This is a genomic window from Trinickia diaoshuihuensis (assembly GCF_003390925.1).
GTDB classification, from domain to species: Bacteria; Pseudomonadota; Gammaproteobacteria; order Burkholderiales; family Burkholderiaceae; genus Trinickia; species Trinickia diaoshuihuensis.
Map to the genome: position 1 here is coordinate 115,343 of NZ_QUBS01000086.1, position 44,222 is coordinate 159,564.

General features: G+C 63.9%; 37 protein-coding genes, 3 pseudogenes and 2 riboswitches (1 of these 42 cut by a window edge). Of the genes and pseudogenes, 24 read left to right on the forward strand and 16 right to left on the reverse strand.

Features of this window, described 5'->3' with window-relative positions:
- The 4 genes from DXT59_RS24355 to DXT59_RS24370 form a co-directional block, all read right to left on the reverse strand.
- Positions 1-751, reverse strand: the 5' portion of a protein-coding gene (locus DXT59_RS24355; RefSeq protein ID WP_116140032.1) for a LysR substrate-binding domain-containing protein. It extends 152 nt beyond the left edge of the window; only the first 751 of its 903 coding nucleotides appear in the window; its start codon is at positions 749-751; the stop codon falls past the left edge of the window.
- A 48-nt stretch (positions 752-799) separates the two neighbouring features.
- Positions 800-1,912 (reverse strand): porin, encoded by a 1,113-nt coding sequence (locus DXT59_RS24360; protein WP_116140034.1) that lies wholly within the window; start codon positions 1,910-1,912, stop codon positions 800-802.
- 94 nt (positions 1,913-2,006) lie between these two features.
- Positions 2,007-3,047, reverse strand: coding sequence for an ABC transporter substrate-binding protein (locus tag DXT59_RS24365; protein ID WP_240324654.1), 1,041 nt, complete (start codon positions 3,045-3,047; stop codon positions 2,007-2,009).
- A gap of 72 nt (positions 3,048-3,119) precedes the next feature.
- Positions 3,120-4,250, reverse strand: a complete 1,131-nt coding sequence (locus DXT59_RS24370; protein ID WP_116140036.1) for a mandelate racemase/muconate lactonizing enzyme family protein — start codon at positions 4,248-4,250, stop codon at positions 3,120-3,122.
- A 211-nt stretch (positions 4,251-4,461) separates the two neighbouring features.
- Between DXT59_RS24370 and DXT59_RS24375 the strand changes: the two genes are divergently transcribed.
- Positions 4,462-5,916, forward strand: coding sequence for an aminotransferase-like domain-containing protein (locus DXT59_RS24375; RefSeq protein WP_240324655.1), 1,455 nt, complete (start codon positions 4,462-4,464; stop codon positions 5,914-5,916).
- Between the two features lie 20 nt (positions 5,917-5,936).
- Here DXT59_RS24375 and DXT59_RS24380 read toward each other — a convergent pair whose 3' ends face one another.
- Positions 5,937-6,977, reverse strand: coding sequence for a HoxN/HupN/NixA family nickel/cobalt transporter (locus DXT59_RS24380; protein WP_116140038.1), 1,041 nt, complete (start codon positions 6,975-6,977; stop codon positions 5,937-5,939).
- Between the two features lie 86 nt (positions 6,978-7,063).
- Positions 7,064-7,260: riboswitch (cobalamin riboswitch) on the reverse strand.
- 66 nt (positions 7,261-7,326) lie between these two features.
- The gene (locus DXT59_RS24385; protein ID WP_116140040.1) at positions 7,327-8,775 is read right to left on the reverse strand and encodes a cobyric acid synthase; all 1,449 of its coding nucleotides are present in this window, start codon (positions 8,773-8,775) and stop codon (positions 7,327-7,329) included.
- Positions 8,776-8,942: 167 nt separating this feature from the next.
- Between DXT59_RS24385 and DXT59_RS24390 the strand changes: the two genes are divergently transcribed.
- The 3 genes from DXT59_RS24390 to DXT59_RS24400 are packed head-to-tail and all read left to right on the forward strand — an operon-like array spanning position 8,943 to position 11,251.
- Positions 8,943-9,944, forward strand: coding sequence for a CobD/CbiB family cobalamin biosynthesis protein (locus DXT59_RS24390; protein WP_116140042.1), 1,002 nt, complete (start codon positions 8,943-8,945; stop codon positions 9,942-9,944).
- 9 nt (positions 9,945-9,953) lie between these two features.
- Entirely contained in the window at positions 9,954-11,012 is a 1,059-nt protein-coding gene (gene cobD, locus DXT59_RS24395) for a threonine-phosphate decarboxylase CobD (RefSeq protein WP_116140044.1), read from the forward strand.
- Positions 11,012-11,251 carry a DUF1289 domain-containing protein gene (locus DXT59_RS24400; RefSeq protein ID WP_116140046.1) on the forward strand — a complete coding sequence of 80 codons (240 nt, stop codon included), beginning with the start codon at positions 11,012-11,014 and terminating at the stop codon, positions 11,249-11,251. Before cobD ends, DXT59_RS24400 begins: the two co-directional genes overlap by 1 nt.
- 17 nt (positions 11,252-11,268) lie before the next feature.
- Here DXT59_RS24400 and DXT59_RS24405 read toward each other — a convergent pair whose 3' ends face one another.
- From DXT59_RS24405 to cobA, 4 genes and pseudogenes are all read right to left on the reverse strand, one after another.
- The gene (locus DXT59_RS24405) at positions 11,269-12,567 is read right to left on the reverse strand and encodes a cobyrinic acid a,c-diamide synthase CobB (protein ID WP_116140048.1); all 1,299 of its coding nucleotides are present in this window, start codon (positions 12,565-12,567) and stop codon (positions 11,269-11,271) included.
- A gap of 2 nt (positions 12,568-12,569) precedes the next feature.
- Entirely contained in the window at positions 12,570-13,172 is a 603-nt protein-coding gene (gene cobO, locus DXT59_RS24410; protein ID WP_116140050.1) for a cob(I)yrinic acid a,c-diamide adenosyltransferase, read from the reverse strand.
- Positions 13,173-13,179: 7 nt separating this feature from the next.
- On the reverse strand, positions 13,180-13,653 hold the full coding sequence (locus DXT59_RS31515; RefSeq protein ID WP_420823426.1) for a cobalamin biosynthesis protein: 474 nt from the start codon (positions 13,651-13,653) through the stop codon (positions 13,180-13,182).
- A pseudogene (gene cobA / locus DXT59_RS31520) lies at positions 13,627-14,334 on the reverse strand (uroporphyrinogen-III C-methyltransferase); the annotation flags it as partial. The gene DXT59_RS31515 and the pseudogene cobA, both read right to left, overlap by 27 nt.
- A gap of 210 nt (positions 14,335-14,544) precedes the next feature.
- Positions 14,545-14,811, forward strand: a riboswitch (cobalamin riboswitch).
- A 68-nt stretch (positions 14,812-14,879) separates the two neighbouring features.
- On the opposite strand from cobA, the gene cobW reads away from it, so the two are divergent.
- The 4 genes from cobW to DXT59_RS24435 all read left to right on the forward strand — a co-directional run bounded on the left by cobW (position 14,880) and on the right by DXT59_RS24435 (position 21,569).
- Positions 14,880-15,947 carry a cobalamin biosynthesis protein CobW gene (gene cobW, locus DXT59_RS24420; protein WP_275895789.1) on the forward strand — a complete coding sequence of 356 codons (1,068 nt, stop codon included), beginning with the start codon at positions 14,880-14,882 and terminating at the stop codon, positions 15,945-15,947.
- 23 nt (positions 15,948-15,970) lie between these two features.
- Positions 15,971-19,804, forward strand: coding sequence for a cobaltochelatase subunit CobN (cobN, locus tag DXT59_RS24425; RefSeq protein ID WP_116140056.1), 3,834 nt, complete (start codon positions 15,971-15,973; stop codon positions 19,802-19,804).
- Positions 19,801-20,892, forward strand: a complete 1,092-nt coding sequence (locus DXT59_RS24430) for a magnesium chelatase ATPase subunit I (protein WP_116140058.1) — start codon at positions 19,801-19,803, stop codon at positions 20,890-20,892. Before cobN ends, DXT59_RS24430 begins: the two co-directional genes overlap by 4 nt.
- A gap of 125 nt (positions 20,893-21,017) precedes the next feature.
- On the forward strand, positions 21,018-21,569 hold the full coding sequence (locus DXT59_RS24435; protein WP_116140117.1) for a vWA domain-containing protein: 552 nt from the start codon (positions 21,018-21,020) through the stop codon (positions 21,567-21,569).
- Between the two features lie 17 nt (positions 21,570-21,586).
- On the opposite strand, the gene cobJ is transcribed toward DXT59_RS24435, so the two are convergent.
- The 4 genes and pseudogenes from cobJ to cobG all read right to left on the reverse strand — a co-directional run.
- Positions 21,587-23,296, reverse strand: coding sequence for a precorrin-3B C(17)-methyltransferase (cobJ, locus tag DXT59_RS24440; protein WP_116140060.1), 1,710 nt, complete (start codon positions 23,294-23,296; stop codon positions 21,587-21,589).
- Positions 23,284-24,018, reverse strand: coding sequence for a precorrin-2 C(20)-methyltransferase (locus tag DXT59_RS24445; protein WP_116140062.1), 735 nt, complete (start codon positions 24,016-24,018; stop codon positions 23,284-23,286). The genes cobJ and DXT59_RS24445 overlap by 13 nt, the downstream gene beginning before the upstream one ends.
- Positions 24,015-24,641 carry a precorrin-8X methylmutase gene (locus DXT59_RS31275; RefSeq protein WP_240324659.1) on the reverse strand — a complete coding sequence of 209 codons (627 nt, stop codon included), beginning with the start codon at positions 24,639-24,641 and terminating at the stop codon, positions 24,015-24,017. Before DXT59_RS31275 ends, DXT59_RS24445 begins: the two co-directional genes overlap by 4 nt.
- Positions 24,642-24,788: 147 nt before the next feature.
- Positions 24,789-26,045, reverse strand: a pseudogene (gene cobG / locus DXT59_RS31280) (precorrin-3B synthase); the annotation flags it as partial.
- Between the two features lie 168 nt (positions 26,046-26,213).
- Here cobG and cbiE point away from each other — a divergent pair.
- From cbiE to DXT59_RS24490, 8 genes are all read left to right on the forward strand, one after another.
- Positions 26,214-27,449, forward strand: a complete 1,236-nt coding sequence (gene cbiE, locus DXT59_RS24455) for a precorrin-6y C5,15-methyltransferase (decarboxylating) subunit CbiE (RefSeq protein WP_116140066.1) — start codon at positions 26,214-26,216, stop codon at positions 27,447-27,449.
- A 5-nt stretch (positions 27,450-27,454) separates the two neighbouring features.
- Positions 27,455-28,558, forward strand: coding sequence for a cobalt-precorrin-5B (C(1))-methyltransferase (locus DXT59_RS24460; protein ID WP_116140119.1), 1,104 nt, complete (start codon positions 27,455-27,457; stop codon positions 28,556-28,558).
- A gap of 5 nt (positions 28,559-28,563) precedes the next feature.
- The gene (locus tag DXT59_RS24465; RefSeq protein ID WP_420823427.1) at positions 28,564-29,325 is read left to right on the forward strand and encodes a cobalt-precorrin-6A reductase; all 762 of its coding nucleotides are present in this window, start codon (positions 28,564-28,566) and stop codon (positions 29,323-29,325) included.
- A gap of 11 nt (positions 29,326-29,336) precedes the next feature.
- Positions 29,337-30,065: a precorrin-4 C(11)-methyltransferase gene (cobM, locus tag DXT59_RS24470; RefSeq protein WP_116140068.1), complete on the forward strand. Its 729-nt coding sequence runs from the start codon at positions 29,337-29,339 to the stop codon at positions 30,063-30,065.
- A gap of 146 nt (positions 30,066-30,211) precedes the next feature.
- The gene (locus DXT59_RS24475; protein ID WP_116140070.1) at positions 30,212-30,628 is read left to right on the forward strand and encodes a VOC family protein; all 417 of its coding nucleotides are present in this window, start codon (positions 30,212-30,214) and stop codon (positions 30,626-30,628) included.
- A gap of 23 nt (positions 30,629-30,651) precedes the next feature.
- On the forward strand, positions 30,652-31,212 hold the full coding sequence (locus tag DXT59_RS24480) for a cupin domain-containing protein (RefSeq protein ID WP_116140072.1): 561 nt from the start codon (positions 30,652-30,654) through the stop codon (positions 31,210-31,212).
- 378 nt (positions 31,213-31,590) lie between these two features.
- Positions 31,591-31,983 carry a hypothetical protein gene (locus DXT59_RS24485; RefSeq protein WP_162878232.1) on the forward strand — a complete coding sequence of 131 codons (393 nt, stop codon included), beginning with the start codon at positions 31,591-31,593 and terminating at the stop codon, positions 31,981-31,983.
- Between the two features lie 160 nt (positions 31,984-32,143).
- Entirely contained in the window at positions 32,144-32,518 is a 375-nt protein-coding gene (locus DXT59_RS24490) for a VOC family protein (protein ID WP_116140124.1), read from the forward strand.
- A gap of 2 nt (positions 32,519-32,520) precedes the next feature.
- Here DXT59_RS24490 and DXT59_RS24495 read toward each other — a convergent pair whose 3' ends face one another.
- Positions 32,521-33,435, reverse strand: coding sequence for an AraC family transcriptional regulator (locus DXT59_RS24495; RefSeq protein WP_116140076.1), 915 nt, complete (start codon positions 33,433-33,435; stop codon positions 32,521-32,523).
- 266 nt (positions 33,436-33,701) lie between these two features.
- On the opposite strand from DXT59_RS24495, the gene DXT59_RS24500 reads away from it, so the two are divergent.
- The 3 genes from DXT59_RS24500 to DXT59_RS24510 all read left to right on the forward strand — a co-directional run bounded on the left by DXT59_RS24500 (position 33,702) and on the right by DXT59_RS24510 (position 38,517).
- The gene (locus tag DXT59_RS24500) at positions 33,702-36,572 is read left to right on the forward strand and encodes an ATP-binding protein (RefSeq protein ID WP_116140126.1); all 2,871 of its coding nucleotides are present in this window, start codon (positions 33,702-33,704) and stop codon (positions 36,570-36,572) included.
- Positions 36,573-36,795: 223 nt separating this feature from the next.
- Positions 36,796-37,782 (forward strand): alpha/beta fold hydrolase, encoded by a 987-nt coding sequence (locus DXT59_RS24505; protein WP_420823428.1) that lies wholly within the window; start codon positions 36,796-36,798, stop codon positions 37,780-37,782.
- Positions 37,783-37,854: 72 nt separating this feature from the next.
- Complete coding sequence (locus tag DXT59_RS24510; protein WP_116140080.1) at positions 37,855-38,517, forward strand: HD domain-containing protein; 663 nt, start codon at positions 37,855-37,857, stop codon at positions 38,515-38,517.
- A 58-nt stretch (positions 38,518-38,575) separates the two neighbouring features.
- Here the strand turns inward: DXT59_RS24510 and DXT59_RS24515 are convergent, their stop codons facing one another.
- Entirely contained in the window at positions 38,576-38,851 is a 276-nt protein-coding gene (locus DXT59_RS24515) for a XapX domain-containing protein (protein ID WP_116140083.1), read from the reverse strand.
- Positions 38,852-39,136: 285 nt separating this feature from the next.
- Between DXT59_RS24515 and DXT59_RS24520 the strand changes: the two genes are divergently transcribed.
- The 5 genes and pseudogenes from DXT59_RS24520 to DXT59_RS24540 all read left to right on the forward strand — a co-directional run.
- Positions 39,137-39,823 carry a hydrolase gene (locus tag DXT59_RS24520; protein WP_116140085.1) on the forward strand — a complete coding sequence of 229 codons (687 nt, stop codon included), beginning with the start codon at positions 39,137-39,139 and terminating at the stop codon, positions 39,821-39,823.
- Positions 39,824-39,979: 156 nt separating this feature from the next.
- Positions 39,980-40,147: a DUF1427 family protein gene (locus DXT59_RS24525; protein ID WP_116140087.1), complete on the forward strand. Its 168-nt coding sequence runs from the start codon at positions 39,980-39,982 to the stop codon at positions 40,145-40,147.
- A gap of 28 nt (positions 40,148-40,175) precedes the next feature.
- Positions 40,176-42,071 (forward strand): amidohydrolase, encoded by a 1,896-nt coding sequence (locus DXT59_RS24530; RefSeq protein ID WP_116140089.1) that lies wholly within the window; start codon positions 40,176-40,178, stop codon positions 42,069-42,071.
- A gap of 94 nt (positions 42,072-42,165) precedes the next feature.
- Positions 42,166-43,077, forward strand: coding sequence for a VOC family protein (locus tag DXT59_RS24535; protein ID WP_116140091.1), 912 nt, complete (start codon positions 42,166-42,168; stop codon positions 43,075-43,077).
- A 79-nt stretch (positions 43,078-43,156) separates the two neighbouring features.
- Positions 43,157-44,140, forward strand: a pseudogene (locus DXT59_RS24540) (alginate export family protein); the annotation flags it as partial.
- Positions 44,141-44,222 lie beyond the last annotated feature (82 nt).

The following is a 44,222-nucleotide window of genomic DNA, read 5'->3' on the forward strand; positions in this document are numbered from 1 at the left end:
CGATCATATGTCGATCGGCAACCGCGATGCCGAGGCCTGCCACGGCCGCGTGGATGACTTGGTCGAGGGTACTGAATTCGAGCTCGCCGGCCCGCGCCATCTCCACGTCGATCTTCGCGCTATCGAGCCAGGCTTCCCATACTAGGAGCCGCCGGTCGATGTCGAGGATATAAAGCCAGGGATGCCGCAGCAACACGTCTCGCAGCGCGGCTTCATCGCCCGGTGTTTGAGCGAATGCGCTCGCCGCGCCCACGAGCACGTGCCGCTCGCGCATCAACAGCGTGCTGTTCGCGCCCGGGAGCGGCTCCACGCCGAACCGGATCTGGCAATCTTCGTTGCGCTCGCCGCCATGCAGCGGCCCATATTCGTTGGTGATCGAAATGCGCAACTCCGGAAAGCGCGTTTGAAAGTCGCGCAGGCGCGGCGTCAGCCAGCGCGTCGCGAGCGTGGGCGCGGCGTTCACGCTGAGCAGATTGTTCGACGGATCGGAGCGGATTGCGTCGAGCGTATGCGCGATGCTGTCGAACGCGGCCTGCAAGGTCGGCAATAAGCGCTTGCCGGCCGGCGTGATTTCGAGCCGGTGATGATGCCGCATGAACAACGGCGTGCCCAAGTAATCCTCGAGCAAGCGAATCTGACGGCTGATGGCGCCTTGCGTGACGTGTAAATTTTGGGCGGCCTTCGTGAAGCTCAGCGTTCGGCTGGCCTCTTCGAACGCCCGCAGTGCGGACAGGGAGGGCAGACGTCGCATGAAAGACCTCGATGCTAGTAGGCGCGCCGGGGGGCGGCGCGCCATTCGTTAGAACGTGTGGGTGATGCCCAAGCGGCTGACCACTTGATTGCGCGTGGACGACGGGTTGAAGCCCGTGATCTGCGCGTTTTGCGCGGAACCTGCGGCGTGCTGGTAGGAGCCCATCGCATAGACCGAGGTCTGCTTCGACAGGCTGTATTGTGCGATCAAATTGGCTTGGTGATATTTCGGATCGGTATCCACGACGCGATCGTGGCCGGTCGTATAGGTATAGCCGAGGCCGAGCGTGAGCGCGGGGGTGACGGTATAGATGCCCGACACTTCGTAGTTTTCGAAGCGAAGATTGTGCGTGCCGTCGATCGAGCCGAAATAGACGTTCGAATAATCGGCCATCAGTTTGACGGCGCCGATCGTATAGGCCGCACCCGCCGACACGATGCCTTGATAGCGCGCATTGGCGAGCGCATCGCCGAATACCGCGTTCACGTATCCGCCGCCGCTGCCGTAGCCGGCGACGGACGTGATCGGATTGTTCACGCGCAGATAACCGACGCCGGCGCTGAACGGACCGTGTGCGTATTGCGCGGCGGCGCTATACGTGACGTCGTTCGAAAACTGTCCGGCGTGGCCGCCGAGCGAATAATGTCCTTCGAACGTGAAGCCGGCCAAGTTCGGACTCACGTACTTGACGGCGTTATTGACCGGATAGCCGTTGTCGAGGTTGTCCATATCGTTCGGATGGGCGAAATACCAGCCGCCGTATTGACCGTTCAACGAGAACGGTTCGACGAGATCGACCGCAGCATCCCACTGCTTGCCGAACGTCAACTGGCCGTAGCGATCCGACTTGAGCCCGATATAGGCGTTGCGAGAAAAAGCGAGGCCGCCGCCTTGGACGCCGGTCGCCGCATTGAACCCGCTTTCGAGGCGGAAGATTGCCTGGTAGCCCGCGCCGAGATCCTCCGTTCCGCGCACGCCCCAACGGCTACCGGCCGGCACGCCGCTTTGCATCTGGACGAGCTTGGCGCCTGCCCCCGGCACGAGCTGGCCGTTCGCACCGCTTGCGACATTGTTCGCGTAATCGACGCCGAGATCGACGATCCCATATAACGTCACGCTGCTCTGCGCGTGAGCGCCCGCTATGGCGAGCGCAAGCGGCATCGTGGCGAAAATGTGTTTCCTCACAACTGTCTCCTTGTTTTAAAGCCGCGACGCGCGACTCATTCATCGATTTGTTATCGTTGGATCGCCGCACTCAAGAGGCGAGCGATTTTTCCACTTTGGCCGCCACGTCGGCCGGGACCCACGGCTTCCACATGTCGGGATGTCCCTTGAGGAATTTGACGGCTTCCGTCTGGGCGTCGACCTTGTGTTCGGTCATGTCGAGAATCGTCGAATTGAGGAATTCGAGCGGGAAGCTCACCTTCGAGAAGAAGTTCATCACGTCGGGTTCGGCCTGATAGAACGGCGTCGATACGCCGATCTTCAGATGCGACACGAGGTAGGAAGAGGCGCACTGATTCGGGCTGTTCTCTTCGCGCAGCGTTTTCCAGCAGGCCTCGTTGAACGGCGGCATTTTCAGTTGAACGAACTTGTATTTCGCCATCAATGCCGCGGGCTCCCAGTAGTAGGTCAGAATCGGTTTGCCGCGCTGATAGGCCGACGAGATCGCCGCGTCGAGGGCCGCGCCCGTGCCGGGGCGGAAATTCGTGTAGTCGTCGTTGAGTTTGAGCAGCTTGAGCAGCCGCGTGTTGACTCGCTCGCAATCCCAACCCGACGGACAGTTCAAGAAGCGGCCGTGGTCGGGTTCTTCGTCGTCGACGAACAGCGCCTTGTATTTCGGCAGATCTTCGACCGAGGCAAGCGCCGGAGCACTCGCCTTGATGCCGCGCTTGGGATCGCCGTGCACGACGTAATCGGGCACGTACCAGCCTTCCTTCGTGCCGCCGGGCAGCGTATCGCCAACGAGCTTGACGGTGCCGGCCTTGACCGCGCCCGCAATGATCTCCGAGCGTCCCGTCCATTGCTCGCCCCACACTTGCAGATCGTTGCGCGAGAGCGCCGTTTCCGTCGCGGCCGTGCTGCCCGGCACCGTGTCGGTCGCGCAGCCATAGCCGTTTTTCAATACATAGCGCAGCACTTCCGTCGTAAAGCTGCCGCTTTCCCAAGTGACGCCCGCCATGCGAACGGTTTTGCCCTGGCTGCACCAGGAGCCCGCCGCATGCGCGGGCAATGAGGCGACGGCGAGCGGGACGGCCAGCCAGGCGGCCCGTACGAGCGTGGTCATGCGATTCATCTTCATGTCTCCGTTTTGTTGGATTAATGGGTCGCGTCGAGCGACGAGGGTGCGCGATCGCGCTAGGTGAACTCAGTCGTAGCGGCTCGTGGCGGCCAGCGTCGCGCCAAGCACCGCTTCGTTCAGTTCGATACCGAGGCCGGGAGCCTCGCCGAGTTCGATCCAACCGTGCTCGTCGATATCGAGCGGTGTCGATAGCGGGAAGTCCCGCCGCGAAGGCGCCCATTCTGGCGGGTCGTACGGGAATTCGACGAAGGGCGCATTCGACGCTCCCGCCGCGACATGCAGATTCGCGGCAAGGCCGATACCGTTGCCCCACGTATGCGGCGTAAACACCCGCCCGCGCTCCTCGATTTGCGCGGTCAGCCGGCGGGCGCCTTCAAGGCCCAGCGTGCAGACCACGTCCGGCTGATAGACGTCCAGGCAATCGTGTTCGAGCAGCGCTTCGAATTCGTGCATCTCGCGCGTGAGTTCGCCGCCCGCGATCCGTACGCCGGCCTGACGACGTAGCCAAGCGTAGCCGGAGTAGTCGCCGCGATGCAGCGGCTCCTCGACCCAATAGACGCGGTAGGGCTCCATTTGCCGGATGACGGCCAACGCCTCGTCCGCACGCCACGGCGATTGCGTGTCCCAAGCCATGCGCCAGCCTTGGTTGCAATCCACCATGATCTCGATGCGCTCGCCCACCGCCTCGCGCACGGCGGCCAGCGCGGCGAGATCGTCGGCGAGACGTGGGCGGCCGAAGCGAATCTTCAGGGCGGGGAAACCGCGCGCCACGACATGCTCCGCCCAGTGCGCGAGGTCCGTGAGCGAGCGATGAATGCCAGACGACGCATAGGCGCGCACGCCGCTCGCGCGGGCGCCGGCCATTCGCCAACACGGCTTACCGAGGATCTTGCCGGCGAGGTCCCACAGCGCCGCGTCGAGCGGCCAGAGACGACCCGCATGAAAACTGACGTTTTCGATGACCGCGCTGTGGCGCGTTAGATCGAGCGGATCGGTCCCAATGAAGAGATGCCGATAATCGTCGAAACCGTACATGGCGTCGCCCGACCCGATTCCGATGCGGCCTTCGTCGTCCTGCACCCGCACGATCGTGGCCGGAAACCAGCGACGCGGCCGGCTATCCCACGAAGCAGGGAAAGCTGGGTCCAGCGCCAGCCGGTGATGCGTGACGTCGATGCGTTCGATGCGGTTCGCCATGGTCGTCAGCCGGGCCGGGCGCGCGAGGATGCGCTATGCCGCGGGCGACTGTCTCCTTTCTTGGTCTGTCGGGCCATCGTAGAGGGTCAATATGCCCCCCTCAATGGAGTCAATTGAAGTAATTGACCGCCTTCAATTCGGCGAAATGGGCGCGATAATGGCACCGAACGAGCCGGGTCGCCCGGCTATCCCCGAGACCCGGACATACGCCATGAACGGTTGGATCCCCGCTTTGCAGCGCGGCAGCAACGAGCCGAAATATCAGATGATTGCGCGCGCTTACGTGCAAGCCATACGCGGTGGGCAAATGCTGCCGGGTGAGAAACTCCCCGCGCATCGTCTGCTGGCGAAAAAATTGGGCGTGACGACGGGCACGGTCAGCCGCGCTTACGACGAACTCGAACGATGCGGCATGGTCATCGCGCGCGTCGGAGACGGCACGTATGTGGCCGAACCCGACACCGGCGCCGACGGGATCGGCGCGCTCGACCGGCCGCGCGTCGTCCCCTCGCATAGCGAACGCGGCGCCGCCATCGGTACCGGGCACGGCCCGGCCGTGACGGCAAGGTCGATCGACCTCGGGCAAAACGTACCGATGCCGACCGCCGAAGCGCACTTGTTCGGCGCCACCCTGCGTGCGGTCGCGGCCGACGAGCGGCTCGGCGGCGAATTGCTGCTTTACCAGCCCGAAGGCGGCAAACGCGCGCATCGCGAAGCGGGAGCGCGTTGGCTGACGCAGATGGGGTGCCCGGGCCCGGCCGAGCGTGTATTGGTCACGCAAGGCGCGCAACATGGGATCGCCTGCGTCCTGCGCGCGGTGCTGCGGCCCGGCGACACCATCTTCGCCGAGGCGCTCAGCTATCCGGGTATTGTCGCGCTTGCCCGGCAGTTGCGCCTCAATCTCGTCGGCGTCGAAATCGACGACGAGGGCATCGTGCCCGCGAGTCTCGAGCGAGCGTGCGAAATGCTGGCGCCGCGCGCCTTGTTCTGCGTTCCGACTTTGCACAACCCGACGACGGCGACGCTCTCGGACGCCCGCCGCGATGCGATTGCCGAGATCGCGAGCCGCCATCATCTGGTCGTCATCGAGGATTTGGTGCACGCGGCGCTGCTCGATGCGCCGCCGCTGTCGATCGCAGCGCGTCTTCCCGAAAGCGGCATCGCGGTCGGCAGCTTGTCGAAAGCGATCGCGCCCGGCTTGAGGATCGGTTACGTCCATGCGCCGCAAGATTGGGTCGGCAAAATCTTGGCCGTCATCCGCAGCGATTGTTGGATGACCGCGCCGCTCAATGCCGAGATCGTCGCTCGCTGGATCGACGCAGGAGAGGTGGCGAGACTCGTCGCGTTACAACGCGAAAAAATCGATGCCCGGCAAGCGATCGCCGCTCGAATCCTCGAGGGGGTCGCCTATCGGACGGATCGAGCGAGTCCGCATCTTTGGCTATCGCTGCCCGAGCCATGGCGTGCCTCGGAGTTCGCCGCGGCGCTGCGGCAGGTCGGCGTACTCGTCAAGACAGCCGACAGTTTCGTCATCGGCCGAGGATCCGCGCCGCATGCGGTGAGGATCAGCTTGGGCGCCGCGAGCGACGACGACGCCTTGCGGGAGGGCTTGGGGCGCGTGGTCGCGACGCTGCGCAACGGGCCCGACGGGGCTTATTCGGCCTAAAGCGCCGCGGTGGGTTGCGATCAGCAGAGCCGGTCGTATCCCTTTACCCGATACACGACGAACGAGGCCAACCAAGCGAAGATGAATACGCCGATGATCACGAACCCTAAGTGCTCGAAGTTCTCGTTGAGCATGCCGATCGTCTCCCAGAATCCGCCTTGCAGCTTGAGCCGGCCGGAAAGCAGCCCGAGCGTTTCGATGCCGCCGATCAAGAGCGCCACCACCACCGAGACGAGCGTGATCGTGAGGTTGTAGTACAGCTTGCGAATCGGCCGAACGAACGCCCACTCGTAAGCGCCGAGCATCAGTACGCCGTCGGTGGTGTCGACGAGCGACATCCCCGCCGCGAACAATACGGGAAAGACCAGCACGACCCCGAGCGAGATACCTTGGGATGCTTGACTCGCCGATAGACCGAGCAAACTGACCTCGGTGGCCGTATCGAACCCGAGGCCGAAGAGGAAGCCGAGCGGAAACATCCAGGCCGGCCGGGAAACGAGCCGGAACATCGGGCGGAAGAGCCGCGCCAGCAAGCCGCGGCTATTGAGCAACAGATCGAGATCGTCGTCGCTGTACGCCTGGCCGCGCCGCACGCGACCGAATGCCTTCCAGACGCCGCGCAAAATGACGATGTTCATGGCGGCGATCAGAAACAAGAACAAGGCCGACACGCCTGTGGAAATCATCCCACCGAAATCGCGCCATGCCTTGACGCGGTGTTCCAAGGCGACCGCGGCGAGCGCGACGCCCGCCGACACGAGCAGCACCACGGCCGAGTGACCCAGCGCGAAGAACAAGCCGATCGAGACCGGCCGTTGTCCGTCCTGCATCAATTTGCGTGTGACGTTGTCGATGGCGGCGATATGGTCCGCATCGACGGCATGACGAAGGCCGAAGCCGTACGCAAGGAGCCCGGTGGATAGAAGCAGGGGATGCGCGCGAAACGCGACGTACGCCCATACCCAGGCGCCGACGTTAAATAGCGCAAGCAGGCAGTACACGGCGACGACACGGCGGCGGAGTCCGCCGCCCACGGCGGCCGGTTGCAAAACAGTGGACATAAAGGATCCTGAGGTCGGGCTGTCCTTGCAACGGGCGCCACGGCAAACGGCGCTTGCGCATCGGGACACCCCGCCCGTCGCGGCTGCATGGACCTCGGAGGATGGCAGGTCTCCTGGCTCGCGGGTCGACGCCCGTGCCGACCTTCCCGGTGTCCCAGTGGTCTACGTTGGCACAGACTCGCCGCTTACAGTTGCGGGGGCAGCCGCAGACTCGAAGCGCAATGCGCCTTTACTGCGTTCCCTTTTGATCCCGGTGAAGGGAACCATCGGGGTAAGAGCGTACGAACTGAACGCCGTTGCTGTCAAGGCTCGCCAAAAAGCGCCGTGTCGTCCGAATCGGGCAAACGCTTCACCAAAGGCCCTCTAAGCGCACGTGCCGAGCCACCACATCCGCGAGTGTCTCGATCGATGCAAGACGGCGAGCCTCGTGATCGACGCGCACGGCATCGTCCTTGCCGGCCCAGCGCAGCAGCGCCTCGCATGCCTCGGGCGAATCGAACAACCCATGCAAGTACGTCGCCAGGATTTGTCCATCCTCGGAGAGAGCGCCATCGCCGATGCCGGTTTGCAGACGAACGGCGGGGCGGGCGAGCGCCGCGCCTTCGGTCACGCCCATATGAATCTCATAGCCGCGCACCGGCACGGCACCGCTCAGCAAAAGCGCGCCGGTGGTATTGACGAGTTGCTTGTGCGGTTCGAGCGTCGTCACGAAATCGAGCAATCCGAGCCCCGGCGTCGAATGGACCTCGCTCTCGAGCCCGAGCGGGTCGCGCAACTCGCGGCCGAGCATTTGCAGGCCGCCGCAAATGCCGATCAATTTGCCGCCGTATCGCAAGTGCTTGCGCAAATACGGCTCCCAGCCGTTCTGGCGCAGCGCGTGCAAGTCGCGCTGGACGCTCTTGCTCCCGGGCAAGACGACGAGATCGGCCGCCGGAATCGGATCGCCCATGCGCACGAAGCGCAGATCGACTTGCGGGTGAGCGCGCAGCGGATCGAAGTCGGTATGGTTGCTGATGCGCGGCAGTACGGGAACGACCACACGCAGCGCGTCATCGGGCGCCCGTTGACCGTGCCGCTGTTTCGGCAACGCATCCTCGGCATCGAGCCACAAGTTGGGAACGAACGGCACCACGCCGAGCACGGGCTTGCCTGTTTGCGCCTCGATCCAATCGATTCCGGGTTGCAGCAGCGATACGTCGCCTCGAAACTTATTGATGATGACGCCTTTCACGAGAGCGCGTTCGTCTTCGGCCAAGCATGCCAAGGTGCCCAGAATCTGAGCGAATACGCCGCCGCGGTCGATATCGGCGACGAGCACGACCGGGCAGCCTACCGCCGTCGCAAACCCCATGTTGGCGATGTCGCCTTCGCGCAGATTGACCTCTGCCGGACTGCCGGCGCCCTCCACCAGCACGAGATCCGACTTGGCCCGCAGCCGCGCGAACGATTCGAGCACCGCTTGACGCGCGACCGGTTTGTAGTGGTGATAGGCGCGGGCGTCGAGGTTGCCGGTCGATCGGCCGTGCACGATGACCTGCGCGCCGATGTCGCTGTTCGGTTTGAGCAAGACCGGGTTCATATCGACTTCGGGCGCGATGCCGGCCGCGAGCGCCTGCCAGGCCTGGGCGCGCCCGATTTCACCGCCGTCGACGGTGACGGCGCTGTTCAGCGACATGTTTTGCGGCTTGAACGGCGCGACGCGCAGGCCGCCGCGCGCGGCGATGCGGCACAATGCGCCCACGACGGTGCTTTTGCCCGAATCCGAACTCGTGCCTTGGACCATCAACATGCCAGCCATGTCAGCCATCTAACTCGTCCTGTCGTTTCATACGGCAAAGAACCCGTGCATTGCGCGGGGGACGTATTATGTCACCCGCCGAGCGGCTTGCCGCGCGAGCGCTGTAAATGACCGCTTTGAATGAGCACTTGCCGACGGCTCCGCCAGATCGCTTTCATGAACATCGAATGATTGGACTTTCCGCCCCGGTTACCTGTGCGCTCTGTTTTGCCGGCGTGACGATGGACGCGCTATTGGGCGAGCCCTCGCGCGCGCATCCGCTCGTCGCGTTCGGCAAGTGGGCCGCGCGGATCGAAAGGGCAATGAACCCCGATCGCCGTGCCGCGCATGGTGCCGGCAACGACAACGACCTAGTCGACGCACCGGCATCGCTCCCTTGGCGAGCCCGCGTTGCCGGACTTGCGGCTTGGCTGCTGGCCGTGGTTCCGCCGGTCGCCGTGCTGGCCATACTCACGCGGGTGCTGCCGACGGCCGTGACGTGGCCGATCCATGTCGTTGCGCTGTGGTTCGCGTTGGGTGCGCGCAGCCTCGTCGATCACATCGCGCCGGTCGAGCCGGCCTTGCGCGCGGGCGATCTTCCGCTGGCGCGCGCCTTGACTTCGCGCGTCGTGACCCGCGATCTCTCCCAGGCCGACGAGTCGGCCGTGGCGAAAGCCGCGATCGAGTCGGCGCTGGAGAACGGCAACGACGCCATCTTCGGCGCGCTTTTTTGGTTCGTCGTCGCGGGTGGCGCCGGAGCGCTTGCGTTCCGCCTCGTCAACACGCTCGATGCGATGTGGGGCTACCGCACGCCTCGTATGCGCTACTTCGGTTGGACGGCCGCGCGCCTCGACGACGCGGCGAACTACGTGCCCGCGCGCCTGACGGCGCTCACGTACGCTTTATGCGGCAACGCGAGACAGGCGCTCGCATGTTGGCGCGCACAAGCACCGGCTTGGGATAGCCCGAACGCGGGCCCTGTGATGGCGAGCGGCGCGGGCAGTCTCGACGTGGCTTGCGGCGGGGCCGCCTGGTACCACGGCGCGCTCGAGCCGCGGCCCGTGCTCGGGTGCGGGCAGACGCCCCGAGCCGCCGACATCGGGCGGGCGCTGTCGCTCGTGAAGCGCTCGATCGGGCTCTGGCTCGCGGCCATGGCTGTGTCGGCTGCTGCCGTCGCAATCCTCTACTAACGACAGTCCATGCTTTCTTTATCGCATCCTCGCCCCGTGCCGCACGGCGGCAATCTTGGAGAAGCCGCGGCCCGATATGGCATTCCTCGCGAGGAGTGGATCGACCTATCGACCGGCATCAACCCGCAGGGATATCCTGTTCCGCCCATCGATCCGCAAGCATGGATCCGGCTTCCCGACGACCACGACGACTTGGAGGCGATCGCGGCCGAGCACTACGGTGCTGCCCGAGCGCTGGCGGTAGCGGGGACGCAAGCCGCCATTCGCATGTTGCCGGGGGTGTTGCCGAAAGGGCGAGTGGGCGTGGGGCTATTGACGTATGGCGAGTACGCACCCGCATTCGAGCGTGCCGGTTTTCCCGTGTCGCGGTTCGTCACACCGGAGCTTGCGGACATAGGCCAAGCCGGCTCGTTCGTGCTCGATCCCGCGCGCCCGTTGCCCGCCGACTTGAAGCATCTGATCCTCGTGAACCCCAACAATCCCGGCGCCGAGCGATTTGACGCGCAACAGGTCATGGCGTGGTGCGAGGCGCTTGCCGCGCGCGGCGGGACGTTGGTCGTCGACGAAGCCTTTATCGAATCGATGCCGGATCTCAGTGTGGCGCGTTTCGCGAATCGGGAGGGATTGATCGTGCTGCGCTCGATCGGGAAATTCTATGGGCTGGCCGGCGCGCGCGCCGGTTTCGTGCTGGCCGGCGCGCGTATCGATGAAGCTATGCGCGCGGCGCGCGGTCCTTGGAGCGTATCGGGTCCCGCGCGCGTGGTGGTTCGCGCCGCGTTACTCGATACCGAATGGCAAGCGCAAACCAGGAATACCTTGATCGCCAGCGCCGAGCGCCTCGCGGGTCTGCTTCGGCGGCATCATGCGGCAGTGGCGAGTACGCCGCTCTTTTCCTGGGTGAAAACGGCGCGGGCGCAAAGTTGGCAGGACGGTCTCGCTCGTAGAGGCATATGGGTGCGCCGGTTCGATGTCGTACCGGGGATCAGGCTCGGTCTTCCCGCGGACGAACCGGCATGGGTGCGCTTGGAAGGCGCGTTGAAGTCGGTTCAGTCCGAGGTGCAGGGTTAATGCAAAACGAAGAAGTCGGCAATCGAAACCAAGATCTTGCGGATGCGATCGCAGCCGCGCGCGTACTGACGCCTGTCGGTTCGCCTTGTATCGACGTCTGCCGCCTAAATCAGGTTAGCGGCTATTGCGAAGGGTGCCTGCGTACGCGCGCCGAAATCAAGGCGTGGAAATCGTCGAGCGATGAAGACAAGCTGGCGATGCTCGAGCGGTTGGCGGTGAGGAATCGCGAGCGCGGATAGTTCGGGGCAAACATTCATTAAAACGCGCCACCCTTGAACAACGCCGCGGCAAACCCCGGATTCGACGGCCAATACCCGTGCATATACGTGGCGACGATCGAGCCCATCCGATACATGGGCTCGCCTACGGCGTCGCTCTGCGGCCGAAACGCGTGCCGCTCCGGCGTCATATCGGTCGTCATGCTCGAGTAATGAAACGTATGTCCCGTCATGACGCCGTATTTCGAATTTAGCGCCTGCATGCCGAGGCCTCGAAGCCGTTCGTGCATCGTCGCCTGCCCCGGCAGCAAGCCGACCATCGGCGTGCGGTCGCCGTTTGCATCGGTCAGGCTTTCGAGCAGATAGAGCATGCCGCCGCATTCGGCCACGATCGGCTTACCGGCTGCGGCATGTGCGCGAATCGACGCCGCGGCCCGAGTGCCCGCGGCCAGCGTCGCCGCATGCAGCTCGGGATAGCCGCCGGGCAGGAAGAGCGCGTCCGCTCCGTCGGGAACGGGTTCGTTCGCCAGCGGCGAAAAATACGCGACCTGTGCGCCGAGCGTTTCGAGCAGACCGATATTGGCCGGAAAGATAAATGAAAACGCGGCGTCGCGGGCGATTGCGATGCGCATCCCGTCGAGCGACTTCGGCACTGCGAGCGGTGCTTGCGGTTCAAAGAAGACGGGCGGCGGCAACTGCGCGAGCGCCGTATCGGCCAAGGCCCGAGCGGTCAATTCGATACGCGCGTCGAGTTCGTCGATCTCGCCCGCTTGATGCAGGCCCAAATGACGTTCGGGCAGGGCTATCCGATCCGAGCGGCACAGATGCCCAAGCCAACGAATATCGCGCGGCACGCTTTCCTCGAGCATTTGCGCGTGACGCGGCGACCCGACGTGATTGGCGAGTACCCCATGGATCGTCACGTCGTCCCGGAAATGCGCCAAGCCGAATGAGAGCGCGCCGAACGTTTGCGCCATCGCCTGCGCCGAAATCACGGCCGCGACGGGTACGCCGAAGCGTGCCGCGAGATCGGCGCTACTAGGCTTGCCGTCGAAGAGCCCCATGACTCCCTCGATCAGAATCAAATCGGCCTCTTCGGCGGCCTCGGCCAGCAGCCGGCTGCACGCCGCTTCCCCGACCATCCATAGGTCGAGCGATTGCACGGGCGCGCCGCTCGCGCGTTCCAAGATCATCGGGTCGAGAAAATCGGGCCCCGTCTTGAACACGCGCACGATTCGCCCGAGCCGGCGGTGCAATTGCGCAAGGCCCGCGGTCACCGTCGTCTTGCCTTGTCCCGACGCGGGGCCGCCGATCAAGAGGGCAGGGCATGACGGCACGGTCAGAACTCCACGCCGCGTTGCGCCTTGACGCCTTGCTCGCGATACGGATGCTTGACGAGGCGCATTTCGGTGACGAGATCGGCCGCTTCGATGAGCGCATCGGGCGCATGACGGCCCGTCACGACGATATGCTGCATGGGCCCACGAGCCGTCAGCACGCCGAGGACTTCGTCGAGCGGCAGGTATTCGTACTTGAGGACGGTATTCAGTTCGTCGAGGATCACCATGCGGTAGTCGCCGCTCTCGATCATCGCCACCGCTTGATCCCAGCCTTTACGTGCCGTGGCGATGTCGGCGTCGCGGTTCTGTGTGTTCCAGGTATAGCCGTCGCCCATCGTGACGAAGTCGCATTTCGCATGCGCGCCTAGAAAATCGCGCTCCGACGTATGCAGCGCACCTTTGATGAACTGCACGACGCCGACGCGCTCGTCATGCCCGAGCATGCGCACGGCCATGCCGAACGCGGCCGTACTCTTGCCTTTGCCGTTGCCCGTATGCACGATCAGCAAGCCTTTCTCGAGCGTGGCGGATGCCTGCTTTTTCTCATGCCCTTCGCGGCGCCGCTGCGTCATGCGCAGATGCGATTCGTTGTCCGTCTTCATGGTGTCCCTATTCGTTATGCGCGTTATGCGGCCGTTCCCGCGTGTTCGCTTTCTCTGGACCGGCGACCGCGACCGTCACCCCGTCCAGCGCTTGTTTTTTGCGCATCAGCGTACCGTTTTTCGCCGCCAGCAGGGCACATGGTTCGCATACGCCGTCCACGCCGAGATGGGCATGAACGTGCGACGACCTCGGCAACGATGGGTTCAAGTCGAAGCAGGCTCGAATGTCGGCCGCCGAAAACGTGACCAGCGGTATCCGGTGGCGGTCGCAAAAGGCCACGAGGGCCGGTTCGCCGGCCTTCGCGTCGAGCGTGGCGACGCATGAGACGTCGGCCAGTGTACTCGGTGCCAACGTCGTGCAAAGGGCTGCTTCGATCTGATCCACCGTCACGCCGCGGCGAAACCCGAGGCCGACCGTCAACGATTTCTCGCTCGTCGGCGCTTCGCCCGTTCGGGCCAGCGCGGCGACGCGGCCAATCACGAGAATCGCGGGCGACCCGAGTCCCGCTTCGCGCACCTGCGCGGCAAGCCGGCCCAAGGAAGTCAGGACCTCGCGCTGCGCCGGCAACGTGGCCGATTCGATCGCCGCGCAAGGCGTCTGGGCTGACATACCGGCCTGCAGCAGGGCGGCGGCGATATCGTCCACTCGACGAATGCCCATGTAGACGACCAGCGTCAAGCCGGTAGCCGCCAAGGCCCGCCAGTCGGGCTCTTGGCCGTCGGCTCCGTGGCCCGTGACGAAAACGGCGCCTTGCGCCATCGAGCGGTGCGTGATCGGAATTCCAAGCGAGGCGGGCGCGGCGATGCCGGCCGTCACGCCGCTGATCACTTCGACTTCGATGCCGGCGGAGCGCAACGCCGCCAGTTCCTCGCCGCCGCGGCCGAATACGAACGGATCGCCGCCTTTCAGGCGCGCCACGCTGCGGCCGGCTCGCAGATGCGCGAGCATCGCAGCGATGATCTCGTCCTGTGGGGTCGAGGGACTGCCTCCTCGTTTGCCGACATGAACGATCCGTGCGTCGGCACGGGCCATATCGAGGATGTCAGGGTTGACCAGATCGTCCACGAGCACGACATCGGCCAGTGCGAGCACGCGCATGGCCTTGACGGTCATCAGTTCGGCGTCGCCGGGCCCCGCCCCGATCAGCCACGCTCGGCTCACTGCCGCCTCCTTGTAACGGAAAGCGCGCTAACCGTGCGCGAGGGCCTTGCCGCGCCGTGTTTCCGACGGCACGTGAGTAAGGCGCACAGGGCCCCGAGGCGAGGTTGCATCTTGACGAAAGGCGGCAGACTGGGGGAAACGAAGATACCACAGGCCCCGCGGCGCGCGATGCCGCCGGCCGGTTTCCTTGACGGCTCCGTCTCACATACCTACACTCGCGACTAATCTGGTGCTCGCGCATGCGTTCGAACATGCGCAGTTAAACGGGAAACAGCGGTTGGGCACGATCCGTGTCGTGACAACCTGCCTGTGCTGCCCCCGCAACGGTAAGCGAACGTATCGCGCCTCGTGCGATACACGCCCGGCTTCGACACATGCAGCCCCATGCATGTGCTAGACCACTGCGCCCTCGCGGGCGCGGGAAGGTGAAGCGGTGCGATCGCCAGCCCGGATACCGGCCGGAGAAGAAGACAGCGTGCTGCGGGAAGGCGGCGTTCTGTCGGCCCATCAGCGCTCAATCACCTTTGTCCACCATGTCGACCACCATGCGCAAAATCCCCGTGACCGTCATCACGGGTTTTCTCGGCAGCGGTAAAACCACGCTGCTGCGTCACATTCTGTCTCAAGCGAACGGCTTGCGCGTTGCCGTCATCGTCAATGAATTCGGCGAACTGGGGATCGACGGCGAGATTCTCAAAGGCTGCGGCATCGGATGCGATGAAACTGGACAAGAGCGCGAAGGCCAACTGTACGAACTCGCGAACGGCTGTTTGTGCTGCACCGTGCAAGAGGAATTCTTCCCGGTCATGGAAGCGCTCGTCGAGCGCCGTTCGACGATCGATCACGTCTTGATCGAGACGTCGGGGCTCGCGCTTCCCAAGCCGCTCGTGCAAGCGTTCAATTGGCCGTCGATCCGCAACAGCTTCACGGTCGATGCCGTCGTGACGGTGGTTGACGGACCCGCCGCGGCCAGCGGGCAGTTCGCCGACGATCCGAACGCCGTGGACGCGCAACGCAAGAGCGACCCGAATCTCGACCACGAATCGCCGTTGCATGAGCTATTCGAGGATCAACTGAGCGCGGCCGATCTCGTCATCCTGAACAAGACCGATCTAATGGATGAAGCGGCGCAAGCGGCCGCGTCGAAACTGATCCGCGAAGATATTCCCGCTCACGTCAAGATCGTGCCGGCCAGCAACGGCAGGCTCGATCTATCGGTGTTGCTGGGCTTGAACGCCGCTTCGGAAACGACGATCGACGCGCGGCCCGATCACCACGGCTCGGCCGACGATCCCGATCATCATCACGACGAGTTCGATTCCGTCGTCGTCTCGGGGGCGCCGGCCTCGCGTGACGGCGCGATCGCCGCGCTCAAGCGCCTCGTCGCCAATCATACGATCTATCGGGCGAAGGGATTCGCTGCGCTGCCTGGCGCGGCGATGCGGCTCGTCATCCAGGGCGTGGGCGAACGATTCGACAGCTATTTCGACCGCCGTTGGCGCGACGACGAACCGCGTGCGAGCAAGTTCGTACTGATCGGCGAAGACTTGGATGCAGCGCGGCTGCAGCGCGACTTCGATGAAGCGCTCGCCGCGGCGAGCGCCGTCGCCTGACCGGTTTCGCCGGGGATCCTGAGATGCATTTGCTGCGAACGGTTCCGGGTGGCTTCGTCGACGACACGGCGGGCGTCGTTCGCATCGATCAGCGCCCCGGCGATATCGTCGTGCTTAGTTCGGCCGATACGACGCTGTCGCTGCTGGCCGGCGTGATCGAGCGATTGGGCGAGGGTTTTCCGAGCCTGCGGCTGACCAACGTCACGTATTTGCGTCAACCGGCCTCCGTCGATTTTTATGTCGACGATGTCCTGCAGCATGCGCGGGTCGTCGTCATCGATCACTTGGGCGGCGAGGCCTATTGGCCCTACGGGATCGAACGCGTCGTCCAATTGGCGAGGCGCAAGGGCCAGACGCTCGTCATGTTCTCGGGCGATTTGCAGGAAGATCCGAACTTGATCGCGCAGAGCACGGCGAGCCCCGAATTTTGTACGCGCTTGTGGCGTTATTTGCGCGAAGGCGGCCCGGCCAATGCCGAGGCGTTTTTATGCGCCATCGCCTGGCACGCGCTCGGTTGGGGCGAGGAGCCGCCGTTGCCGGTCCCCGTTCCGAACGCAACGCTCTATCACCCGGAACGCGACCGGCCGGCGATTTCCGATTGGCAAGCGCGGTGGTCCGCCGGCGCGCCCGTCGTCGCGATTCTCTTTTATCGCGCGCATTTGCAGGCATCGAATACGGCCGTGTTCGATGCGCTGATCGACGCGTTGGAAGCACGCGGCCTCAATCCGCTACCGATCGCGATTACCTCGCTCAAGGATGCGGTCAGCCACGCGCTGGTGACCGAGCTGTGCCGCGAGCACGAGGTGGGGCTCGTCCTCAACACGACGGCGTTCGCGGCTTCGACGCCCGAAGACGGTCAATGGCCCGTGTTCGGCATCGACGCCCCGGTCTTGCAAGTCATCCTCAGCGGCGGCAATCGCGACGATTGGCTCAAGGACAATCAGGGGCTCAACTCGCGCGATATCGCGATGCATATCGCGCTGCCCGAGGTGGACGGCCGCATCATTACGCGGGCGATCAGCTTCAAAGGCCTCGCGTACCGCTGCCCGCATACCGAAGTAGACGTGGTTCGCTATCAGCCCGATGCGGAGCGCGTCTCGTACGTTGCCGAACTCGCGCGCCGCTGGTGCCGGCTGCGCACCGCGCCGAACGAAGAAAAACGGCTCGCGTTGGTGCTCGCGAATTATCCCGTCAGCGAGGGGCGCATCGGCAACGGCGTGGGGCTCGATACGCCGGCATCGGTCGTCGAAATCTTGACGTCGCTGCGAGACGAGGGCTATCGTCTCGACGCCTTGCCGAGCGACGGTCAAGCGTTGATGGCGCGTCTGACGCAAGGCGTCACGAACGACCCCGCCGTACGCGACCTGCGCCCGGCCTTGCAAAGCTATTCGCTCGACGATTACCGCGCGGCGTTCGCGGCGTTGCCGGCGGCTGTGCAAGACGCGCTTTGCGACCGCTGGGGGCCGCCCGAGCGCGATCCGACCGTGCGCCAGGGGCGCTTCATGATCTCCGGATGGCGGTGCGGGCGTGTTTTCGTCGGCATTCAACCCTCGCGCTCGCGCGTGGCGGGCGACTACGCGAGCTATCACGATGCCGACCTCGTTCCCCCGCACGCGTATCTGGCGTTCTACTTCTGGCTGCGTCACGTTTTCAACATCGACGCGCTCGTTCACGTGGGCAAGCACGGCAGCCTGGAATGGCTGCCCGGCAAAAGCGTCGCGCTGAGCGATAGCTGCTGGCCCGATCTGACGCTCGGCCCGATCCCGCATCTTTATCCGTTCATCGTCAACGATCCCGGCGAAGGGAGCCAAGCGAAGCGGCGCGCGCACGCGGTCATCATCGACCATTTGATGCCTCCGCTCACGCGCGCCGAATCGTATGGGCCGTTGCAGGACCTGGAGCGGCAGGTGGACGAGTATTACGAAGCATTGATGGTCGATGCGCGTCGAGCGAAGCTGCTGCGCGGCACGATCCTGGACACGATCGTCAAGCATCGTCTGCATGAAGAGCTCAGTATCGCCAAGCCGGCCGGGCAGGACGAAGAAGACGCTTTACTGACACGCGTCGATGCATGGCTGTGCGAATTAAAGGAAGCTCAGATTCGCGATGGTCTGCACATTTTCGGCCGTTCGCCGGCGGGGCGCGAGCGGCGCGACACGCTGCTCGCGCTCGCGCGCTTTCCCGTGGGGGACGGGCGAGGGAAAAACGCCGGCTTGATCGACGCGCTCGCCAAGGACCTACAGATCGATCATCTGTTCGATCCGTTGACGGCGGAGTGGTCCACTGCCTGGGGCGGGCCGCGTCCCGCGCTACTCGAACGTGTGAGCGAGACCCCATGGCGTCACAACGGGGATACGCGCGAACGGCTTGAACTGCTGGCCCAGCAACTGCTCGACGCACGGATGCGTATCGCCCTGGGTGACGGCAGCGTGAGCGTGGTACGCGATCACGCTCATGGCTTGCCGATTGACACTCTCCCGCTGACGAGCCTCGTGCTCGATCGCATCCGGGACGATCTGTTGCCGCGGCTTGCCGCCTGCGGGCCCGAGGAACTGCGGCATCTGAAGCGCGGACTCGAGGGTCGTTTCGTGCCGCCCGGGCCGAGCGGGTCGCCCTCGCGCGGCCGGCCCGACGTCTTGCCGACGGGACGAAACTTCTACTCCGTCGATACGCGTTCGATTCCGACACAGGCGGCTTGGGCTTTGGGTCTCAAATCGGCCCGCCAGTTGCTCGAGCGTCATCTGCAGGAGCATGGCGATTATCCGCGTGCGATCGGCCTGTCGATTTGGGGAACGGCCACCATGCGCACGGGGGGCGACGATATCGCCCAAGCGATGGCGTTGCTCGGAGTACGGCCGAAATGGGCGCCCGGCAGCCACCGCGTGACCGATTTCGAAATCCTCCCGGCCGGTGTGCTCGAACGGCCCCGTATCGATGTCACGTTGCGCGTGTCGGGATTTTTCCGCGATGCGTTTCCGAACGTCATGCATCTATTCGATGCGGCCGTGCAAGCCGTCGCGGAACTCGACGACGAGCCCGAGGAAGTCAATCCGATTCGTGCGCGCGTGCTGCGTGAACGCGATGCGTGGATCGCGCGCGGTCTCGACGAGAAGCAGGCCCGCAAACGCGCGGGCTGGCGCGTATTCAGCTCGAGACCGGGCACGTACGGTGCCGGGCTCCAGCAGATGATCGACACGAAAGCGTGGGATACCGACGAGGATTTAGCCGACGCGTATCGCGCTTTCGGCGGATACGCCTATGCATCGGCGAGCGCGGGCGACGAGGCGCACGGCGCATTTGCCACGCGGCTGGCCAGCATCGACGTCGTCTTGCAAAATCAGGACAACCGCGAACACGATCTACTCGATTCGAACGACTACTACCAGTTCCAAGGCGGCATGGCGGCGGCCGTGCGGCATTTCTCCGGGCAGCAGCCGCAGCTTTACCATGCCGATCACAGCCACCCCGATGCGCCGCGCGTGCGGCCGCTCACCGAGGAAATCGCCCGCGTGATTCGCTCGCGCGTCGTCAATCCGAAGTGGCTGGACGGCGTAAAACGGCATGGATACAAGGGAGCGGCCGAGATCGCCGCCACGGTGGATTATCTGTACGGCTATGACGCAACGGCGCGCGTGATCTCGGATCATCAGTACGCCCTCGTGACCGATGCCTACCTGAACGATGCCGATACGCGCGGCTTCATGGAGCAACACAACCCACATGCGCTGCATTCGATTTGCGAGCGTTTGCTCGAAGCGATCGAACGCGGTTTGTGGCAAGAACCCGGCGCATACCGGGCGCAGATTGAACAACACCTGCTGGACAGCGAGCAGCGAATCGAACAGAGGTCATCGTGAACCGATCGAATGCCCCCGCCGCCGGCGCGGTGCCGCCGCCTTTTCCATTGAGCGCGCTGGTCGGTCAAGACGCGCTGCGCGACGCATTGCTGCTCGTGGCGGTCGATCCGTCGATCGGCGGCGTGCTCGTGAGCGGGCCGCGCGGCACGGCTAAATCGACGGCGGCGCGCTCGTTGGCGGAATTGCTGCCGGACGGCGGGTTCGTCACGTTGCCGCTCGGCGCGAGCGAAGATCGCGTGGTCGGCACGCTCGACCTTGCGGAAGCCCTGCGAGGAGGCGAGGTCAAATTCTCGCCGGGTCTGCTGGCGCGCGCGAACGGAGGCGTGCTTTACGTCGACGAAGTAAACCTGCTGCCCGATGCGCTGGTCGATGTCGTGCTCGATGCGGCGGCCAGCGGCATCAACTTGATCGAGCGCGACGGCATCTCGCATAGCCATGCCGCTCGCTTCGTGCTGATCGGTACGATGAATCCAGAGGAAGGCGAGTTGCGTCCCCAGTTGCTCGATCGGTTCGGGTTGATGGTGCAACTCGAGAATTGCTTCGACGCCGACGTCAGACAGCGCATCGTCAAGGTTCGAATGGCTTTCGATGCGGATCCCAATGCGCTGCGCGAATCGTATGCGCAAGCGCAGCACCGGTTGGCGCAGCGGATTCGAGAGGCGAGGGCCGCGCTGCCCGCGTTGCCGTTCGCGGACGACGTTCACCACGCGATCAGCACGCGCTGTATCGAGGCGGCCGTGGACGGCCTGCGCGCCGATCTCGTCATGCTACGCGCGGCGCGGGCGTGGGCCGCGCTCGATTCGGCGCCGGTCGTCACGAGCGAGCATGTTGGCCACGTCGCGGAGTTCGTGCTTCGGCACCGTAGGCGCGAACGCGCCGATGCGGGCGGTAACGGCTCTACCCGGGCCACCCCTCCGGCACATCACGCAGCGCTAAACGATGAACGGCAGGCGGCCGCGGACGCCTCGCCCGCGAACGATGGGGGGAATCGCGACGACGCGGACTCGGACTGGGGTTACTTACCGCCCCAGCCCACCGGGCTCGCGAACGTCAAAGACGTGATACCGCTCTCGGCAAAAAAACGCTGAGCCATCGGAAGGGCGCCTCCGCTGATACGCTCAGCGGGTTTCGATGGCCGCGCGGCGCTGACGGTGTGACGGGGCGTCATATTTCGACGAGCCCAGCGCCTCGCATTGCCTGGGCGGCTTCGTTGATGCAAAAAGGTGCCGGGCCATTGCAACGGCATCATTTGCGGTATGTCCGCCGCGAACCGGCGAGCCCCGCACTGCATTGCTTCTTGCTCGATTGCTCCGCATCGATGCTGCGCGGCGAGCGTCTTGCCATGGCGAAGGGGCTAGTGCTTGCATGTTTCGACCAAGCCGCGATGCAACGCTCGCAAGCCGCGCTGATTTGCTTCGGCGGCGGCCGGGCCGACCTTCGGTTCGGGCCGGCAATACCGCGTTGGTGGAACGAACGCTGGATCGAGGCGATCGGTGGCGGCGGCGGGACGTCGTTTTCGATCGGCGTGGCGGCCGCTGAAAAACTGCTGTCTCGCACGCGACGGCAGCGTCCGGGCATGGAATGCGTGCTCTGGGTATTCGGCGACGGCCGCAGCCGCGACCGGCCGGCCAAACCCGATGCGGCCGATCGCATCGTCATCGTCGATTGCGAGCAAGGCGATCTTGCGCTAGGGCGATGCGTGTCGCTCGCGCGCGAGTGGGGTGCCGATTACGTTCCAGCGAGAGAGATGGCCCTTCGCGCGTAGCGAATCGTCGGTTACGGTTAGCCCTCGTACCAGCGCGGCGTATAGACCCATTCGCCGTTCGGCCCGCCCGCTATGGTCCGGGTCGTGGACGAACCGACGATGACCATCGTCCGCATATCGACCTGTGTCGATTGCAGCGCACCGAGCGTGGTCGTCGTCAACGATTCGCCCGGACGGCCGATATCGCGGCCGAGTACGACGCAAGTGCCCGGGTCGCGGTGACCGCGCACGATCTCCAACGCGCGATCGAGTTGCCACGGGCGCGCGCGCGATATTGGGTTATAAAACGCCATCACGAGATCGGCCGCCGCCGCATGTTCCAATCGTTTCTCGATGATGCTCCACGGCTTCAGATTATCGGACAGAGACAGGATGCAAAAGTCATGGCCCAACGGTGCGCCGGCTTTCGCCGCCGTCGCCATCGCCGCCGAGACTCCCGGCACGATGCGCAAGTCCACCGCTCGCCAGCGCCCATCGCCGCCTGTGTCGAGCGCCTCGAAGACCGCCGACGCCATCGCGAATACGCCGGGGTCGCCCGACGATACGACCACCACTTGCCGACCTTCGCAGGCCAACTCGAACGCGTGGCGCGCGCGCTGCAATTCCTCGCGGTTGTCCGTGCAATGCAGGCGCTGTCCCGGCTTGAACGGACCGGCCATGTTCACGTAGGTCTCGTAACCGAGTACGTCGCTGGCTTCGTCCAGCGCCGCGCGGGCATCGGGCGCCATGAGCCCGGCGCAGCCCGGGCCGAGTCCGACGACGGTCAGCCGTCCTCTCGGGCGGCCGATGCGCTCGGCATCGACCGGTGCGGCAGCGATGCCCAATGCAACGTTTCGGTTTTCCGCGATGCGGACCTCGTGACCGACATCGAGCGACTGCGCCAGCAATCGTTCAGGCTCGACGGCATCGTCGGGTCCAAAGCGCAGCGCCACGCCCAAGGCACGAGCCGCCGCGTCGATCGCCGGATCCGCGCCTCGGCTCCGCGGCGCGAGCAAAACCGCGAGCGAACTTGGCGCAAGTCCTTGTTCCGCTAGCGCCGCCGTGACGATTTCAGCCGTCACCGCGCCGTCGCCGGAAACGGCCGCCACGATGCTGCGCGGATGAATGACGAGCTCGTCGCGCCGAGCGGCAGCGCTCGCCGGCGTGATGCGGATCGTGAGCCGGGCTCCATCGCCCTGCGCAATACGCGCCTCATCGAGCCAAGGCGCGTCGCCGTCGATGCGCACGCTTTCACCCGCTAGCAAGTCCGAGACGAAGTGCTTGCCTTGTTCGAGGTCCGCGAGAACATAGCCGTCGGGCGGATTGAGCAGGCACGTGCCGAAGCGCAGTTCACCGCTCGTCGTGATGGCCGGCGTCACACTCAAGGCCTGCGCGATCCGGCGCGCGAGAACGTTGACGCCCGCAAGGCCCCCAAGAAGCGGAACGACGGCGCTGCCATCCTCGGCCACGGCCAGCACCGGCGGCTCCGCGCCCTTGTTGGACAACATCGGCGCGATGCAGCGGATGACGATGCCGGCGGCGCACAGCGCAACGATCGGCGTGCCGCGCGCATACAGCGCTTGCAGGTGCTCGGTGAGCTGAACGAAACCGCGGTCCGCTTCGTCGCCTAGCCGCGATTGCAGCCCGTGCACGAGCGCGCCGGGGCATGCGGCCTGAATGCGTCGCGCGGTGCCGAGCGCGCTGCGCCCGAGTACGACGATGGCGGGCGGTGCGCTCAACCCTGCCATTTCGGCCCCGGCACGATGAGCAGCGAGAAATAGGGCGATGCCATCGGATCGACTTCCGCCAACGGCACGATTCGTTGATTGGCCATCGTCGCCCGCTCGATATAGCGAGCCCGCTCCGAAAGCCCGAGTTCATCGAGCACGCGCCGCACCTTATCGAAGTTGCGGCCAAGTTTCATGATGACGGCCGCGTCGGTGTCGGCGAGTTTGCGCTTGAGCTCGTCTTCGGTCATGACGCCGGACAGAATCGAGAGCGCCTGATTGCGATAAACGAGCGGCGTGCCGAGCACGGCGGCGCCGCCGAGCATCGAACAGACACCCGGGATGACCTCGACGGAAAAATCGGGGGCAAGCCGATCGTGCAGGTACATGTACGAGCCGTAAAACAGCGGATCGCCCTCGCAGACGACGGCCACGTCGCGCCCCGCATTGAGTTCGTCGCCGATCATCGCGGCCGCGGTGTCGTAGAAATCGGCGATGACCGACTCGTACGAGAGCGGCGGTTCGAGCGCCTCGGTCGTGACCGGGTAGACGAGCGGCAATCGCGTTTGCTGCTCGGACAGGTGCGTTTCGATGATGCTGAACGCGTTGCCTTTTTTCCCCTTGGCGACGAAATAGGCGACGACCGGCGAAGCCTTCAGCAAGCGCAGCGCTTTTAACGTCAGCAACTCGGGATCGCCGGGGCCGACGCCGATGCCATACAAGTGTCCACGCGGGTTCATCATTCCTTTTCCGATGCGAGTGCGTTGACCGCCGCTGCCGCCATGGCGCTGCCCCCCCGGCGCCCCTCGACGATGACGTAAGGCACGCCGCGGCTATCCGCGGCCAGCATGGCCTTCGATTCGGCCGCCCCGACGAATCCGACCGGAAAGCCGAGGATCAGGGCGGGCCGGGGCGCGCCGGCGTCCAACATTTCGAGCAAATAAAAGAGGGCTGTCGGCGCATTGCCGATGGCCACCACGCTACCTTCGAGCCAAGGCCGCCACAGTTCGAGCGCAGCCGCGGAGCGCGTATTGCCGATCTTTCGCGCGAGCTCGGGCAGGGCGGGATCGCCGAGCATGCATAGCACTTCGTTCGACGCGGGTAGCCGCGCCCGCGTGATACCGTCGGCCACCATGCGCGAATCGCAAAGAATCGGGGCACCGGCGGCCAAGGCGCGGCGGCCGGCCGTGCCGGCGCCCTCCGAAAAACGAATGGCTTGCACGATATCGACCATCCCGCATGCGTGAATCACGCGCACGGCGAGCTTTTCGAGGTCGGGGGGGATGGCGGACAGGTCGGCCTCGGCGCGTATGGTCGCGAACGATTGGTCGTAAATGGCTTGTCCGTCTCGGATGTATTCGATCATTGGAGTATGGGCTTGGGCCGATGCACGTAGCTGCCGCGCAGCCTCGTCGATAGTCAGCTCGGCGCCGATGCGTTCGCCGAACCGATGCGCTTCGGCGCCGGCCACCGATGAGTCCCGACGATACAGATCGTAGCGAGCGGGCGCCACGGCCAGCAAAGTGTAGGGCGCGCAGTGCGCGGCGGCACACGAGCGTGCGCATCCGCTGAGATGAACCTCGACACCGCCGGGCAGGCTTCCCGCTATTTGCAATGCGTCGGCTTTCGTATCGGAGAGACCCTTGGCGCATCCGGTCGAACCCGCGCAGGCGATCACGCGAGCCAGCGGATGGCGCGGATCCGATACGAGGCCGAGGCGAGACAACGCGTGCATCACCTGAGGAACGGCTTGCTCGGCGACGTTCGCTAGGATGACGCTTTGCCACGGCGTGAAGCGAAGCATGCCGTCGCCGTGAGCAAGCGCGAGTCGAGCCAGCGCCGCGAGCGTCGCCGTATCGATGCGGCCGAGCGGCGGCTGGCCGCCGAGATGCCATCGATCGGCCTCGCGCTGCGCATGCGCGCCGAAGCGCCGGGCACTATCGGCCGCGGCTCGGCGCCAGGCGCGGACATCGTCGTCGACCTGTAGATCGATCCCGGCGGCAGCGGCCGCTTGAACGAGCACCGCTTGTCCGTCGTGCGAGCGCAGCAAATCGCGCATCCGGTTCTCGTCAGGGCTGGCCCAATCGAGGAACGTATGCAAGAGCGCTCGCAGCAGAGGCGCCACCTCGCTTTGCTCGACCGCGGCCAATGCCTTGCCCGCCATCGGTGATGGCTGCCCGGCCAGACCGACGGCGAAGCGGGGCCCGCCGCTTTCAGCGCCTCGGCCGGCCATCGCCGCGAACCAGATGTCGTGCGGGTGATCGAGCGCCGCGAGCCGTTCGCCGCCGTCGAGCAGCACCGAGAACTTCGGCGATAGCTCGGCCGAGCGCGGGTCGTTTTGCAGAACGGAGAGGAGGGACTCGGCAAGCGCCGAGGTATCGCACAAGCTATCGATATCGAGTCCCGCCACGGGGCTTAGCAGTAGATTGCGCGCATCGTCCGCGACAGACGTTCGATGCGCCGCGCGGATGGGATCGTCCAGCGGATCGACGCGAACGCGCGGGCCGAGTCCCGCTTCGGCCAGCCGTTGGCTCAGCGCCGCTTCTTCCCCGGCTTTCACGCCGCGCACTTGTAGATTGGCGCGATTCGTCAGTTCGACGATACCCGCCGCGTGACGCTCGGCCGCTTCGGCCATCGCGAACGCCTGCGCCGCGTGCAGTTTGCCGCCGGGCAGTTTGATGCGGCACAGGCCGCCATCGCGTGCGGCGACGATCCGCGAGAGCGCGGGACAAGCCGAAGGCCGAAGAGAAGGAGACGGAGGGTAGCCCAAGGTTCAACGAAAGTCGCGGTGCGCGCTGCCGGTCAAGCTCACGCGCTCGTGGTTTGCGCGAACGATCAGCGCCGGCAAAGCGGGTATTATGCCCTGTTTGCAAGGGTACGAATACCGCGGGCAGGGCGCTAGGCGCGGTGATTGAGCCGATATGTGCGGCGAGGGGCGATGATGGTTTGGCTGACGGTCGTCGGCATCGGTGAAGACGGTTTTTTCGGATTGGGGCGCGCGGCGCGGCGAGCGCTGCTGGAGGCGGCCGTCGTGATGGGCGGAGAGCGTCATCTGGCGATGCTTCCCGCCCGCATTCGCGCGCGCCGCGAGGCATGGCCGAAGCCGTTCGACGTCGCGCATGTCGCGGCTTATCGCGGCACGCCCGTTTGCATCTTGGCCAGCGGCGACCCGATGCTGTTCGGCGTCGGCTCGACTCTCGCGCGCATTGTTTCTCCGGAGGAAATGCGCGTGATATCGGGGCCGTCCTCATTATCGTTGGCGGCCGCGCGCTTGGGTTGGCCGCTGCAGGAGGTATCCACCGTATCGTTGGTGGGACGGCCGCTGGCCTCGCTGAACGCCCACTTGCGCAACGGCGCGCGCGTTCTCGTTATGAGCGGAAACGGCGGCTCACCTGATGAGATTTCCACGCTTTTGAACGAGCGCGGATTCGGCGCGACGGCGATGAGCGTATTCGAACACCTGGGCGGCTTGCGCGAACGACGAATCGATGCGCAAGCGCGGACGTGGCACGACCAAATGGTCGCCGACTTGAATATCGTTGCGCTGACGTGCCGGGCCGAGACAGGCGACTCGTTGCCGTTGACGACCGGCTTACCCGATAACGCCTTCTTGAACGACGGCCAGTTGACGAAGCGCGACGTGCGCGCGATAACGCTCGCCCGCCTCGCGCCGGCACCGGGCGAATTGCTGTGGGATGTCGGCGCGGGGTGCGGGTCGATCGGTATCGAATGGATGCGTTCGCACCCAACATGTAGGGCGATCGCCATCGAATCGGACTCGCGCAGGCATGCGTTCATCGCACATAATCGGGACGCGCTGGGTGTTCCAGGTCTGCGTTTGGTCGAAGGGCGCGCGCCGGCGGCCTTGGCCGGGTTGCCCACGCCCGATGCGATTTTCATCGGCGGTGGAGTGACCGTTCCCGGCGTGCTTCAGGCGTGCTGGTCGAGCCTGCGTGAAGGCGGCCGGCTCGTGGCCAATGCCGTGACGCTGCAGGGAGAGGCTGCGTTGGTCGAATGGCGAAGCCGGTACGGGGGGACGCTGACGCGAATTGCAATCAGCGAAGCGCAACCGCTCGGCGGTTTCGACACGTGGCGGGGGGCCCTGCCGATCACGCTGCTCGATGTGACGAAGGCGGCTCGCATCGAAGAGGGCCGATCGGCCCAAGCGAGGTGACGACGATGCGCGACGAAACACCGGAAGAGCCGCGCCCGCTGCGCAGCGGCTATACGACGGGCAGTTGCGCGACCGCTACCTCACTGGCGGCCGCGCGCTTGCTGCTCGGCGGCGAGCGCAGCGACTTAGCCCAGATCGTACTGCCGAAAGGGCAGCAGGTGCCGATGCGACTCGTGTTTTGCCGTTTCGTGAATGGGACCGACGGCACGGCCGGTGCCGAGGCCGGCACGATCAAAGACGCCGGCGACGATCCCGATGTGACGCATGGGGCGCTCGTATTCGCGCGCGTGGCGCTCAGTGCCGAGCCGGGGGTGCGTTTTCATGCGGGTCCCGGCGTGGGAACGGTGACGCGAGCGGGGCTGACGGTGCCCGTCGGCGAACCCGCGATCAATCCCGTGCCGCGCCGGATGATGCTCGATCATTTGACCGAACTTGCGATCGAATACGGTTACTCGGGCGGATTCGAGGTAACGATCGGTGTCGAAAACGGCGAGACGCTGGCGCTGAAGACGATGAACCCGCGATTAGGGATTGTCGGAGGATTGTCAATTCTCGGGACGACCGGCATCGTCCGGCCGTTTTCCTGTTCGGCGTATATCGCCTCGATTCATCAAGGCATCGACGTCGCACGCGCGAATGGCTATCGGCATGTGGCCGCATGCACGGGCAACGCGAGCGAAGACGCAATGCGTGCGCACTATGCGCTGCCGGAGATCGCGCTGATCGAAATGGGCGACTTCGTGGGCGCGGTGCTCAAGCACATGCGGCGCGCGCCCGTCGAAAAACTGAGCCTATGCGGCGGCTTCGGCAAATTCAGCAAACTGGCGGCGGGGCACCTCGATTTGCATAGCCGCCATTCGAGTATCGATTTGCGGTTGCTGGCCCAGTGGGCCGGCGAGGCAGGGGGCGGCACGGCCCTCCAAGCCGCCATCGAAGCCGCGAATACGAGTCAGCAAGCGCTCGCGATGGCGACCGAGCAAGGCATCGCCCTAGGCGATGTCGTGTGCCGCCATGCGCGCGCGGTGGCGCAAGACATCGTCCCGCCGGAGGTCGCGGTCGAAGTCTTCGCGATCGACCGGGAGGGCCAATTCGTGGGAGTCGCGCAGTGAGTCGTATGGTGGGTCGCATCTTAGTGCTGGGCGGCACAGGGGATGCCCTGACGATCGCGCGTCGTTTGCAAGCGAGCGACGTATATAGCCTCGCGGGACTGGGCAAAGTTCCCGATGGTCTTGCTTGCCGGGTTCGCGTCGGCGGCTTCGGCGGCAGCGAGGGACTCGCTCGCTTTCTCGAGACGGAGCGCATCGCGCTCGTCGTCGATGCCACGCATCCCTATGCGGCCCAAATGAGCGCGAATGCGGCGTCCGCGAGCAAGTTGGCGGGCGTCAATTGTTGGGCGCTGCGCCGCCCGCCCTGGGAACCCCGCGGCGGCGACGACTGGCGTTGGGTCGCCAACTGGGATGCGATCCGTGCCGAGTTGGCGCCGTTCGCGCGCCCCTTCTTTACGCTTGGGCGCGAGCCGCTGAGCCATCTGGCGGACATTCCCGCCCATCAGTACTGGACCATCCGGTGCCTCGACGCGCACCCCGGTACGGACCGCGCGCGCGTCATCGGTGCGCGCGGGCCGTTCACGCTCGACGGCGAACGCGCGCTATTCGAGCAGAACCGGTTCGACGTCGTCGTCAGCAAGAACAGCGGCGGTGCCGCGACCGAGGCGAAACTGGACGTTGCGCGCGAGCGCGGTCTGCCCGTCGTGATGCTGCGGCGTCCGAGCTTGCCCGCGGTAGCGCGCATCTTCGAAACGACCGATGCACTGCTGGCCGAACTCGATGCGTTGCGCGAGCCAATCGATGATCGTATGATCCGGCCCGGCTCATGACGGAGTGAAGCATGACGGTCTATTTTATTGGCGCGGGTCCCGGCGATCCCGAGCTCGTCACGGTGAAAGGGCAGCGCCTGATTCGTCGCTGCCCGGTCATTCTCTACGCAGGTTCGTTGGTCCCGGCCGAAGTGTTGGCCGGCAACGCGGCCGAGCTGGTGGTGAACACGGCCGAACTCGACCTCGACGCGATCGTCGGATTGCTGGCCGATGCCCATGCCAAGGGACAAGACGTCGCCCGGGTGCACTCGGGCGATCCGTCGTTGTACGGCGCGATCGGCGAGCAGATTCGTCGCATCCGGAGCCTCGGTATCCCTTATGAAATCGTACCCGGCGTGACCGCAACGGCCGCCTGCGCTGCAACGTTAGGCTGCGAATTGACCCTGCCCGGCGTGTCGCAAACGGTGATTCTGACGCGTTACGCGACCAAGACTTCGATGCCCGAAAGGGAACAGTTCGGGGATCTGGCCCGTCACGGCGCGACGATGGCGATCCATCTCGGCGTGCGGCATCTCGCCCGGATCGTCGACGAATTGCGGCCGCACTACGGCGACGATTGCCCCATCGCGGTCGTCTACCGGGCGAGCTGGCCCGACGAAGAACGCGTGACCGGTACGCTGGCGGATATCGTCGGCAAAGTGGCGCGGACCGATATCGAACGCACCGCGCTGATCCTGGTCGGGCGCGTGCTCGCCATGGAGCAATTCGCGGAATCGACGTTGTACGCGCCGAACCGGTAATCGCGGCGCGCTTCCGGCCGGCGTGTGTCTGCGGATCGGTGGGCTTGCGCACTTGCGCCAGTCGTTTTCGTTCGTCGACGTACTATCCTGGATGCGGGCGCAGGCACGTTCGCGAATAACGATGAATTCACCCCGGAGACGTGACCATGCCGAGACAAATCTTTATCAACCTGCCTGTGAGCGATGTCGCGAGGTCGACGGCGTTCTATGCGGCAATCGGAGCCACAAAAAATCCGCAGTTCAGCGACGAGACGAGTTCGTGCATGGTCTTCTCGGACAACATCTTCGTCATGCTGCTGACACACGCGAAATGGGCGCATTTCACGAGTAAACCGATCGTCGATGCGCGGCACGAGAGCGAGGTGATGCTTGCGCTGAGCGCAGACGATCGCGCAAGCGTGGATAAAATGACCGATACCGCCGGGGCGAACGGCGGTAAAGCGGATGTCAACGCGAAGCAGGACCTCGGCTTTATGTACGGCCGCAGTTTCGAAGACCCCGACGGCCATATCTGGGAAGTGGTATTCGTTGATATGTCTCAGATGGCTGCGAATCCGTCCTAATGCCATCGAAAGGAGCGTGATCGATGACTACCGATAAGCAAGACAAACAACGCCTGATCGACCGCTTTCAATTGGCGCCGCACCCGGAAGGCGGACATTATCGTGAAACGCATCGCGATTCACAACGCGTTTCGCGCATTCCCGAGCCCGGCCGCTCGGATGCCGAAGTCGCGGACGCTTCGCGAGCGGCGTCGACATGTATTTACTACATGCTTTGCGATGGCGCTTATTCTGCATGGCATCGAATCCGCTCCGACGAAGTGTGGCATTTTTATGCGGGCGATCCGATCGACGTGCATGTCATCGATGTGACCGGCCGGCTCGCCACGTATCGGCTCGGCAACGCACTGACCCATGCCGATGCTTCGTTCCAGGTCGTCGTGCCGGCCGGTTGCTGGTTCGCGGCGGAATGCGCCGCGCTGTACGATAGCGCGGCTCGCGCCGATTTTGCGTTGGTCGGATGTACCGTCGCGCCCGGATTCGAGTTCCGCGATTTCGAGCTTGCCGACGTCGAGGCGCTTGCCGCGCAATTCCCAAGCCACGCCGCGCTGTTGCGGCGGTTGGCCCCGCGATCCCACACTTAGGGAAAATCGGCTAAGACCGCGCTAGTTGAAATAGGGTTCGTCCTCATCGAAATTTGGCCGCCAACTCAGGTTTTTTTCGTCGTTTTTGTTTCGATTTAGATTCTATGCGCCATTCATTTCCAGACGAGAAATGAATGGCGCTTCATTCATTGATTTTGTCGATAATTTCCGCCAAGTATCGCTCGGCATCGGTGCTACGCTGTCCTCGCGACTCCGATCTCGATATCCGGCAATATGATGCCGGCCGCATCGACCGCAGGATGTTTTATATCCGATAAAAATTTTTGTTATTCATCGCGATATCGAATACGTAATCGATCGAGAACGTGTCGCATTCAGGGTACGGTACTTTAAAAATCGTTAGCTTGGGAGATCATCGTGAACTTGAAATCAGCCTTATCGGCACTGGTGCTTGGGTCAGGTCTCGTCTGCGCCGGGCAGGCCATGGCGGCGCCTTCGTCGGCTCTGAACACGATCTGCGCCAACGCATTTGGCGTCGTCGAGCAGAAAAGCGCGCCAACGGTCTATGTCGAAAGCCTTACCTTGCAGAACATGCAAGCGGCCGTTGTTTTCGCGGATGGTACGAAATACATCATATGGCCGAATAACGCCACACCGCAGGGAGAGCAGACCAATCAAATCCGTTCCCTCGTGAAACTGGCGTACTTGACGGGCACTAAGGTCAACCTATGCGTGAGCAGCTTGAACGAGATTTGGGCGGTGGAGCTGGCTCAGAAACCGCGCGCCCCCTGGTTGGCGCTGCCGGAATAAAGCGTTGCGTTAGCCGCGCTGACCTATGACGGCGGGTGGTCCCGGTTGCGGGTGTCCCGCGGCCCGGATCGGCCCAACGCGTTTCGCAATTTTTGCAAAGTCTCGCTTGCGGCTTCGGCGCACAATGAAGGCCGGTTCAACCCAGAAGCGGGAGACGAAGATGCTCGACCATGTATCGATCGGCGTGCGCGACATTGCAAAGACTAAAAGCTTCTATGACAACGCGTTCGCGCCCCTAGGTTATCGTTGCCTACATGCGGACGAAGGCTTGTTGGGGTATGGCGCGCACTCCCCACAGTGGTGGATTTACCGCTCCGAACACCCGGTCGAGCCGGATGCGCGGTCAGGCCTGCACTTTTGCTTCGCGGCCCCGTCGCGTTCCGCCGTGGATGCATTTCATTCGCGGGCATTGGCGGCCGGCGGCAAGGACAATGGCGCGCCGGGGCTGCGAACCGACTACGGACCCGAGTACTACGCGTCGTTCGTGATCGACCCCGATGGCTATCGAGTGGAGGCCTACTGCGCGAGTGCGTAGTGCTAACGCCTTGCTTGGCGGCGCCAGGCGCCTGGCGTCATCCCCAGCGTCTTTGAAAAGACGCGGCTCATATGGCTTTGATCCGCGAAGCCGCAGGCGTGGGCGACCTCGGATAGCGCCAGGTCGCTGCGCTCGAGCAGGTCGCGCGCTTGCTCGGCGCGCCGTTCGAGCAGCCACTGATGAGGCGTACGGCCGGTGCTCTTCGCAAAGGCGCGGATGAAGTAGGCGCGCGACAAGTTGCATTCGCTTGCGATGTCGGCGAGCGTCATACCTTCGCTCGGGCGAGACAAAAGCAGTTCCTTCGCGCGCGTCTCTTGAGATGCCGAGAGCACGCCCTTTAAACCGGCCTCGCGATAGTGCCCGCCGGCGTATTGCCGAGCGAGATGGATGCCCATCGTCAGCCCGAGTTGCTCGACGAATAGCCCCCCAAGCGGGCCCGGACCGTCCGCGTTCGCCGCCAAGGCGGCAGCCAAATGCCCGAGCACGGGATCCTTTCGATCCGGCTCGCAACCGAGACCGGCGATGCGCCGCAAACCGTGCTCGTCGGCCAAGCGATCGAGAAACCCGCGCGATAGCTCGGCAAGGACGAAATCGAAATGCCCGTAAAGATCCGCTTGATAGGGTTCCGAAAAGTCTCGGATATAGATCGAATGCGTTTCATATGACCTATTCTCGAAACGCTCGCCTCGGAAGATCCTTCGCCGATGCCCGCTATTGAGCGAAATGCCGATCAGGAAGCCGCGCTCGCATGCCGGCATCGACACTCGCTCGAGCGTTTCGTCGTCCATGCATTTGCGGTAGAGCGTGAATTCGTTATTACCGAATTCCACGTTTTTTCGTAGTTTGCTGAATTGGCAGCCGAGTCCATCGCGCCGCGCTAGCGATGGAACGGCCGCGGGTGCGATCGCTTCGGACATGGTGTCAATGGCGGACGAATAGACTAATGTCCAACCGGTTATACCATCGATAAATTAAAGCGACAACCGCCGACTCAAGCCGCGTCGCGCGCATCGCGTCGGCGACGACGTTCGCAGGCATTCGGCGCCGGCGGCAATTGAGCATTTTTATCCAATACGTAATTTTACGCGCCGCTTACACTGGCCGAACTCAATCCTTCGCTGGCGGCGTGTCTCGTTCGCAACGCGACTGCAACCCGCACCGCCCACAGTCCCAGGAGATGACCATGGTCGAGATAGGTACGTTGCTCGTCAATTTCGAGCATCGGGAAATACGGCGAAACGGCATGACGTTGCGGATCAGCGCGCGTGCCTTCGACATCTTGGAAGTCCTCTTTCGCGCAAACGGCGCGATCGTGTCGAAAGACGACATCATCGAAACGGTGTGGCCCGGCCAGATCGTCGAGGAAAACCGCTTACAGGTCCACGTTGCAGCCTTGCGCAAGGTACTGGACGCGGACCGCGAACTCATTAAAACGGTCAGTGGACGCGGGTACATGCTCGTGCCGTATACGCACGCCGCAAAGTCGGCCGCCCCTGCGCGGACGCAAAGCTTGCCCGCCGATTTACCGCTCGTCGGCCGAGCGCGCGAACTCGCGAGCATTGTCGAGCGATTGGACGATGCACCGGTGGTGACGCTTGTCGGCGCGGGCGGAATCGGCAAGACGGCGCTTGCCGTCCATGTCGCTCACGCATTGAGCGAGGCCGCCGGCACCTGCGTCCATTTCGTCGAGCTGGCGATGGCGGAGTCGAGCGACGCCGTCCTAGCCACGGTAGCGCTGGCCTTGCGAGCCGATGTCCCCTTGGCCGCGAACGATCCGCGATCGCTGCTGGCCACGCTGCAAGCCGACCGCGTGCTGCTGGTGCTCGACAATGCGGAGCACGTCATCGATGCCGTCGCCGCGATCGTGCAGATGCTGGCGGCGAATGCAACCAACCTGCGTATCCTCGTGACGAGCCGGGAGCCGCTTGCCATTCGCGTCGAATCGGTATTTCGAGTCGATCCGCTGTCGGTGCCGCCAGCCGACGCGGAGGTGCGGACCCTAACGGAACACGGTGCGGTCGAGCTGTTTTTGCGGCGCGCGCGCTCGATCGCGCCGGGTTGCGCGGCCGACGAGGCGAGCATCCGGCTCGTCGCGGACATTTGCCGCCGGCTCGAGGGTCTTCCTCTGGCGATCGAACTCGCCGCGGCGCGCGTCGCGACGTTAGGTGTCGACGGAGTCGCCGCGCGCCTTGACGACCGCCTCAACCTGTTGAGCGGCGGAATGCGTTCCGCCTTGCCGCGCCATCAAACGTTGCGTGCAACGTTCGATTGGAGTTACGCGCTGCTCGACGCGGACACGCGCGCGTTGTTTCGCAGTCTTGCCTTCTTTGCGGGCACCTTTACCTTCGAGGCGGTCTGCGCGGTAGCGATCGAGCCGAGCATGCCGGTTGCCGCGACCATCGCATCGCTGAGCGAATTGGCGGCTAAATCGCTGCTGACCGTGGAATTCCATGGTGCGATCGCGCTGTACCGGCTCACGGAATCCACGCGCGCCTATGCGATGGAAAAGCTGCGACACGAGGGCGACGTGAAACGCGTCGGGCGCAATCATATGCGCTATCTGCAACGCCATATCGAAGACCGTTCCGCCATCACGCCGCACCGGCCGCATGCGCAATCGCTTGCGCACGAAGCGCTCGATGATGCGCGCAGCGCATGGGATTGGGCATTTTCGGAGGAGGGCGATCCGGCATTGGGCGTGGCGTTGGCCGGCTCGCTCGTGGGCACGTTGCTCGATGCCTCGCTGCTGCATGAATGCCGGGAACGCGCCGAGCGGGCGCTAGCAACGCTCGAGACGTTGCCGGCCGGGGCCGTGGATGCGGTGTGCGAGATGCGCTTATGCGCGGCATATGCCGCCTCGCTGCTGCTGACCGGCGCAGGCGCCGCCGAAGCAACCGCGCTTTGGCGACGGGTGCTCGCGCGCGCCGAATCGGCCGGCGACGAGTCGTTTACGGCGCGCGCTCTTTGGGGCCTTTGGAATGCGGCGATGACGCGCGGCGATATTCATGCCGCGCTGCGCTACGCAACGCGCTTCGAGCTGCACGCCGATCGGGTCGGTGTGCCGTGGCAGAAGCTTTGCGCAAAGGCCACGATCGCGGTATCGCTGCACTGCTTCGGCGAGTTGGCTCAGGCGCGCGAGCGGCTCGAGCAGACACTCGACGCACTCGATGCGCATGGCTTGCCTGGGCCCGACGAGAGGAACCTCGCGGTGGATCCTCGCATTTTCGGCGCGGGAACGCTCGCGCGGGTCGCCTGGATGCAGGGCGACACGGCGTTCGCCTTGGAGTGGATGGAGCGAGCGGTTAACTTCGTGCGCGCCGATATGCTCGAACCTTCGTTCTCCCACCTGTTGGCGGCTGTCGTCGTGCCGATCGAGTTGGCTTGCGGGGAACTGGAGGCCGCCTCGCGTCACCTTGCGCTGCTTCGCTCGCAAACCGCACTCAATCGCATCGGCGGTTGGCAGGACTACGGCGAGTGTCTCGCGGGCCAACTGGAGATGCTGAGCGGTCGCGCCGAAGTGGGCCTCGCTCGCCTGGAAGCCGGGCTCGTACGGCTTGCGTCGCAAGGGTTCGCACGGCTGACTGCGCCGCTGATATGCGCTTACGCGCAAGCGCTGGTCGAGAACGGTCGCATCGATGAAGCGCAAAACGCGCTCGATAAGGCGCAGCAGGGTCGAGCGTTAGGCGATCACAACTTCGCAGCGGAATTGTTGCGCGTGCGCGGTCGGGTGGAACGGGCACGCGCCGGTAAACGCGCCGCGCACAAATCGGGAGCCGGCGAAACCTCGCTCGAGGCCGCACACCGGTATTTCCGCGACGCGATGGCATTGGCGCGTGAACAGAGCGCCCGGCTGTTCGAACTACGCGCCGCGTTGGATCTGGCCGAGTCACTCATGGATGCGGGGGAAGGTGCGCAGGTCTCGGTGCTTCTCAGGCCGCTCTCCACATGCGTCGAACGCATCGCAGCGGGTACTCGCGTACCGGAAGCGCGCCGATTCGAGGAACTGCTGCGCATCGCAGGCGCCGAGCAGATGTCTCCGGTCGGACAAAGCTGAGGCGACGAGGGCAATTCAGCGTCGCTTCATAACTTTTCAGATTTTCGACAGGACTTCTCCGTCGCTGGCCCACTAACATGCGATCGCGTATCGGATTGTTGCGGCACCGACTGCGCCACGGCTCATGTTTCATGTCACCGCGGCATCCGAGCGCATACCACAATGGTCACGAGAAAGCCCTTCGCCTGCTAAACCCGCGGCGACGTTTCGACGGAGAAAAATGATGAGTACAGATCACAACAGCACCGTTCCCCTTTCGGCCGCACGCCGCCGCCTCTTGTCGGCGAGCGCCGGCGTGGCGGGCGCCATGGCCGCCATGGCCAGCTTGCCCGGCAGCGCCGATGCCAAATCGGCGCCGCCCGCGCATGGCGGCCATCATCCGCAAGGCGGCGGCTTCGCGAAGGCGAAGGACGGCACGCAAATCTATTTCAAGGATTGGGGTACGGGTACGCCCGTCGTGTTCTCGCACGGGTGGCCGCTGTCCGCCGATGCCTGGGATCCGCAAATGCTGTTCCTCGTCAATCAGGGCTATCGCGTCATCGCTCACGACCGGCGCGGTCACGGCCGCTCCGGCCAGCCGTCGCAGGGTAACGACATGGATACCTATGCCGACGACCTCGCGGCCGTGCTCGATACGCTCGACGTCAAGGGCGCCATGCTCGTGGGCCACTCGACCGGCGGCGGCGAGGTGGCGCATTACATCGGACGTCACGGCGAAGCGCGTGTGGCCAAAGCCGTGCTCATCGGCGCCGTACCCCCGCAAATGGTGAAGTCGGCCAACAACCCCAACGGCCTCGATATGTCGGTGTTCGACGGGATTCGAGCCGGCGTTGCAGCGAACCGCTCGCAGTTCTACCTCGATCTCACCACGCCGTTTTACGGCTTCAACCGGCCGAACGCAAAAGTCTCGCAAGGCTTGGTGCAAGACTTCTGGCGTCAAGGCATGGCGGGGTCGATCAAGGGCCAATACGAATGCATCAAGCAGTTCTCCGAGGTCGACTACACCGACGATCTGAAGAAGATCAGCGTCCCCACCTTGATTCTGCACGGCGATGACGACCAAATCGTGCCGATCGACGATTCGGCCAAGTTGTCGGCGAAGATCGTGAAGAACGCGACGCTGAAGGTGTACGCCGGCGCGCCGCACGGCATGTGCAGCACGCATGTCGATCAAGTCAATGCCGATTTGCTCGCGTTCCTGAAGGGCTAAAAAAACACACGCTGGTACCGCGGGCGCTCGCGTTGCGACGCGCCCGTAAAAACGATAAGAGAGGAGAGAGGTATGCGCGCTTCGTCATTCTCGACGGCCGACGAAGTGATGGGGGTACTTATTCCGCGAAGCGCGGTTTGCAAAACGGCCGCCGAATACGCGCGCGGCGCGCTGCCGGCCGTATTGTTCGGACATGCGTGCCGCGTGTTCGTCTTCGCGATGCTATTTGCGCAGCGCACGGGAAAGACGTGCGACTCCGAACTGCTTTATGTCAGCGCGATGTTTTCGAACATCGGCTTGACCGAAGCGTATGCGCGCTCGACTGTTCGTTACGAGTTGGATAGCGCCGATGCCGCGCGCCTCCATCTCGACCGGCATGGAATCGGTTCCCGCGAGCGAGACGAAGCTTGGCTCGCCATCGCACTGCATATGACACCCGGCATCGCCGTGCGTGTCTCGCCGCTAGCCAGTGCGCTGGCCGCGGCTACGTTTACGGATTTGACGGCCGCGCACCTGGACACCTATTCAAACGAGGAACGCAACGGCGTGTTGGCGGCCTACCCGCGCGGCAAGCAGTTCAAGCACGAAGTTATTGCCGCGATGGGCCGCGGTCTCGCGCATCGGCCGGGCACCACGTTCGGCACCTTCGGTGCCGATGTGCTCGATAGAGTCGATCCCGATTACTGTCGTATCAATTTCTGCGGGCAAATCTTGGGCTCTTCTTGGGAAGATTAGGGCGAATCCAAAAATAACGATTGGAAAAGCGCGCTATCGACGCACATACAAAGCCGAATTACCCGCGGTTTTGATCACCGGTCGTATTATTGCGCGCTTGCGAACCCGGCAATGGGCCGAACATGTGGGCGCCGCACTTTGCATCGCGCCAGGCCGCTTTAAGTTTCAAGCCCGAAGCCATTCGTCCGACGAGAGGAATGATTTGCTCGCCGGCCAGCATACCCAGCAACCCGATCAACGCAATCGCCGGAGGCGCCGGCGAGGCCACCCCGATCGCGTAGTAGACGACTCCGGCGAGCACGCCAGCGAGCAAGGAAAAGACATAGGGCTTCATGGTGACTCTCGTTGGCGAAGTTCGGCGCCATCGATCGGACGACGCTCACATGAGTTGTGAGCGTATCGCTTTTTTTGAATACCGTGAAGAGCGATTCAGAACATTTAAGGTTCGATTTTCTGAATCAGACGAATTAGGGTTTTTTCATTGGGCTTGCGCCGATTTTGCGTGTCAAATAGTCACAGCCGGCGAGGAACGTGTTTGCCGGCGGAACGCACACCTCACGGAACGCAGTCGCGCCCCCTAGGCGTACTACTCATTCCCCGAATCGAAGGACACTCTGACATGAGCAACACAAAACTCGAAGTACTGACGCCGCAGAACAGCCAATTGATCATCATCGATCAACAACCTCAGATGGCCTTCGGCGTTCAATCGATCGACCGTCAAGCATTGAAGAACAACGTCGTCGCGCTCGCCAAGGCAGCGAAGGTGTTCAACATTCCGACGACGATCACGACGGTCGAATCGGAAAGCTTCTCGGGTTTCACGTACCCGGAATTGCTTGACGTCTTCCCGAATCAAAAGGTGCTCGAACGCACGTCGATGAATTCGTGGGACGACCAAAAAGTGCGCGACGCGCTGGCCGCCAACGGCCGCAAAAAGGTGGTGGTGGCCGGCTTGTGGACGGAGGTTTGCAATACCACGTTCGCTTTGTGCGCGATGCTCGAAGGCGAATACGAAATCTATATGGTGGCCGACGCATCGGGCGGTACCTCCAAGGATGCGCACGATTACGCGATGCAACGCATGGTGCAAGCCGGCGTGGTGCCCGTCACCTGGCAACAAGTCATGCTCGAGTGGCAGCGCGATTGGGCGCGCCGCGAGACGTATGACGCAGTGATGGCGATCGCGAAGGAACACTCGGGCGCGTACGGCATGGGCGTCGATTACGCCTACACGATGGTCCACAAGGCCGCGCAGCGCACGGCCACGCCGCATGAGGCGCTGCCGGCCGTTGCGGCTCGCTGATCGCGCAGACGCCGTCCCGCCCGCGCCCGGGGCGGCGCATCGCCGGCTCCGAAAACGGAGCCGGCGATCAGTTGGCGGTAGCGTCGGGCAGGCGCGCGTTCGAGTGAGCAGCCAGCGAGCACGACGACATTTTCAAATCGGTGAAGGACTGATCGTATGGAACCTTACCTTGTGTCCCTTGGCGCGGGCGTGTTGATCGGCGTGATCTATAGCGTGATCAAGGTGCGCTCGCCGGCGCCACCGCTGATCGCTCTGATCGGCCTGCTGGGCATGACGCTCGGCGCGCAGGCACTTCCCACTCTTCGGCCGTTGCTGGGCATCTAGTCGAAGTTCGCAAAGCGAGGCAATGTAAATGAGCACAAGCAACACCCAACCCGACCTGATTCTGCATAACGGACGAATCACCACGCTCGACCGGTCGAACCCGGTGGCGAGCGCCGTGGCGATTGCCGGCGGGCGCTTTGTCGCCGTCGGCAGCGACGCCGATGTCATGCCGCTCGCGGGCGGCCAAACGAAGGTCATCGACTTGGGCGGCCGGCCCCTCATGCCGGGGCTGATCGACAATCACCTGCACTTGATCCGCGGGGGATTGAACTACAACATGGAGTTGCGCTGGGACGGCGTCAACTCGCTGGCTGTCGCCATGCAGATGCTCAAGCAGCAAGTGGCGATCACGCCCGCTCCGCAATGGGTTCGCGTGGTGGGCGGTTTTACGGAACATCAATTCGCGGAAAAGCGCCTGCCCACGATCGAGGAGATCAACGCCGTCGCACCCGATACGCCGGTCTTCATCCTGCATTTGTACGATCGCGCGCTGCTGAACGCGGCGGCATTGCGTGTCGTCGGCTACACGAAAGATACCCCCGAGCCTCCCGGCGGCGTCATCGTGCGCGATGCGGCCGGCAACCCCACCGGGCTGCTGTTGGCAAATCCCAACGCGGCGATTCTTTATGCGACCCTGGCCAAGGGTCCCAAGCTGCCGTTCGAATACCAATACAATTCGACGCGCCATTTCATGCGCGAACTCAATCGCCTCGGCGTGACCGGCGCGATCGACGCCGGCGGCGGCTCGCAGAATTACCCCGACGATTACGAAGTCATTCGCAAGCTCCACGAGGCGGGCGAAATGACGATACGCATCGCGTACAACCTGTTCACTCAAAAGCCGAACGCCGAGAAGGAAGACTTCGTCAACTGGACCCGCACGGTCAAGTATCACGACGGCACCGATTACTTCCGTCATAACGGCGCCGGCGAGATGCTCGTTTTTTCGGCAGCCGATTTCGAAGATTTCCGCGTGGCGCGTCCCGAACTCGCGCCCGGGATGGAAGACGAACTCGAAGGCGTAGTGCGCGTGCTCGCGCAAAACCGCTGGCCGTGGCGGCTGCATGCGACTTATGAGGAAACGATCAGCCGTTCCCTCGACGTCTTCGAGAAGGTCGACAAGGACATTCCGCTCGAAGGCATCAACTGGTTCTTCGACCACGCGGAAACCATCTCCGAACGTTCGATGGATCGCATTGCGGCGCTCGGCGGCGGCATCGCCGTGCAGCACCGGATGGCCTACCAAGGCGAATACTTCGTCGAACGGTATGGATCGCAAGCCGCGGAGGCTACGCCGCCCGTTGCGAAGATGCTGGAGAAGGGCCTGAAGGTTTCGGCGGGTACCGATGCTACGCGCGTCGCATCGTACAACCCTTGGGTGTCGCTCTCATGGCTCGTCACCGGCAAGACCGTCGGTGGATTGCGGTTATATCCGCGCCGCAATTTGCTGGATCGCGAAACGGCCCTGCGCATGTGGACCGAATACGTCACGTGGTTCTCGAACGAAGAAGGTAAGAAAGGGCGGATCGCGGTAGGTCAGTTGGCCGACGCGATCGTTCCGGACCGCGACTTCTTTGCTTGTCCCGAAGACGACATCGCGGACACGACTGCTCTGCTGACTGTCGTCGGCGGCAAGGTCGTCTGGGGGACCGGGCCGTTCTCGAAATTCGACACGCCCATTCCCCCGGCAATGCCCGATTGGTCCCCGGCGCGTCAATACGGCGGTTACGCCGGATGGGGCGCATCCGGCGCGCAGGGCGCCCCGTTGCAACGTGCCGCCGCGGCCGCAGCCGCGTCTTGCGGGTGCGCGAGCGCGTGCGGCTTGCATGGCCATGCGCATGCGCGGGCATGGGGCAGCGCATTGCCCGCGTCGGATCCCAAGAGCTTTTGGGGGGCGTTCGGTTGCTCCTGCTGGGCGGTTTGATTCGTTAGGCATCGTGCACGATCGACGCATGTTTGCTCGCGATCGTGCGTGCTCATACTTACCCAACGGCCAACAAAGAAAGGAAAAACATCCGATGAAAAGCATTCGAAATGCATTGGCGTCATTGATGATGGCGGGGGCGCTCGTCGCAGCGCCCGTCTCGTTCGCCAAGGCGGTATCGCAGTCTTCGACGGCCTCGTTCGCGGTTGGACCGCAATACGACACGACGCACGTTTATGTCGAACCCGAAGCGTTCGACCGATTCACCGACAGCTTCGTGGCCACCTTCGGCGGCACGAAGTCGAAGCAAGGCGTATTTCAAGTGACGCCGACGCCTAGCCAGACGATGTCGCAACTCGTCTTCACGCCGGCCGGGACGATTTCGGTCTTCGGCTTCAAGACACCCATTCCGTACCCGTTCGGCTCCGAGCGCACGGGCTATCTCGTGACCGATATGGATGCCGCGGTTGCGTCGGCGCGTGCGCATGGCGCCGATGTGGTCGTCGAGACGTTCCCGGATCCGATCGGCCGCGACGCGATCGTTTCGTGGCCCGGCGGCCTGCACATGCAGTTGTATTGGCATACGCAGGCACCGCATTACGATCCGCTGCAGACCGTGCCTGAGAACCGGGTCTACGTGTCGGAGCAAAGCGCGGACAAACTGGTTCGCGACTTCGTCGCTTTCTCGCATGGGAAGGTCGTGTCCGACGTATCGCATGCACCCGGTATCGAGATTGGCCGCCCAAACGATACGTATCGCCGCGTACGCATCGAGTCCGGATTCGGAAATATGACGGTGCTCGTCACGGACGGCAGCTTGCCCTATCCGTTCGGACACGAGGTGACGGGATACGAAGTGCCGAACCTCGACGCGACGTTGACGCGAGCCCAAGCCGCCGGCGTGACCGTGCTCGTGCCGCCGTTCAAGTCGGACGGGCGCAATGCGGCGATGGTGCAGTTCCCGGGCGGCTATGTCGCCGAGATCCACGACAGCGTGGCGAAGTGAGCGCCGTTGCATGAGACGCTTCAAGCGCCCGAGCGGCAAACGCTCCTATCACGCAAGAGCGGCCGCGGGGTTAGCGGCGATGACGGGTCTGTGCCTGATCGGCCCGGGCTCGGCATTCGCCGATTCCACGGTCGAAAGCACGGCGCCCGCTTGCAGCGGCAAGCGGCCCGTCGTCATGTTCAATCGCTGGCAAGAAGATTGGTCTGTCCTTGCCAACCCTTGTGTCGCCCGCGAGCCGCTCGATAGCTTGAAATACGTTCCATTAAGCAAAGACGGAGAGTCGTACCTGTCGCTGGGGGCGAATCTGCGCGAGCGCATGGAAACCAACGACGCGCCGTTGTTCGGCATCGGTCCCGGCGCAAGCGATACGTATTTGATTCAGCGAATCGAAGTCGATGCCGATGCCCGTATCGCCAAGCATTGGCAGTTCTTCGTGCAGTTCGAAGACGCCCGAACGTATGGAAAGAACGTCATTACGCCGGTAGACAAGAATCCGCTCGATCTCGAGCAACTGTTCGTTACGTATTCGGGTGAACTCGGCGCAGGTACGTTCAAGATGCGCGTGGGTCGCCAGCAGATGGCTTTCGACCTTCAGCGTTTCATTTCCGTTCGCGACGGCCCCAATGTGCGTCAGTCGTTCGACGGGGTATGGACCGACTATGAGCTCGGTAAATGGCGTTTCATTGCCTACGCGACTCAACCGGTGCAGAACCGCTATGCATCGACGTTCGACGACAAATCGAGCCGCGACCTCACGTTCAGCGGCGTGCGCTTCGAGCGGCAATCGGTCGGGCCCGGCGATCTTTCCGGGTATTGGTCGCGCTATAACCGGCGCAACGCGCGTTTCACCGATGCGAGCGGAGACGAACATCGGGATGTTTGGGACCTGCGCTATACAGGCACGCGCAATCGCTTCGACTGGGACGTGGAAGCGATGTTGCAGACGGGAACGGTAGGGCAGAACACAGTCAATGCTTGGGCGCTCGGCTCGATCGCCGGCTATTCGTTCGATGCGGCGTGGTCGCCGCGTGTCGCATTGCAGATCGATGCGGCATCGGGCGAGCTAAAGTCGAATGTGGTGTACGGGGGAGTTGAGGCGGGAAGTTGAAGGCGGTGGAGGTTTCAGCTGAGAATCTGATTGTCGA

Excerpts from the sequence above, each read along its gene's own strand:
- DXT59_RS24360 (WP_116140034.1), bottom strand. The coding sequence starts at position 1,912 with ATGCCGCTTGCGCTCGCCATAGCGGGCGCTCACGCGCAGAGCAGCGTG.
- DXT59_RS24365 (WP_240324654.1), bottom strand. The coding sequence starts at position 3,047 with ATGAATCGCATGACCACGCTCGTACGGGCCGCCTGGCTGGCCGTCCCG.
- DXT59_RS24370 (WP_116140036.1), bottom strand. The coding sequence starts at position 4,250 with ATGGCGAACCGCATCGAACGCATCGACGTCACGCATCACCGGCTGGCG.
- DXT59_RS24375 (WP_240324655.1), top strand. The coding sequence starts at position 4,462 with ATGAACGGTTGGATCCCCGCTTTGCAGCGCGGCAGCAACGAGCCGAAA.
- DXT59_RS24380 (WP_116140038.1), bottom strand. The coding sequence starts at position 6,977 with ATGTCCACTGTTTTGCAACCGGCCGCCGTGGGCGGCGGACTCCGCCGC.
- DXT59_RS24385 (WP_116140040.1), bottom strand. The coding sequence starts at position 8,775 with ATGGCTGGCATGTTGATGGTCCAAGGCACGAGTTCGGATTCGGGCAAA.
- DXT59_RS24390 (WP_116140042.1), top strand. The coding sequence starts at position 8,943 with ATGATTGGACTTTCCGCCCCGGTTACCTGTGCGCTCTGTTTTGCCGGC.
- cobD (WP_116140044.1), top strand. The coding sequence starts at position 9,954 with ATGCTTTCTTTATCGCATCCTCGCCCCGTGCCGCACGGCGGCAATCTT.
- DXT59_RS24400 (WP_116140046.1), top strand. The coding sequence starts at position 11,012 with ATGCAAAACGAAGAAGTCGGCAATCGAAACCAAGATCTTGCGGATGCG.
- cobO (WP_116140050.1), bottom strand. The coding sequence starts at position 13,172 with ATGAAGACGGACAACGAATCGCATCTGCGCATGACGCAGCGGCGCCGC.
- cobW (WP_275895789.1), top strand. The coding sequence starts at position 14,880 with ATGCGCAAAATCCCCGTGACCGTCATCACGGGTTTTCTCGGCAGCGGT.
- cobN (WP_116140056.1), top strand. The coding sequence starts at position 15,971 with ATGCATTTGCTGCGAACGGTTCCGGGTGGCTTCGTCGACGACACGGCG.
- DXT59_RS24435 (WP_116140117.1), top strand. The coding sequence starts at position 21,018 with ATGCAAAAAGGTGCCGGGCCATTGCAACGGCATCATTTGCGGTATGTC.
- cobJ (WP_116140060.1), bottom strand. The coding sequence starts at position 23,296 with ATGGCAGGGTTGAGCGCACCGCCCGCCATCGTCGTACTCGGGCGCAGC.
- DXT59_RS24445 (WP_116140062.1), bottom strand. The coding sequence starts at position 24,018 with ATGATGAACCCGCGTGGACACTTGTATGGCATCGGCGTCGGCCCCGGC.
- DXT59_RS31275 (WP_240324659.1), bottom strand. The coding sequence starts at position 24,641 with ATGATCGAATACATCCGAGACGGACAAGCCATTTACGACCAATCGTTC.
- cbiE (WP_116140066.1), top strand. The coding sequence starts at position 26,214 with ATGATGGTTTGGCTGACGGTCGTCGGCATCGGTGAAGACGGTTTTTTC.
- DXT59_RS24460 (WP_116140119.1), top strand. The coding sequence starts at position 27,455 with ATGCGCGACGAAACACCGGAAGAGCCGCGCCCGCTGCGCAGCGGCTAT.
- DXT59_RS24465 (WP_420823427.1), top strand. The coding sequence starts at position 28,564 with ATGGTGGGTCGCATCTTAGTGCTGGGCGGCACAGGGGATGCCCTGACG.
- cobM (WP_116140068.1), top strand. The coding sequence starts at position 29,337 with ATGACGGTCTATTTTATTGGCGCGGGTCCCGGCGATCCCGAGCTCGTC.
- DXT59_RS24475 (WP_116140070.1), top strand. The coding sequence starts at position 30,212 with ATGCCGAGACAAATCTTTATCAACCTGCCTGTGAGCGATGTCGCGAGG.
- DXT59_RS24480 (WP_116140072.1), top strand. The coding sequence starts at position 30,652 with ATGACTACCGATAAGCAAGACAAACAACGCCTGATCGACCGCTTTCAA.
- DXT59_RS24490 (WP_116140124.1), top strand. The coding sequence starts at position 32,144 with ATGCTCGACCATGTATCGATCGGCGTGCGCGACATTGCAAAGACTAAA.
- DXT59_RS24495 (WP_116140076.1), bottom strand. The coding sequence starts at position 33,435 with ATGTCCGAAGCGATCGCACCCGCGGCCGTTCCATCGCTAGCGCGGCGC.
- DXT59_RS24500 (WP_116140126.1), top strand. The coding sequence starts at position 33,702 with ATGGTCGAGATAGGTACGTTGCTCGTCAATTTCGAGCATCGGGAAATA.
- DXT59_RS24505 (WP_420823428.1), top strand. The coding sequence starts at position 36,796 with ATGAGTACAGATCACAACAGCACCGTTCCCCTTTCGGCCGCACGCCGC.
- DXT59_RS24510 (WP_116140080.1), top strand. The coding sequence starts at position 37,855 with ATGCGCGCTTCGTCATTCTCGACGGCCGACGAAGTGATGGGGGTACTT.
- DXT59_RS24515 (WP_116140083.1), bottom strand. The coding sequence starts at position 38,851 with ATGAAGCCCTATGTCTTTTCCTTGCTCGCTGGCGTGCTCGCCGGAGTC.
- DXT59_RS24520 (WP_116140085.1), top strand. The coding sequence starts at position 39,137 with ATGAGCAACACAAAACTCGAAGTACTGACGCCGCAGAACAGCCAATTG.
- DXT59_RS24525 (WP_116140087.1), top strand. The coding sequence starts at position 39,980 with ATGGAACCTTACCTTGTGTCCCTTGGCGCGGGCGTGTTGATCGGCGTG.
- DXT59_RS24530 (WP_116140089.1), top strand. The coding sequence starts at position 40,176 with ATGAGCACAAGCAACACCCAACCCGACCTGATTCTGCATAACGGACGA.
- DXT59_RS24535 (WP_116140091.1), top strand. The coding sequence starts at position 42,166 with ATGAAAAGCATTCGAAATGCATTGGCGTCATTGATGATGGCGGGGGCG.